Annotated in this window: 50 protein-coding genes and 2 pseudogenes (2 of these 52 running past the window's edge); 17 read left to right on the top strand and 35 right to left on the bottom strand. The window is 71.6% G+C overall.

Annotated features, from left to right (window positions below; genetic code table 11):
- From V2W30_RS25200 to V2W30_RS25145, 12 genes and pseudogenes are all read right to left on the bottom strand, one after another.
- A protein-coding gene (locus V2W30_RS25200; RefSeq protein ID WP_338699993.1) for a CpaF family protein crosses the window boundary here: on the bottom strand, positions 1-254 show its 5' portion. The gene continues 1,111 nt to the left of window position 1, outside the view; the window shows 254 of its 1,365 coding nt (coding positions 1-254); it begins with the start codon at positions 252-254; the stop codon falls past the left edge of the window.
- A gap of 196 nt (positions 255-450) precedes the next feature.
- A complete protein-coding gene (locus V2W30_RS25195) occupies positions 451-753 on the bottom strand; it encodes a TadE/TadG family type IV pilus assembly protein (RefSeq protein ID WP_338699992.1) in 303 nt (100 codons plus the stop codon).
- Positions 750-2,332 (bottom strand): annotated as a pseudogene (locus tag V2W30_RS25190) (AAA family ATPase). The gene V2W30_RS25195 and the pseudogene V2W30_RS25190 overlap by 4 nt, the downstream one beginning before the upstream one ends.
- 46 nt (positions 2,333-2,378) lie before the next feature.
- A complete protein-coding gene (gene cpaB, locus V2W30_RS25185; protein ID WP_338699990.1) occupies positions 2,379-3,095 on the bottom strand; it encodes a Flp pilus assembly protein CpaB in 717 nt (238 codons plus the stop codon).
- A gap of 58 nt (positions 3,096-3,153) precedes the next feature.
- Complete coding sequence (locus tag V2W30_RS25180; protein WP_338699989.1) at positions 3,154-4,089, bottom strand: hypothetical protein; 936 nt, start codon at positions 4,087-4,089, stop codon at positions 3,154-3,156.
- Positions 4,090-4,284: 195 nt separating this feature from the next.
- A complete protein-coding gene (locus V2W30_RS25175) occupies positions 4,285-4,797 on the bottom strand; it encodes a PadR family transcriptional regulator (RefSeq protein WP_338703753.1) in 513 nt (170 codons plus the stop codon).
- A gap of 184 nt (positions 4,798-4,981) precedes the next feature.
- Positions 4,982-6,298 carry an Nramp family divalent metal transporter gene (locus tag V2W30_RS25170; RefSeq protein WP_338699988.1) on the bottom strand — a complete coding sequence of 439 codons (1,317 nt, stop codon included), beginning with the start codon at positions 6,296-6,298 and terminating at the stop codon, positions 4,982-4,984.
- Positions 6,299-6,359: 61 nt separating this feature from the next.
- Positions 6,360-6,905, bottom strand: a complete 546-nt coding sequence (locus V2W30_RS25165; protein ID WP_338699987.1) for a hypothetical protein — start codon at positions 6,903-6,905, stop codon at positions 6,360-6,362.
- Positions 6,906-7,183: 278 nt separating this feature from the next.
- The gene (locus tag V2W30_RS25160; RefSeq protein ID WP_338699986.1) at positions 7,184-8,677 is read right to left on the bottom strand and encodes a gluconate:H+ symporter; all 1,494 of its coding nucleotides are present in this window, start codon (positions 8,675-8,677) and stop codon (positions 7,184-7,186) included.
- Positions 8,678-8,789: 112 nt separating this feature from the next.
- Positions 8,790-9,200, bottom strand: coding sequence for a RidA family protein (locus tag V2W30_RS25155; protein ID WP_338699985.1), 411 nt, complete (start codon positions 9,198-9,200; stop codon positions 8,790-8,792).
- On the bottom strand, positions 9,197-9,982 hold the full coding sequence (locus tag V2W30_RS25150; RefSeq protein ID WP_338699984.1) for an IclR family transcriptional regulator: 786 nt from the start codon (positions 9,980-9,982) through the stop codon (positions 9,197-9,199). Before V2W30_RS25150 ends, V2W30_RS25155 begins: the two co-directional genes overlap by 4 nt.
- Entirely contained in the window at positions 9,979-10,974 is a 996-nt protein-coding gene (locus V2W30_RS25145; RefSeq protein ID WP_338703752.1) for a sugar kinase, read from the bottom strand. The genes V2W30_RS25150 and V2W30_RS25145 overlap by 4 nt, the downstream gene beginning before the upstream one ends.
- Positions 10,975-11,150: 176 nt before the next feature.
- Between V2W30_RS25145 and V2W30_RS25140 the strand changes: the two genes are divergently transcribed.
- Positions 11,151-12,419, top strand: a complete 1,269-nt coding sequence (locus V2W30_RS25140; RefSeq protein ID WP_338699983.1) for an amino acid deaminase — start codon at positions 11,151-11,153, stop codon at positions 12,417-12,419.
- 167 nt (positions 12,420-12,586) lie between these two features.
- On the top strand, positions 12,587-14,191 hold the full coding sequence (locus tag V2W30_RS25135; RefSeq protein WP_338699981.1) for a D-aminoacylase: 1,605 nt from the start codon (positions 12,587-12,589) through the stop codon (positions 14,189-14,191).
- 55 nt (positions 14,192-14,246) lie between these two features.
- Here the strand turns inward: V2W30_RS25135 and V2W30_RS25130 are convergent, their stop codons facing one another.
- Together V2W30_RS25130 and V2W30_RS25125 are read right to left on the bottom strand one after the other, a co-directional pair.
- Positions 14,247-14,888, bottom strand: coding sequence for a hypothetical protein (locus tag V2W30_RS25130; RefSeq protein WP_338699979.1), 642 nt, complete (start codon positions 14,886-14,888; stop codon positions 14,247-14,249).
- A 76-nt stretch (positions 14,889-14,964) separates the two neighbouring features.
- Entirely contained in the window at positions 14,965-15,588 is a 624-nt protein-coding gene (locus V2W30_RS25125) for an alpha-ketoglutarate-dependent dioxygenase AlkB (protein ID WP_338699977.1), read from the bottom strand.
- Positions 15,589-15,982: 394 nt separating this feature from the next.
- Between V2W30_RS25125 and V2W30_RS25120 the strand changes: the two genes are divergently transcribed.
- Together V2W30_RS25120 and V2W30_RS25115 are read left to right on the top strand one after the other, a co-directional pair.
- A complete protein-coding gene (locus V2W30_RS25120; protein ID WP_338699975.1) occupies positions 15,983-17,194 on the top strand; it encodes a pyridoxal phosphate-dependent aminotransferase in 1,212 nt (403 codons plus the stop codon).
- A 117-nt stretch (positions 17,195-17,311) separates the two neighbouring features.
- On the top strand, positions 17,312-17,725 hold the full coding sequence (locus V2W30_RS25115) for a hypothetical protein (RefSeq protein ID WP_338699973.1): 414 nt from the start codon (positions 17,312-17,314) through the stop codon (positions 17,723-17,725).
- Positions 17,726-17,819: 94 nt separating this feature from the next.
- Here V2W30_RS25115 and V2W30_RS25110 read toward each other — a convergent pair whose 3' ends face one another.
- Both V2W30_RS25110 and V2W30_RS25105 read right to left on the bottom strand, forming a co-directional pair.
- Positions 17,820-19,556: an Ig-like domain repeat protein gene (locus V2W30_RS25110; RefSeq protein ID WP_338699971.1), complete on the bottom strand. Its 1,737-nt coding sequence runs from the start codon at positions 19,554-19,556 to the stop codon at positions 17,820-17,822.
- Between the two features lie 170 nt (positions 19,557-19,726).
- Positions 19,727-21,556 (bottom strand): phosphoenolpyruvate carboxykinase (GTP), encoded by a 1,830-nt coding sequence (locus tag V2W30_RS25105; protein WP_338699969.1) that lies wholly within the window; start codon positions 21,554-21,556, stop codon positions 19,727-19,729.
- Positions 21,557-21,853: 297 nt separating this feature from the next.
- Between V2W30_RS25105 and trhA the strand changes: the two genes are divergently transcribed.
- From trhA to V2W30_RS25090, 3 genes are all read left to right on the top strand, one after another.
- Positions 21,854-22,537, top strand: coding sequence for a PAQR family membrane homeostasis protein TrhA (trhA, locus tag V2W30_RS25100; protein WP_338699967.1), 684 nt, complete (start codon positions 21,854-21,856; stop codon positions 22,535-22,537).
- A 137-nt stretch (positions 22,538-22,674) separates the two neighbouring features.
- A complete protein-coding gene (locus V2W30_RS25095; RefSeq protein WP_338699965.1) occupies positions 22,675-24,240 on the top strand; it encodes a DHA2 family efflux MFS transporter permease subunit in 1,566 nt (521 codons plus the stop codon).
- 11 nt (positions 24,241-24,251) lie between these two features.
- Positions 24,252-24,863, top strand: a complete 612-nt coding sequence (locus V2W30_RS25090; protein ID WP_338699963.1) for a TetR/AcrR family transcriptional regulator — start codon at positions 24,252-24,254, stop codon at positions 24,861-24,863.
- A gap of 9 nt (positions 24,864-24,872) precedes the next feature.
- Here V2W30_RS25090 and V2W30_RS25085 read toward each other — a convergent pair whose 3' ends face one another.
- The gene (locus tag V2W30_RS25085) at positions 24,873-25,184 is read right to left on the bottom strand and encodes a hypothetical protein (RefSeq protein ID WP_338699962.1); all 312 of its coding nucleotides are present in this window, start codon (positions 25,182-25,184) and stop codon (positions 24,873-24,875) included.
- Positions 25,185-25,201: 17 nt separating this feature from the next.
- Positions 25,202-27,241, bottom strand: a complete 2,040-nt coding sequence (locus V2W30_RS25080) for a thioredoxin domain-containing protein (protein WP_338699960.1) — start codon at positions 27,239-27,241, stop codon at positions 25,202-25,204.
- A 119-nt stretch (positions 27,242-27,360) separates the two neighbouring features.
- Here V2W30_RS25080 and V2W30_RS25075 point away from each other — a divergent pair, with 119 nt between their 5' ends.
- Positions 27,361-30,570 carry a tetratricopeptide repeat protein gene (locus V2W30_RS25075; protein WP_338699958.1) on the top strand — a complete coding sequence of 1,070 codons (3,210 nt, stop codon included), beginning with the start codon at positions 27,361-27,363 and terminating at the stop codon, positions 30,568-30,570.
- 4 nt (positions 30,571-30,574) lie between these two features.
- On the opposite strand, the gene V2W30_RS25070 is transcribed toward V2W30_RS25075, so the two are convergent.
- Genes V2W30_RS25070 through mca form a run of 3 tightly spaced genes read right to left on the bottom strand, consistent with a single transcriptional unit; the run spans position 30,575 to position 32,363 of the window.
- The gene (locus tag V2W30_RS25070) at positions 30,575-31,195 is read right to left on the bottom strand and encodes a dihydrofolate reductase (RefSeq protein WP_338699956.1); all 621 of its coding nucleotides are present in this window, start codon (positions 31,193-31,195) and stop codon (positions 30,575-30,577) included.
- Between the two features lie 54 nt (positions 31,196-31,249).
- The gene (locus V2W30_RS25065) at positions 31,250-31,462 is read right to left on the bottom strand and encodes a hypothetical protein (RefSeq protein ID WP_425244592.1); all 213 of its coding nucleotides are present in this window, start codon (positions 31,460-31,462) and stop codon (positions 31,250-31,252) included.
- Positions 31,463-31,481: 19 nt separating this feature from the next.
- Entirely contained in the window at positions 31,482-32,363 is an 882-nt protein-coding gene (mca, locus tag V2W30_RS25060; protein WP_338699952.1) for a mycothiol conjugate amidase Mca, read from the bottom strand.
- 131 nt (positions 32,364-32,494) lie between these two features.
- On the opposite strand from mca, the gene V2W30_RS25055 reads away from it, so the two are divergent.
- Both V2W30_RS25055 and greA read left to right on the top strand, forming a co-directional pair.
- A complete protein-coding gene (locus V2W30_RS25055; RefSeq protein WP_338699950.1) occupies positions 32,495-32,899 on the top strand; it encodes a DUF4307 domain-containing protein in 405 nt (134 codons plus the stop codon).
- A gap of 187 nt (positions 32,900-33,086) precedes the next feature.
- Positions 33,087-33,584 (top strand): transcription elongation factor GreA, encoded by a 498-nt coding sequence (gene greA, locus V2W30_RS25050; protein ID WP_338699948.1) that lies wholly within the window; start codon positions 33,087-33,089, stop codon positions 33,582-33,584.
- A gap of 72 nt (positions 33,585-33,656) precedes the next feature.
- Here the strand turns inward: greA and V2W30_RS25045 are convergent, their stop codons facing one another.
- From V2W30_RS25045 to ilvA, 3 genes are all read right to left on the bottom strand, one after another.
- A complete protein-coding gene (locus V2W30_RS25045) occupies positions 33,657-34,514 on the bottom strand; it encodes an ABC transporter permease (protein WP_425244591.1) in 858 nt (285 codons plus the stop codon).
- Entirely contained in the window at positions 34,511-35,485 is a 975-nt protein-coding gene (locus tag V2W30_RS25040; RefSeq protein WP_338699946.1) for an ATP-binding cassette domain-containing protein, read from the bottom strand. Before V2W30_RS25040 ends, V2W30_RS25045 begins: the two co-directional genes overlap by 4 nt.
- Positions 35,486-35,711: 226 nt before the next feature.
- A complete protein-coding gene (ilvA, locus tag V2W30_RS25035; protein ID WP_338699944.1) occupies positions 35,712-36,962 on the bottom strand; it encodes a threonine ammonia-lyase in 1,251 nt (416 codons plus the stop codon).
- A 175-nt stretch (positions 36,963-37,137) separates the two neighbouring features.
- On the opposite strand from ilvA, the gene V2W30_RS25030 reads away from it, so the two are divergent.
- The 3 genes from V2W30_RS25030 (at position 37,138) to V2W30_RS25020 (ending at position 38,426) form a co-directional block, all read left to right on the top strand.
- Positions 37,138-37,626 carry a MarR family transcriptional regulator gene (locus V2W30_RS25030; RefSeq protein ID WP_338703750.1) on the top strand — a complete coding sequence of 163 codons (489 nt, stop codon included), beginning with the start codon at positions 37,138-37,140 and terminating at the stop codon, positions 37,624-37,626.
- Positions 37,627-37,701: 75 nt separating this feature from the next.
- Complete coding sequence (locus V2W30_RS25025; RefSeq protein ID WP_338699943.1) at positions 37,702-38,187, top strand: sigma factor-like helix-turn-helix DNA-binding protein; 486 nt, start codon at positions 37,702-37,704, stop codon at positions 38,185-38,187.
- Entirely contained in the window at positions 38,184-38,426 is a 243-nt protein-coding gene (locus tag V2W30_RS25020; protein ID WP_338699941.1) for a hypothetical protein, read from the top strand. Before V2W30_RS25025 ends, V2W30_RS25020 begins: the two co-directional genes overlap by 4 nt.
- A 29-nt stretch (positions 38,427-38,455) precedes the next feature.
- Here the strand turns inward: V2W30_RS25020 and V2W30_RS25015 are convergent, their stop codons facing one another.
- On the bottom strand, positions 38,456-39,628 hold the full coding sequence (locus V2W30_RS25015; protein ID WP_338699938.1) for a cystathionine gamma-synthase: 1,173 nt from the start codon (positions 39,626-39,628) through the stop codon (positions 38,456-38,458).
- Between the two features lie 55 nt (positions 39,629-39,683).
- On the opposite strand from V2W30_RS25015, the gene V2W30_RS25010 reads away from it, so the two are divergent.
- Both V2W30_RS25010 and V2W30_RS25005 read left to right on the top strand, forming a co-directional pair.
- Positions 39,684-40,775 carry a hypothetical protein gene (locus tag V2W30_RS25010; RefSeq protein WP_338699936.1) on the top strand — a complete coding sequence of 364 codons (1,092 nt, stop codon included), beginning with the start codon at positions 39,684-39,686 and terminating at the stop codon, positions 40,773-40,775.
- Between the two features lie 73 nt (positions 40,776-40,848).
- Positions 40,849-41,457: a DUF4291 domain-containing protein gene (locus tag V2W30_RS25005; protein ID WP_338699934.1), complete on the top strand. Its 609-nt coding sequence runs from the start codon at positions 40,849-40,851 to the stop codon at positions 41,455-41,457.
- 20 nt (positions 41,458-41,477) lie between these two features.
- Here V2W30_RS25005 and V2W30_RS25000 read toward each other — a convergent pair whose 3' ends face one another.
- Positions 41,478-41,780, bottom strand: coding sequence for a hypothetical protein (locus tag V2W30_RS25000; protein WP_338699932.1), 303 nt, complete (start codon positions 41,778-41,780; stop codon positions 41,478-41,480).
- Positions 41,767-42,090 carry an AbrB/MazE/SpoVT family DNA-binding domain-containing protein gene (locus tag V2W30_RS24995; protein WP_338699930.1) on the bottom strand — a complete coding sequence of 108 codons (324 nt, stop codon included), beginning with the start codon at positions 42,088-42,090 and terminating at the stop codon, positions 41,767-41,769. Before V2W30_RS24995 ends, V2W30_RS25000 begins: the two co-directional genes overlap by 14 nt.
- Positions 42,091-42,416: 326 nt before the next feature.
- On the opposite strand from V2W30_RS24995, the gene V2W30_RS24990 reads away from it, so the two are divergent.
- Entirely contained in the window at positions 42,417-45,272 is a 2,856-nt protein-coding gene (locus tag V2W30_RS24990) for a family 43 glycosylhydrolase (RefSeq protein ID WP_338699928.1), read from the top strand.
- A gap of 19 nt (positions 45,273-45,291) precedes the next feature.
- On the opposite strand, the gene V2W30_RS24985 is transcribed toward V2W30_RS24990, so the two are convergent.
- Together V2W30_RS24985 and V2W30_RS24980 are read right to left on the bottom strand one after the other, a co-directional pair.
- On the bottom strand, positions 45,292-45,633 hold the full coding sequence (locus V2W30_RS24985; RefSeq protein ID WP_338699926.1) for a DUF1330 domain-containing protein: 342 nt from the start codon (positions 45,631-45,633) through the stop codon (positions 45,292-45,294).
- A 102-nt stretch (positions 45,634-45,735) separates the two neighbouring features.
- Positions 45,736-46,782: an NAD(P)-dependent alcohol dehydrogenase gene (locus tag V2W30_RS24980; protein WP_338699924.1), complete on the bottom strand. Its 1,047-nt coding sequence runs from the start codon at positions 46,780-46,782 to the stop codon at positions 45,736-45,738.
- A 109-nt stretch (positions 46,783-46,891) separates the two neighbouring features.
- Here V2W30_RS24980 and V2W30_RS24975 point away from each other — a divergent pair, with 109 nt between their 5' ends.
- Positions 46,892-47,785, top strand: a complete 894-nt coding sequence (locus V2W30_RS24975) for a helix-turn-helix domain-containing protein (protein WP_425244700.1) — start codon at positions 46,892-46,894, stop codon at positions 47,783-47,785.
- A 10-nt stretch (positions 47,786-47,795) separates the two neighbouring features.
- Here the strand turns inward: V2W30_RS24975 and V2W30_RS24970 are convergent, their stop codons facing one another.
- The 6 genes and pseudogenes from V2W30_RS24970 to V2W30_RS24945 all read right to left on the bottom strand — a co-directional run.
- Positions 47,796-48,566: a group II truncated hemoglobin gene (locus V2W30_RS24970; RefSeq protein WP_338699920.1), complete on the bottom strand. Its 771-nt coding sequence runs from the start codon at positions 48,564-48,566 to the stop codon at positions 47,796-47,798.
- Positions 48,567-48,707: 141 nt separating this feature from the next.
- Positions 48,708-52,031 (bottom strand): S8 family peptidase, encoded by a 3,324-nt coding sequence (locus V2W30_RS24965; protein WP_425244590.1) that lies wholly within the window; start codon positions 52,029-52,031, stop codon positions 48,708-48,710.
- Positions 52,032-52,123: 92 nt separating this feature from the next.
- Complete coding sequence (locus tag V2W30_RS24960; RefSeq protein WP_338699916.1) at positions 52,124-52,810, bottom strand: ABC transporter ATP-binding protein; 687 nt, start codon at positions 52,808-52,810, stop codon at positions 52,124-52,126.
- A 57-nt stretch (positions 52,811-52,867) separates the two neighbouring features.
- Positions 52,868-54,336 (bottom strand): annotated as a pseudogene (locus V2W30_RS24955) (ABC transporter permease).
- 141 nt (positions 54,337-54,477) lie between these two features.
- Positions 54,478-55,167 (bottom strand): ABC transporter ATP-binding protein, encoded by a 690-nt coding sequence (locus V2W30_RS24950; protein WP_338699914.1) that lies wholly within the window; start codon positions 55,165-55,167, stop codon positions 54,478-54,480.
- 31 nt (positions 55,168-55,198) lie between these two features.
- Positions 55,199-56,244 carry the 3' portion of an ABC transporter permease gene (locus V2W30_RS24945; protein WP_338699912.1) on the bottom strand. It continues 442 nt past the right edge of the window, so the window shows 1,046 of its 1,488 coding nt (coding positions 443-1,488); its start codon lies beyond the right edge, outside the window; it ends in the stop codon at positions 55,199-55,201.

The raw sequence follows: 56,244 nt of genomic DNA, 5'->3' as shown, positions 1-56,244 counted from the left end.
AGGGCCTCGTCGACGACGCGGCGGATCAGCTGCGCGCGCTCGGACGAGGAGAGGACCGGGCCCTCGCGGCTGATGATGTGGCCGAGGACGCGCTCCAGGCGGACGCGGCGGTCCGCGGCCTGGAGAGAGGACATCTCCGCGAGGTCGATCTCCTCCAGGAGCTTGGCCCGGTAGACGGCGACGAGGCCGTCGTCGCGGGACGGTTCGCCTCCGGTGGTCTCGCGGGTCGCCACGACGCGGTTGCGCAGGCTCATCGTCAACTCCCCTCGTCGGACTGGTCGTTCGGCATGGTGGCGGTGCGGTGGATGTCCCAGCCGTCGAAGAGGGGGATGATCGCGGGGACGTGGACGGTGACGTCGGCGGTGATCGTGTCGCCCGCGCCGATCGCCGCCGCGGGGTTCAGCCAGGCGCTCGCCGCGCCGGACGCGGCCGTCTGGCCCGTGCCGGGGTTCAGGGATTCCGCCCGTGCCGCCGCGCGGCCGCGCTGCCCGCCTGGCTGGCGCCGTAGCCGACCAGGCCGAGCTGGATCGCGGCCATGCCGATGATCAGGAGGAAGGGGAGGAAGCCGGCGAACTCCAGCATGGAGACGCCGTGGTCGCCGCGCAGCCGCCTCCTCGCCGTCGGGGGTGGCTCCGGTGCCGGCGCGTGCGGGGTCCGTCGTGGCCGGTCGCGCCCTTCGGCGGAGCCGCTGGTCGATACGGCCCCGCGCGCCTGGCGGGGTCGCTCCGCCCCGGCACCTGGACGTGCGGTCACGGTGTCGTCTCCGTCGCCGCCCCGGCCTCGCCCGTGACGCTCCAGCCCGGGTTCACCCCCGGGAAGAAGAGGGGGACGTCGACCGTGACCGTGGCCTTCACGACGACCCCGTCGTCCGCGCAGGAGATCTCCGCGCCCTGCCAGGCGGCCGGCAGGTGCGACATGCCCGCCGTGTCGCAGGCCCCGCCCGCATCCCCGCCCCCGGCGGCCGCCGAGGTCGCGGCCCGCGCCGCCTCGTCCGCCGCGTTCCCCGCGAGGAGTACGTGTAGCCGTACAGGACGCACTGCCACATCAGTGCCAGGACGACGAGGACCAGCGGGAACATCGCCGCGAACTCGAGCGTGACCGCTCCCTTGTCGCCGCGGCGGCGGGCGCGGCGGCCGCCCGCCTCGGGTGCGGCGGGGGCGACCAGGCCGAGCTCGGCGGCCAGGGTCCACAGGGCCTGCTTGACGGTGGAGCGGTTGTCGAGATCCTGCATGCGGCCCGCGTCGACCGCGGCCTGGAGTTCCTTGTACGCGGCCGGGATCGAGGTGCCCGCCGTCTTCGTGCCGGTGACCTTCTCCACCAGGGAGGGCTGGATCTCGGACGTGCGGGCGTGCCGGTTGACGACCGTGAGGGTCTCCTCGGCCTTGCGGATCTGGAGCCGGTCCCAGAGGCGGACCATGCGCTTCGCCGCGCGGACCGCGACGACGTCCGGGGTGACCAACAGGGCCGTCTGGTCCGCGAGTTCGATCGCCGCCGCGTTCGCCGCGCCCATCTGCGTACCGCAGTCGATGACCACGACCTCGTAGCGGGCGCGCAGCGACTGGACGACCTGGCGGGCGACGCGGTCGGTGACCTCCTCGCCGCGCTCGCCGTCGGCGGGCGCGAGGAGGAGGTCGATGCCGGTCTCGTGGGTGAAGACGGCGTCCTGGAGGACGCGCGGGGTGATGTCGCGGATCGCGGAGAGGTCGGCGACGGAGCGGCGGAACTGCACGTCGAGGTACGAGGCCACGTCCCCGGACTGGAGGTCGAGGTCCAGCAGGGCCACGGACCTGCCCGACGCCCGCGCGGCGAGGGCGAGCTGGACCGCGCACAGGGTCGTGCCGACGCCGCCCTTCGCGCCGGTGACCGCGACGACGCGGCCGCCGCCGCCCGCCGGCATCAGTTCCGCGCCGGCGGTGCCCGCGAGGTGGCGGCGCATTCCGGCGGACCAGGACGCGGCGGCGTGCACGCGCTCGGCGAGGGCGTCGTAGCCGAGCGGGAACGCGACGATACCGCGGGCCCCGCTGTCCATCGCGGCCGTGAGCAGGGCCGGGCTGGTGTCGGCCGTGACGAGGACGACGCCGACCGCGGGGAAGCGCAGGACGAGGTCGCGGATCAGGTCCAACGCCGGTACGGGGCCGATGCGTTCATGGACGAGGACGACCTCGGGCAGCTCGTCGAGGGACTCGGCGGCCAGCCGGGCCAGGGTGTCGAGGAGCACGGTGGAGTCGGCGACCGGTGGCGCCGGTTCGGTGTCGGGCAGCTGGGAGAGCAGGGTGACCAGGGCGCGGGCGCCCTCCGGTTCCCCGATGGCCGGGAGGATGCGGGTCGTCATCGTCCGCCTGCCTTTCGCTCGGCCTGCGCCGCGGCCCGGCGCCCTGTCACTTGTCCTCGTCCAGGGTGTAGGAGCGGTCGCTCGGCGCGATCGCCGCGTCGTCGCCCGGAGCCACCAGCGCGAGCCGTACGTGGGACGCGAACGACTCGGCGTACGCGACCCGTTGGGCGTCCGAGGCGCCGAGGGCGAACGTGATCGGCACGGCCTCGCCCTGGCGGCGCACGGAGTTGCGGTCCGAGCTGTCCTGCTGGTCGATCGGGGTGAGCTTGCCGACGTCGATGACCTCGGCGTTCTCCACGATGACCTTGGACTGGTCCTTCTGCTTGTCGTTCTCGGCCTTGAAGGTGGCGTAGATGTTCACCTTCGAGCCCGGATTGATCTTTCCGGCGACGCCGGTCTCGGCGTCGATCATGATGGCGATCTCCTGCTGCCCCGCCTTGAGCCGGGGCCGCTCGACGATCATGTCGCTCTGGAGCAGGGAGCCCTTCTTGAGCTGGGTGACGGCGATCTTGCCCTGGATGTCGCGCAGGCTCCGCACGGCGGTGGACGACATCCAGCGCTCGGGCATCTCCACCTTCTCGAACTGGTCCCGCGACAGCTCCTTGTAGGGCGCGACGTCCGTCTTCAGCCGGTACGCGGTCTTCTCCGGGCCCACCTTGGAGTTCACGTCCCGGATGACCGACAGGACGCCCGCGAACGCGCCGACGGCGCACAGGGCCGAGACGACCAGGAGGATGACGCCGCGGCGCTGACGTGAGTTCATGGACCGGACAACCTCGTGGGTAGGCGGACGGGAGAGTCGGGGTGTGCGGCGGGCGGGGTCACTGCGGGGCCCGGGGCAGCGCCGCCCGGCCCGCGCCGGCGGCCGGCGCCAGGGCGGTGCGGCCGCCGCCCAGCCGGTCGGGAGGGGCCTCGGCGGCCAGGGGCGCGGAGCAGAACCCGCAGCGGTCGCCGAGGAGTTCGAGCCCGCACCAGTGGCACTCCTCGCGCCGCACGGACGAGACGAGCTGGTAGAGCACGGAGATGTCGGGGATCGCGGCGGCGAACTCGACGATCCGGCCCGCGCTCGCCCCCTTGCCCGTGGCCCACCACCGCGGCGACTCGGCCGGCAGCGCCGCCTCGGTGACTCCCTGTACCCGCCAGGCGGGGGCGAGGGTCTCGGTGACCCACGCGGCGGACTGCTGCCCGGCGGCGTAGTACATCCGCGTGCCGAAGGCGGGCCCGCCGGGCGTCTCGTCGCCGGTGACCCGCTGCACCTGCGGCTGCGGCGAGGCGAGGACGGCGAACTGGGCGTTCGGGGACCACGACTTGGCGTGCGCGCGCAGCGAGACGGGGACGCGGTCGAGCTTGGCGACGGAGCCGACGAGGGCGCCCGCGTAGATGTAGTGGGCGAGCAGCCGGGCGGCGGACGCGAGGACGCCGGGGCTGAAGTCGCAGATCGAGAGCTGGCGCAACTGGAGGGCGAGGACGGCGAGTCCGAGCGGCGGCAGCTCGGGCCGGAGGATCGCGATCCGGTCGCTTTCGAGCATGGACCGTACGGAATGCAGCCGGTGCACGACCGCATCCGGTACGGACTGCGGGCAGAGGGCGATCACATAGCCGTGCTGTTCGATCAGCGTGTGAACGTCGACGATCGCGCGGTCGAGCGGATACGCGTCCTGCGCGTCCCCCATGGGCAGCACGGCGGCGCTCGGCGTGTGCCGGTCCGGCGAGGTCAGGACCAGGCCGGGGTCCGTCACGGCTATGGCGGTCGGCACGCGTGAACCCCCCGGTCGCTCTGTGCACGTGCGGTCACCGCAGCGTCCGGACGCTGCAGCCCTTCTGCCTGAGCACCATATCCACGCGAGCGCCCGGCAACACCCAACTTCTCACTGTTCACGGGGCGATGGGCAGGGCTTCGGCCGGACTTGGCGAGGAAGCATCGGCCCGGCCCCCGGTCCTGAGCGGCGCGCTCACCCCTCGCCGGCCGCCGCCTGCGCCCCCGCGATCTCCTTCTCCGCCCACGCGCTCCACTCCGCCTGCGTCGCCGCGAACCGCTTGCCCCACTCCAGGGTCAGTCGGCCGTAGACGGAGAGCGGGTCGTCGCCCCAGTCCATCGCCGCGTCCAGTTCGCGCAGGCCGGCGAGGCGTTCGGTCATGACCTCGCCGCGCTGCCGCAGGAAGGCGCGGGCCTCGTGCCACTCCACGGCACCGAGCAGGAACACACGCAGCAGGACGTCGTTGCGGCGGTAGCCGTTCGGGGTCGTCTCCAGGAGCCAGTGGCGCAGTTCGGTGCGGCCCGCGTCGGTGATCTCGTACGTCTTGCGGCCGCGCGCGCCCTCCTCCGCCACCCGGATCAGCTCGGTGGCGTCGAGCTTGGTCAGCTCTGTGTAGATCTGGCTCTGATTGGCGGGCCAGACGTTCGAGAGGGTCGTACGGAACGTGCCCAGGAGGTCGTAACCGCTCGCCTGGGACGCGCTCGTGATCGAGGTGAGCGCCGCGGCGTTCTTCGCGGTGTGCGCTGTCGCCGCGCCCGGCTCCGCGCTGGTGGAGCAGCGGCGACACCGCCCGCACCGCCCTGACCGTGGCCTGCGTCGCGCTGCCGATCCTCTTCACGGTGCGCTACCCGGACATCGCCCGCGCCCGCGCCACCGCGAAGTCCTGAAGGACCTAGAAGAACTCGGACCAGGGCTGGTCCCAGATCTGCTTCACGCACAGGACCACGAAGAGCAGCCCCGCGACGGTGAGCATGGCGTTGCTGAGCCAGCCGTTGCGCCAACTCGCAGGTGTGCGGGTTGAGTTGAGCAGCCAGACCAGGGTCAGCGCCAGGAACGGCATGAAGGCCGCGCCGAGGACCCCGTACAGGATCACGAGGCGGAACGGCTGGCCCTGGAAGAGCAGGACGATCGGCGGGAACGTCAGCCAGAGCAGGTACGCCCGGAACGGCCAGCCCTTCTCGCGCTCGCCGCGCGCGATGTCCTCACCCGAGACCTTCGCCCCGCGGTAGCGCTCGACGAAGTCGGCGAACATCAGGCTCACGCCGTGCCAGACGCCGATGAGCGAGGTGAAGGACGTGGCGAAGAAGCCGACCAGGAACAGCTTGGCCGTCGCCGTGCCGTACTCGTCCGCGAGGATCGCGGACAGGTCCACGAGTCCCTGGTCACCGGCGGCGATCGAGGTGTGCGAGGCGTGGAGGAGTTCGGCGCCGACGAACAGCATCGCCACGACGAAGACGCCGGTGGTGAGGTACGCGACCCGGTTGTCGAGCCGCATCACCTTCATCCAGGAGGCCTCGGTCCAGCCCTTGGCGTTGATCCAATAGCCGTACGCGGCAAGGGTGATGGTGCCGCCGACGCCGCCGATCAGGCCGAGCGTGTTGAGGATCGAGTCCTTCTCGTCGGGCAGCACCGGGAGCAGGCCGGCGAAGGCGTCGCCGAGGTTCGGGGTGACGCGGATCGCGAGGTAGACGGTGACCAGGAACATGACGCCCACCAGGACCGTCATGACCTTCTCGAAGACTGCGTACTTGTTGAACCAGACGAAGACGAGGCCGACGATGCCGCAGAGGATCGCCCACGGCTTGATCGACCAGTCGGCCGGGAAGACGTCGGGCCACAGCGCTTGCAGCGGCAGCGCGCTGGACGACATCGCGGCCGCGCCGTAGACGAAGCCCCAGATCACCACGTAGACGACGAAGAAGTACGTCGTCCAGCGGCCGAGGCTCGCCCAGCCGTCGAAGAGGGTGCGGCCGGTGGCCAGGTGCCAGCGGCCCGCCGCCTCCGCCAGGCTGATCTTCACGACGCAGCCGATGACCGCGGCCCACAGGAGCGTGTAGCCGAAGTTGCTGCCGGCGATGAGCGTCGCGACGAGGTCACCGGCGCCGACGCCCGTCGCCGCGACGACGATGCCGGGGCCGATGTACTTCCAGCTGGACTTGCGGGGTCGGTCGGGTTCGGTGGTTACTGAGGTGCCCGTGGTGTCCGCCATGAACACCAAGGGTGCGTAAAGGCGGGCCGCTGGCAAGAGCTACGCCAGGACCTTCACGTGATCAGTCCTCGAAATACTCGTCCAGCGCCTTGTCGACGGTGTCCGACCACTCCTTGAGGCGCGCCTTGTCGGGGGCCTCGACGTCGTTCGGGTACCAGCGGCTGTTGGGCGTGTGGACGGTGACGGTCAGGCGCTTGCGCGAGGTGCCGACCTCGACGGCGCTGATCTCGTCCCAGGTGAAGTCGCACTCCTGGTCGTCCAGCGTGAAGCGGACGCCGGTCGCGTCGACCGAGATCGAACCGCGGCGGTCCTTGGCCTCCAGGGCCGGCTTCGCCGCGTCCGCGTCCTCGTCCGCCTTCGAAGCGGCCTTCGAAACAGTCTTGGAGACCGGCTTCGGGGTTTCCTTCGAGAGGTCCGGGGCGGACTTCGCCTCGGGCTCGCGGTCCTCGGGCTCCGCGTCGGCCCGGGTCGTCACCTCCTCGGTTACCTCGTCGGAATCCGTGACCGCGTCCTCGGCAACCGCCTCCCGGGCGGGAGACGTCAGGCCGGGAACGTACGCCGGGTCGAAACCGGCGCCGGTGACGGGCGTGACCTTCTGGTTGTCCATGCGCTGCTCCACAGGCCGAAGTATGGCGGACGAGGCTGTGTCCGCCAGTGGCCGGGCTCACTCTCTGCGCGCTCCGTACGATCCTGCCGCCCGCGGGGGAAGCCCGAGGGAGGGCGACGAAGGCGGGGAGCCCGCCCGGCGGGCCAGGTCAGCGGCGCCGCCGCGGGCCGGGGCGCGGCTCGTGACGAGGAGCCCGGCCGGGCGGCGCGCGACGTGAACTGCCGCGCGCGGCCCGGCGGTTGGACCGCCGGGCCGCGCGCACCGAGGAGCTGCCGGTCCTAGACGAACAGGCTGACCACCGCCGCCACCGCGAACCCGGCCACGGACAGGACCGATTCGAGGACGGTCCAGGTGCGCAGGGTGTCGCGCTCCGAGATGCCGAAGTACTTGGACACCATCCAGAAGCCGCCGTCGTTCACGTGCGAGGCGAAGATGGAGCCCGCCGAGATCGCCATGATGACGAGGGCGGTGAAGGCCTGCGAGTAGTCGCCCTCGGACAGCAGCGGGGCCACGATGCCCGCCGTCGTCACGATCGCGACGGTCGCCGAGCCCTGGGCGACGCGCAGCACCAGCGAGATCAGGTAGGCGAGGACGATGACGGGCAGGCCCACGTCGTTGAACGTGTCGGAGAGCGCCTGCGCGATGCCGCTCGCCTTGAGGACCGCGCCGAAGACACCGCCGGCGCCGACCACCAGGAGGATGTTGCCGACCGGCTTGAGCGACGCGGTCGACACCGTCTCCAGCGACTTGCGCGACCAGCCGCGGCGGATGCCGAGCAGGTAGTACGCCATGAGCAGGGCGATCGTCAGCGCCACGAAGGGGTGGCCGAAGAACTCGATGACGGAGCGGCCCGTCGACGGGTCGAAGGCGATCGAGGAGAACGTCGCCAGGAGGATAAGGACCAGCGGGGTGCCGATGATGGTGAAGACGATGCCCAGCGGGACCGGCTTCTCGGTGGGGGTGACACCCGCGGCGCGCTGCTCGGCCTCCAGCGCGGCCTTCGCCTCGTCGGCGGCCTCGACCATGTCCTGCGGTACGGGGACGAAGATCCGCTTGCCGATCCAGGCGGCCCAGCCCCACGCGGCGAGCACGGCCGGGATGCCGCAGACGATGCCCATGAGGATGACCCAGCCGAGGTCGACCTTGAGGAGGCCCGCGGCGGCGACGGGGCCGGGGTGCGGGGGCAGGAACGCGTGGGTCATCGACAGACCCGCGAGCAGCGGCATGCAGTAGAGGACGATCGACTTGCCGCCGCGCTTGGCGGCCGCGTACACGATCGGCGCGAGGACGAAGATGCCGACGTCGAAGAAGACCGGGATGCCGAAGATCAGGCCGGTCAGGCCCATCGCGAGCGGGGCGCGCTTCTCGCCGAAGAGGTTCAGGAGGCGGGACGCCAACACCTCGGCGCCGCCGGACACTTCGAGGACCGCGCCGAGCATGGTCCCGAGGCCGATGATGATCGCGACGTGCCCGAGGGTGCCGCCCATGCCGGCCTCGATGGTGGAGACGGCGTCGGACTTCTGGACGGTGCCGAAGAGTTCGGTGACCGAGAGTCCCGCGCCCAGGCCGACGGCTATGGAGACCGCGAGCAGGGCCACGAAGGGCTGTATGCGTGCCTTGATGATCAGGAAGAGCAGCAGCACGATGCCGAGGAAGGCGACGGTCAGCAGACCGGCGGTGCCGTCGATGATCGTGAGGATGCCGCCGGTGTGGGGCGGGATCTCGGAGGCGGCGGAGGCCGCGAGCGGGGCGGCGAGTGCGAACGGGGACATCGTTGACCTCGTAAGTGCATGGAGCTTTCAGGGCAGGGGGGAGCGCGGCACGGCGCATGACTGCGATGCGCCGTGCCGTGACGACGTGCGGCGGGCTGGTGGTGCAGGGGGCTCAGCTCAGGACGGCGAGCGCGTCGATCTCGATGAGCAGGCCGGCCGGCAGACCGACGTAGACGGTCGTGCGGGCGGAGGCGGGGGCCTTGAGGCCCTGCTCCTCGAAGTACTCGTTGTAGATCGTGTTCATCTCGGCGAAGTGGTCGACGTCCGTGAGGTAGACGCGCATCATCATGACGTCGTCCCAGGTGGCGCCGCCCTCTTCGAGGATCGCCTTGACGTTGGCGAAGGTCTGGAGGGTCTGCTCGCGCAGGGTCGGGCCGGCCGGGGTGGGGGCCTTGCCCTCCTCGGCGGGCAGGAAGCCGACCTGGCCGGCGACCTGAAGGATGTTGCCCTTCTTGACGCCGTGGGAGAACTTCGCGGGCGGGGTGGTGTGCGTGGCGGGGGTGAGGGCGATCTTCTCGGTCATCGTGAACGTGCTTCCTTCGTGGGGGTGTTACCGGATCCGGTGCCGGTGCCTGAGTAGTCCCGGCTGATGGCTTCCGCCGTGCGGCGCACCAGCGGGAGCAGGGTGAGGAGTTCCTCCGCGGTGACGACGACGTTCGGTGCGGAGACCGACATGGCGGCGACGACGCGTCCGTCGGCGCCCCGGATGGGCGCGCCGACGCAGTTGATGGACTCCTCGTGGCCGCCGAGGTCGGTGGCCCAGCCCTGTTCGCGCACCGTGGCCAACTCCCGCAGGAACGCGGGGGCGTTGGGGGTGGAACGGGCCGTGTACAGGGGGTAGTCGAGCTTCTCCGCGATCGCGCGGCGCTCGGCCTCGGACAGGTCGGCCAGGAGCAGTTTCGCCACGGCGGCGACCGTGATGGCGACCGGCTTGCCGATGCGCGAGTACATGCGCACCGGGTAGCGGCTCTCGACCTTGTCGATGTAGAGGACCTCGTTCTCCTCGTACACCGCGAGGTGGACGGTGTGCCCGACCTTCTCGTTGAGTTCGACGAGGTGGGGGTGGGCGATCTCGCGCACGTCGAGGTTCTCGACGGCTTCCTGGGCGAGGGCGAAGAGGCGGGCGCCCAGCCGGTAGCGCTGGTCGGACTGGCGGAAGACCAGGCCGTGTTCGTGCAGGGTGCGCAGCAGGCGCAGGGCCGTGGACTTGTGGACGCCGAGGCGGTCGGCGACCTGGCCCAGGTCGGCGGGGCCCTCGGCGAGCAGCGGCAGGATGCTGAGCGCGCGGTCGACGGTCTGGCTCATGGCGTACGTACCTCCTCGGCGGGCCGCTGCGGGAGGGGTTCGGTGACAGTCCACCCGGGGCCGAGGTGCAGTGTCTCCCACGCGGCGGGGTCGAGGGCGGTCAGCCGGTCGGCGTGGGCGCGGCCCGGGGGCGTGGCGAGGTCGCCGGGGACGGTGAGGGCGGCGGCGGCCCACAGGTGGCCGTGGCGCAGGCGGGCGGCGACGGGCAGTCCGCGCAGGGTGGCGGAGAGGAACCCGGCGGCGAAGGCGTCCCCGGCGCCGACGGCGGCGACGACGTCCACGCGCGGGGCGGGCTCGGTGTAGCGGTTCCCCTCGGCGTCGTAGGCGACGGCGCCGTCGGCGCCCCGCTTGACGACGAGCAGTCCGGGTTCGGGCAGCGCGGCGCGGATCGCGTCGGGGCCGCCGGTGACGCCGAACGCCTCCTCGGCCTCGTCCTCGCCGACGAAGACGATCCCGGCTCGGCCGGTGCGGCGGGCGAGGTCGAGCAGGACGCGGGCGTCGGCGGGGTCCGCCCACAGGCCGGGCCGGTGGTTGACGTCGAAGGACACGACGGGGGCCGTCTCCATCAGCGTCCGCAGGAGGGCGAGGCAGTCGGCGGAGAGGGCGGCGGTGATGCCGGACAGGTGCAGGACGCGGCCGGAGCGCAGGGCGTCGAGGTCGGTGTTCTCGGCGGACATGGCGGAGGCGGCGGACCCGGCGCGGTAGTAGGCGACCTCGTGGGCGTCGGTGGCCCGGTCGCCCGCGGTGCGGAAGTAGATCCCGGTGGGCCGGGCGGGGTCGCGGCGCACGCCGGACACGTCGACGCCCCAGGCGCCGATGGCCTCGACCAGGTGGTCGCCGAACCCGTCGGCGCCGACCCGGCTGACCCAGCGGGCGCGGTGGCCCGCGGCGGCGAGGACGCAGGCGACGTTGGACTCGGCGCCGCCGATGCCGCGGTCGAAAGAGGGGACGTCGGCGAGGCGTCCGGCGGTGGCGGGCAGGAACGTGACCATGGACTCGCCGAGCGCGATGACGTCAGCAGGCGGGGTGGTCACGGTGGGCAGCGCTCCTCCGGTCGGGAGGGTCAACGGCTCCGTTGACCCGGCGTTGGCTCGGATGTTAGACAGCAGTAAGCGACATACGCAATGACCGTTGCACATGCTGCAACAGTCGGCCTGGAGGAGGCTCCATGACTCTTGAGGACCTGGCACGGGAGCGGGTGGACTTCCGCTTCAAGGGCCTGCCGCCCGAGGCCGACGGCCTGACCGTCGCCGAGCTCGCGGCGCGCCGCCTGAACCTCTTCACGGACGGGTTCACCACCCCCGTCCTCGCGCTCTCCGCCGAGCGCCTGGAGCACAACCTCGCGCTCATGGAGACGTACTCCGCGCGTCACGGCCTGGACTTCGCCCCGCACGGCAAGACCTCCATGGCGCCCCAGCTCTTCCAGCGCCAGATCGAGCGCGGCGCGTGGGGCATCACCCTCGCCGTCCCCCACCAGGTGCGCGTGGCACGGGAGTTCGGCATCGAGCGGATCTTCCTGGCGAACGAACTCGTCGACGCGGCGGCGCTGCGCTGGCTGGCCGCGGAACTGGACTCCTCCGAGAGCTTCCGCTTCATCTGCTACGTGGATTCCGTACGCGGCGTGGAGCTGATGGAGGCGGCGCTGACCGCCGCGGGCGCGTCCCGCCCGGTCGACGTGGTCGTCGAACTCGGCGCGGGCGAGGGCGCGCGCACCGGCATCCGCACGGAGGAGGAGTGCGCGGCGGTCGCGGACGCGGTGGCGTCGGCGACCACGCTGCGGCTCGTGGGCGTGGCCGGGTACGAGGGCGAGGTGCCGCGGGCCGACGGCGAGCGCGTCCGGGCGTGGCTGCGCCGCCTCGTCGCGCTGGCGGCCGACTTCGACAAGGCGGGCCGCTTCGCGGGGCTCGACGAGATCGTGCTCAGCGCGGGCGGCTCCGCGTGGTTCGACGCGGTGGCGGACGTCTTCGCCGAGGTCCCCGAACTGTCCGCGCCCGTACGGAAGTTGCTCCGCTCCGGCGCGTACGTCTCGCACGACGACGGGCACTACCGGCACCTCACGCCGTTCAACCGGGTCCCGGAGGAGGGCGCGCTGCACCCGGCGTTCCGGCTGTGGGCGCAGGTCGTCTCGCGGCCCGCGCCGGACCAGGCGTTCACGAACGCGGGCAAGCGCGACGCGGCGTACGACCTGGACCTTCCCGAGGCGCAGGTCGTCCGGGACGCCCGCACGGGCGAGGTGCGGGAGGCGGCCGGGGTCGCGGTGACGGGCCTGTCCGACCAGCACGGGTGGCTCCGCCTGGAGCCGCAGGCGCGGGTCGAGGTGGGCGACTGGCTCGGCATGGGCCTTTCGCACCCCTGCACGTCGTTCGACAAGTGGCAGCTGATCCCGCTGGTGGAGGCGGACGGCACGGTCGTGGACTACGTACGGACGTTCTTCTAGGCGGGCTCTTCATCCGCGGGGGCGTAGGGGCTGGTCGCGCAGGTCCCGCGCCCCGATGAAGGCAAGCGGCGAAGCCGCAGCCCTCAGGGGCGCGGGGACCTGCCCGACCAGCCACGACGGCGCGGCACCCGGAACCACATCACCACCTGGCACACGAAAGGCCCCCCATGGACCTGGTCATCAAGGACACCCGCGTCATCGACGGCACCGGCGGCGCCTCCTACCGGGCGGACGTCAAGCTCGCCGACGGCCGCATCGCCGAGATCAGGCCCGAGGGCACCGGCCCGCGCCCCACAGCGCCCCGCACGCTGGACGGCGACGGCCTGGCGCTGGCCCCCGGCTTCATCGACATGCACGCGCACAGCGACCTCGCGCTGCTTCGCGACCCGGACCACAGCGCGAAGGCCGCCCAGGGCGTCACCCTCGAAGTCCTCGGCCAGGACGGCCTCTCGTACGCCCCGGTCGACGACCGCACCCTGGCCCAGGTCCGCCAGGCGATCACCGGCTGGAACGGCGACGGCTCCGACATCGACTTCGACTGGCGCACGGTCGGCGAGTACCTGGACCGCCTCGACCGGCAGGGCATCGCGGTCAACGCCGCCTACCTCGTCCCGCAGGGCACGGTCCGCATGTACGCGGTCGGCTGGGACGACCGCGACGCGACGCCCGCCGAGCTGGAGCACATGAAGCGGCTCGTGGCGCAGGGCATGGAGCAGGGCGCGGTCGGCATGTCGTCGGGGCTCACCTACACCCCCGGCATGTACGCCAAGGACGCCGAACTCACCGAGCTGTGCCGGGTGGTGGCCTCGTACGACGGCTACTACTGCCCCCACCACCGCAGTTACGGGGCGGGCGCGCTGGACGCGTACCGCGAGATGGTCGAGCTGACCCGCGACGCGTCCTGCTCCCTGCACCTCGCCCACGCCACCATGAACTTCGGCGTGAACAAGGGGAAGGGCGGGGACCTGCTCGCCCTCCTCGACGACGCCCTCGCGTCCGGCGCCGACATCAGCCTGGACACGTACCCGTACACCCCCGGCGCCACCACGCTCGTGGCGATGCTGCCGAGCTGGGCGAACGAGGGCGGCCCCGACGCGACCCTCGCCCGGCTCCAGGACGACGACACCGCCGAGCGGATCCGGCGGCACGTCGAGGAGCTCGGCGCCGACGGCTGTCACGGCGTGCCGATCGAGTGGGACACCATCGAGGTGTCCGGGGTCTCCGACCCGGCGCTCGCGTCGTGCGTCGGCAAGACGATCGCGCGGGCCGCCGCCGAACGCGGCGAGGCCCCGTGGGTCACCGCCCGCCGGCTGCTGATCGCCGACCGGCTCGGGTCGACGATCCTCCAGCACGTCGGGCACGAGGACAACGTCCGCGCGATCATGCAGCACCGGGTGCACACGGGCGGCAGCGACGGCATCCTCCAGGGCTTCAAGCCGCACCCGCGCGCGTACGGCACGTTCCCGCACTACCTCGGCCACTACGCCCGTGACCTGGGCGTGCTCTCCCTGGAGGAGACGGTCGCGCACCTGACCTCCCGCCCGGCGGCCCGTCTGCGGCTGCCCGACCGCGGCCTGGTCCGCGAGGGCTACCGTGCCGACCTGGTCCTCTTCGACCCGGAGACGGTCGCGGCGGGCTCGACGTTCGAGGCGCCGCGCACCCTGCCGGTCGGCATCCCGCACGTCCTGATCGACGGCCGGTTCGTGATCGAGGACGGGCGCCGCACGGACGTGCTCGCGGGCCGGTCCGTACGCCGGACCGTCAGCGCCTGACAGCCGCGCGGGAATCGGTGGGGCCGGATCCAGTGGGGCCCGGTGGGCCCGGACGTCACTTGGGCCCCTTGGTGACCCCCGCGCCGTTGCCGCGCCCGGGATGGGTGTCGGAGTTCCCCCGGGCCGACGCGGTGGCGGCCGGTGCCGTGGTCGTCGGTGCCGTGGTGGCGGCCTTGGACGGTGATCCGGCCGGGCGCGTGTCCTTGCCGGCCGACGCGCTCGGGTGCGCGGACGTCGTCGCGGACGGGCTCGCGGCCGATGTCCTGTCCCCGGTCGGGACCGGGTCGGGGCTCACGGCCGGCGCACCGGAGTGCTCGGCGCGCGGCTGCTTGCCGTTCCCCGAGTCGTCGCTCCAGGGCAGCGGGCCGCCCGACGGGCTCGAACCGAACAGGCCAGTGACGATCACGCCGAGGAAGACGACGCAGGCCGCGCCGAGCGCGATGCCGCCGCGCCGCATCAGGCGCCCTCTGCGGCCGGAGCCGTCGACGAAGACGGCGTTGCCGTCGGGCTCCTCGGAGAGCGCGGCGAGCGGCTCCGTGCCGAGCACGGCGGCGGGGGCCTCGGTGGCCGATTCCTGCCATCCGTGGACCACGGCCGGATCGGCGTAGCCGTCATAGGCGCCGACGGCCTGCTGCGGGTCGTACACGACCTCGGGTATCGCCGGCTCGTGGCCTTCGCGGGGGTGCTGCCAGGACATGAGGGCGGATTGTATGGACTGCGGGGGTGCCGCGAACAGTCGTCGGCGATATCCCCCCAATCCGCTCAATCCCGCGTCAACGCACCCCATGTGGCCGGAATTGAACGCTGATCCTCGGCCCCGTGGCCCGCGTCGACTTGGGGATCGCGTGCTCCCACGTGCGCTGGCACGAGCCGCCCATGACGATGAGGTCGCCGTGCCCGAGCGGTCTGCGCACGGTCGAGCCGCTGCCGCCGCCGAGCGGGCGCAGGAGCAGGTCGCGGGGTGCGCCGACGGACAGGATGGCGACCATGGTGTCCTCGCGGGCGCCGCGTCCGATCCGGTCGCCGTGCCAGGCCACGCTGTCCCGCCCGTCCCGGTAGTAGCAGAGCCCGGCGGTGGTGAACGGCTCCCCCAGCTCCTCGCCGTAGTGCGCGGACAGCGCGTCGCGCGCCTCGGCGAGCACGGGGTGCGGCAGCGTCCGGCCGTCCCCGTAGAACTTCAGGAGCCTCGGTACGTCGACGACGCGCTCGTACATCTGGCGCCGCTCGGCCTGCCACGGGACACCGTCGGCGAGGTGCTCGTACAGCGCGTCGGCGCCGCTCAGCCAGCCCGGCAGTACGTCGATCCAGGCCCCGGCGCCGAGCGTGGTGCGGCGCACCCCGGTGAGCGGGCCGAGCGCCATGTCCTCGTCCTGGTCGAAGAGTGAGCCTTGAAGCATGCCTCCACCGTACCCCCGTCATCGAACATGTGCGCGATTCCCCGGCGGCGGCCGACGCCGGCGCCGGAACCCCGTGCCCAACGCGGCGACGGCGACCAGGGTCACGACGAGCGCCGCCCACAGGCCCACCCCGCGCGGACCACGGCCGCGGCGAGCCGCGTCGGCACGAGCAGGAGGGCGGCGGCCCCTCCACGACACCCCGACCCGCCGCAGTGGCCCACATCACCCGCGCCCGCCGAACCGTCCCATCAAAGCCGCACCCCACCCCCGTACCCGCCAATCCGGAGGCATCCGGCACTCCGTGCCACCGCATCCGAAACCGCGCCCCCACCGGCCCGCCCATCAGGCGGTAAACAGGGCGCGCCGCCGCGAAACACGCCCGTAAAGTCGGAGCATGCAGCTCATCCAGTCGACCAAGCTCTCCAACGTCTGCTACGAGATCCGCGGCCCGGTTCTCGAGGAGGCGATGCGGCTGGAAGCGGCAGGCCACCGCATCCTCAAGCTCAACACCGGGAACCCGGCGGCGTTCGGCTTCGCGTGCCCGCCCGAGATCCTGGAGGACATGCTCCGCAACCTCGGCGACGCGCACGGCTACGGCGACGCCAAGGGCCTCCTGGCCGCCCGCCGCGCGGTGATGATGCACTACCAGACGCTCGGCGTGGAGACCGACGTCGAGCACGTCTTCATCGGCAACGGGGTCTCCGAGCTGATCGTGATGGCGATGCAGGGGCTGCTGGACGACGGCGACGAGGTACTGGTGCCCGCGCCCGACTACCCGCTGTGGACCGCCGCCGTCTCGCTCTCCGGCGGCACCGCCGTGCACTACCGCTGCGACGAGCAGTCCGACTGGATGCCGGACCTCGCCGACGTCGAGCGCAAGGTGACCGACCGCACCAAGGCGATCGTCATCATCAACCCCAACAACCCGACCGGCGCCGTATACAGCGACGAGATGCTGCGGGGCCTCACCGACATCGCGCGCCGCCACAACCTCCTCGTCTGCTCCGACGAGATCTACGACAAGATCCTGTACGACGACGCGACGCACACCCCCACCGCCGCCATCGCCCCGGACCTGATGACGCTGACCTTCAACGGCATGTCGAAGGCGTACCGGGTGGCCGGCTACCGGGTGGGCTGGATGGCGGTCTCCGGGCCGCGCGCGCACGCGGAGTCGTACATCGAGGGCCTGACGATCCTGGCGAACATGCGGCTGTGCGCCAACATGCCGGGCCAGCACGGTGTCGTCGCCGCGCTCAGCGGACGTCAGACGATCAATGACCTGGTGCTGCCGGGCGGCCGCCTGAAGGAGCAGCGCGACGTGGCGTACGAGCTGCTCACGCAGATCCCGGGCGTGACGTGCGTGAAGCCGAAGGGCGCGCTGTACCTCTTCCCGCGCCTCGACCCCAAGGTCTTCAAGGTCAAGGACGACCGGCAGATGGTCCTCGACCTGCTGCGCAGCGAGAAGATCATGGTCGTGCACGGCACCGGGTTCAACTGGCCGGAGCCGGACCACTTCCGTGTCGTCACGCTGCCCGACACCCGGCAGCTGACGGAGGCGGTGACCCGGATCGGGAACTTCCTGGACGGATACAGCCAGCCCTGACCGGCCCCCTCGGGCGCGCCGCACCTCGGACACGACCTACCTTAGACAAGGTCTAACTTAGACACGTTCTAAGGTACGATGGAGGCCAAGCTGCCGCGCCCGCCCTGGAGGCCTCCCATGTACGAGCCGATCCGCACCAAGTCGGTCCACACCGTGGCGGCCGAGAGCGTCGACTTCCCGCACCGCACCCGCGAGGAGGAGCTGGACATCCAGCTCGCCGGACATCTCGCGGCGCTCCTCACGGTCACCGACGAGCTGCGCCAACTCCCCTCCAGGGACGAGGAGTTGGACGCGGCGGCCGAGGAGCTGGCCGCGCAGGTGGCCCGGCTGCGCGGTGGTCACCCGCCGGTGCGGGCCGCTGTCGCCGCCGCCGACCCCGCGTCGCAGGCCGTCGCACTGCACCGACGCGCGCACGCCCTCGCGGGCCGCGCCCTCGTCGTCGCCGCGTCCCGCGCGGACACCGCCGCCGCGATCCTGGCGGCCCGGCGCATGGAGTACCACGCGGGCGCGCAGCGCCTCGTCTCCGCGTAGCCGTCAGCCGTCAGCCGTACAGCCCCCCTCCGCTTGGATACCGGGAGGAGCGGGGCCGGTGGCCGTCGACGGTCACCGGCCCCGCTCTTTCGGGTCAGCGCCTGACGGTGACGACCGCCGAGGCGGAGGACGCCCCGTGCGTCGCGTCCCCCGGCCAACTCACCTTGTACATCACGGACTTCGTGGTCCGCGGGAAGTCCCGCACCGTGAACGTGCCGTCCGCGGACACCTCCACCGTCGGGAGCGCCTGCGTGCCGAGGCGGTCCGTGCGCTCCACGGACAGCGACGCCGCGCCGGACAGCGCCGGGCCCGCCGCGGTGAACGTGCCCGTGATCTCGACGCCGCCGCTCTTGGTGGCCTCCGTGGGCGCGGTCAGCGCGATCGTGGTCGGCGCCTTGCCAACCTGCACCGTCTTCACGACGTCCTCGGCGGGGCGGTGGGTCAGGTCGCCCAGGTACGACACCGTGTAGGTGGCCTCGCCGACCCGGTCGGGGACGTCGAGCACGGTGAACGAGCCGTCGGCGGCGAGCTTGACCGGGTTCAGCTCGGTGGTCGTGCCGTCGGCGTCCTTGCGTACGGCGGTGATCCTCGCGGGGGCGGCGGGCGTGCCGCCGTCGAACTCCAGCTTCCCGCGCAGGGCGACCGGTTCGCCGATGACGGCGCCGCTCGGGCTCTGCGTCAGGCCGCTCGCGAAGCGCGCGTCGTACTGCGCGGCGGGCGGGGTGATGATGTGCAGCCAGTACTCGTAGCCGCCGTGGTTCGTGACGGCGAAGAGGCGCGAGCCGTCCCCGGCGAACGCGAGGCCGCGCGGGACGACCGCGTCGCCGTCGAGGCTGCCCTCGAAGGCGAACTCCAGGGGCGCGGTCGTGTCGGCCGGGTCCGCGGGCTGGATCAGCAGGTCGGGCGTGGAGCCGTAGGCGGCCGCGCCGCGTGCGACGTACTTGCCGTCACCGCTGAAGGCGACCGCGGAGGCCTTCGCGCCGTCGGGCAGCGCCTGGTACTGGCCGGACGCGGTGCTGAGGTCGTCGGCGTTCAACAGCAGGGTCCCGCGCGCCGCGTCGGCGACCGCGACCTTGGTGCCGTCGGCGCTGGGCGCGAGGTCCTTGAAGTCGAGCGCGCCCTTGCCGTCGGCGTCGGCGAACCGGCGCTCGGGCCCGCGCACGGGATCGTCGGCGTCGGCCTTGAACGCGGTCAGGAACGGGTTCGGCGCGGCGCTGCTCAGCTCCTGCGCGGCGTAGAGGCGGTCGGGCGCGGCGGGGCCGCCGCCGAACAGCTGGATCCGTCCGTAGTCGCCCCAGCCGGTGCGCGGCGACGGGCCGCTGATCCGGTCGAGGAAGGTGTACCCGGTCGCGCAGTAGCCGGACTGGTACTCGTACTTGGTGGTGTGCCACACCCGGCCGCCCGCGACGGCGAGCGAGCGCCCGCAGGTGTCGTACTCGGCGTTGGCCCGCGCCGACTGCTCCAACGTGGACGTGTCGTAGCTCAGGATGGCGTTCTTCTGCGACACGTACAGGGTGTTGCCGTCGGCGCTGAGGCCGAGACCCGACGCGAAGGTGGGCACGGCGACCGTGGCGACCTTCTTGCCGTCGAAGTCGTAGACGTGCACGGCCGGGGTGGTCGGGTACTCCGCGTTGCCCTCGGAGACGAAGACCCGCTGGTGCGCCGAGTCGACGGCCAGCGCCGAGAAGCTGGTGACGGGAAGCTTCACGGCGGTGTCGGCGGGTGTCGCGGCGAGCGCCTGCGACGCGGTGCCGGTGACCAGGCCGGCGGCGCCGAGTACGCCGGCCACCAGGAGTGCGGCCGTGCGTCTGATGTGCTGAGACGTGCTCAACTATGCCCCCCACAGGCTGAATTGGCGTCTCATCCCCCTCGATGAGCGCACTTGTGAGGCCATTGAAACATGTGGGGAACCTGTGAAGGGTGGTCATGCGGTGCTCAGATGATCGCGCACACGACCGAGCCCCCGCACGCCGTTGTGCGGGGGCTCGGTCAGGTCCGGCGTCAGCCGAGGCGTGCCACCAGCTTGCGGTATTCGTCCCACAGCTCGGTCGGCGTGTGATCGCCGAACGTGTTGAGGTGCTCCGGTACCAGTGCGGCTTCCTCGCGCCAGACCTCCTTGTCGACGGTGAGCAGGAACTCCAGGTCGGCGTCGGCCAGATCGAGGCCGACCGTGTCCAGGGATTCCTTGGTCGGGAGGATGCCGATCGGGGTCTCGACACCTTCCGCCCGGCCGTCGAGGCGGTCCACGATCCACTTCAGCACGCGGGAGTTCTCACCGAACCCGGGCCACACGAAGCGCCCGTTCGCGTCCTTGCGGAACCAGTTGACGTAGTAGATCTTCGGGAGCTTGGCGGCGTCCTTGCCCTTGGCGACGTCGACCCAGTGCCCCATGTAGTCGCCCATGTTGTAGCCGCAGAACGGCAGCATGGCGAACGGGTCGCGGCGCAGCTCGCCGACCTTGCCCTCGGCGGCGGCGGTCTTCTCGGAGGCCACGTTCGCGCCGAGGAAGACGCCGTGGTTCCAGTCGAAGGACTCGGTGACCAGCGGCACGGCCGAGGCGCGGCGGCCGCCGAACAGGATCGCCGAGATCGGCACGCCCTTGGGGTCCTCCCACTCGGGCGCGATGATCGGGCACTGCGACGCGGGGGTGGTGAAGCGGGCGTTGGGGTGCGCGGCCGGGGTGTCCGACTCGGGCGTCCAGGAGTTGCCCTTCCAGTCCGTGAGGTGCGCCGGGGTCTCCTCGGTCATCCCCTCCCACCACACGTCGTTGTCGTCGGTGAGCGCGACGTTCGTGAAGACGGAGTTGCCCCACAGGGTCTTCATGGCGTTGGCGTTGGTGTGCTCACCGGTGCCGGGCGCGACACCGAAGAAGCCGGCCTCGGGGTTGATCGCGTAGAGCCGGCCGTCCTCACCGAACCGCATCCAGGCGATGTCGTCGCCGATCGTCTCGACGGTCCAGCCGGAGATCGTGGGCTCCAGCATCGCCAGGTTCGTCTTGCCGCACGCGGACGGGAAGGCCGCGGCGACGTACGTCGACTCCCCGGTCGGCGGGGTCAGCTTCAGGATCAGCATGTGCTCGGCGAGCCAGCCCTCGTCGCGCGCCATGACGGACGCGATGCGCAGGGCGTAGCACTTCTTTCCGAGCAGGGCGTTGCCGCCGTAGCCGGAGCCGTACGACCAGATCTCCCGGTCCTCGGGGAAGTGCGAGATGTACTTCGTCGCGTTGCACGGCCACGGGACGTCCTGCTCGCCCTCGGCCAGCGGGGCGCCCAGCGTGTGCACGGCCTTCACGAAGAAGCCGTCCTCACCGAGTTCGTCCAGGACCGGCTGGCCCATCCGGGTCATGGTGCGCATGGACACGGCGACGTACGCCGAGTCGGTGATCTCGACGCCGATCGCGGACAGCGGCGAGCCCAGCGGGCCCATGCAGAACGGGACGACGTACATCGTCCGGCCCTTCATCGAGCCGCGGAAGACGCCCTTCTCGCCCGCGAAGATCTCCCGCATCTCGGCGGGGTCCTTCCAGTGATTGGTCGGGCCCGCGTCCTTCTCCTCCTTGGAGCAGATGAACGTACGGTCCTCGACCCGCGCGACATCGGTCGGGTCGGACGCGGCGTAGTAGGAGTTGGGGCGCTTGATCGGGTCGAGCTTCTTGAACGTCCCCTTGGCGACGAGCTCCTCGGCGAGCCGCTCGTACTCGGCCTCGGAGCCGTCGCACCAGACCACGCTGTCCGGCTGCGTCAGTTCCACGATCTCGTTGACCCACGAGATCAGTTCCTGGTGGTTGGTCGGGAGGGTGCCCAGGGCGGAAGCCGCGATGTCGCGCGCCACGATCGCTCCTAAATGAGGATGTTGAGTTGGGTGCCCCGTGGGGGCCGCGACCCGGACGCTGCGCCTCCCGTTCCACTGAAATCCAGCGAGCGCTCATCCGGTGCCGACCGCACTCATTTGATCATCCGACCGTTTCGCCCATCTGTCCAGGGGGCTTCACACGTGAGCGGCGTGAGCATCGCCACTCGTTGCCGATGGGTTAGGGATCAGGACACTTCCGCGACCTGGGGTTAACCCCAGGTGAGATCTGACGCCTGCCATATCCACGACCTACGGGTGCGTAGGTACCATTCCCGGATGAGCGTCGCCGCAGAGCAGACCGAAGCCACCGCTGTCGAACCGCCGTTGCTGAAGCCGAGAATGCGCGGCTGGTTGCATGCCGGCATGTTCCCCGCCGTGCTGATCTCCGGCCTCTTCCTCACCGCGCTCGCCGACTCCACACGCGGCCGGATCGCCTGCGGCATCTTCGCCCTGACGGCCTGCCTGCTGTTCGGCGTGAGCGCGCTCTACCACCGGGGCAACTGGGGCCCGCGCGCGGACGGCGTGCTGCGCCGGCTCGACCACGCGAACATCTTCCTGATCATCGCGGGCACGTACACGCCGCTGACGATGCTGCTGCTGCCGGACGGCAAGGGCGACGCTCTGCTGTGGAGCATCTGGGCGGCGGCCGCGGCGGGCATCGCCTTCCGCGTCTTCTGGGTCGGCGCCCCGCGCTGGCTCTACACCCCCTGCTACATCGCGATGGGCTGGGCGGCCGTCTTCTTCCTTCCCGACTTCCTGCGCACCGGCGGCATCGCGGTGCTCGTCCTGGTCGTCGTGGGCGGAGTGCTCTACAGCGCGGGCGGCGTGATCTACGGCATCAAGCGCCCGAACCCGTCCCCGCGCTGGTTCGGCTTCCACGAGGTGTTCCACTCCCTCACGCTCGCCGCCTTCGTCGTGCACTACGTCGGCATCTCCCTGGTGGCGTACCAGCACGCCTGACCTTCTCCCCCATCCCTCCCTGAGGCCGCGGCTCACGCCGCGGCCTTTTTCGTGCGCCCGGAGCGTGGGTCTCCAGCCCTCTCCCGACAGGGACTCGATATTGACAGTAACCATGAAATGAGAGCTACTCTCATTTCATGGTTACTGTCACTCAACCTCGGACGAGGGAGTCGCGCCCGGACCCCCGGCGCTGGTGGGCCCTCGGTGCCCTGGTCGCGAGCATGCTCGTGCTCGGCTTCGACACGACGATCCTGAACGTGGCGCTCCCGACGATCGCCGGGCAGCTCGGCGCCACCACCGGGCAGCAGCAGTGGATGGCGGACGCGTACATCGTGGTGTTCGCGGCGCTGATGCTCCCGGCCGGACTGCTCGGCGACCGGTTCGGCCGGCGCCGGATGCTGATCGGCGGACTCGGCGTCTTCCTCGCGGCGTCCGTCGTGGGCGCGCTCTCCTCCGACGCGCACGGGGTCATCGCGGCCCGCGCCCTGATGGGGATCGGCGCGGCGTTCGTGATGCCGCTCGCCCTGTCCGTGCTGCCGTCGCTGTTCCCGCGCGAGGAACAGACCAAGGCCCTGGGCGCCATCTCGGCGGCCTCCGCGCTCGGCATGCCGCTCGGCCCGATCATCGGCGGCTGGCTGCTCGACCACTTCTGGTGGGGCTCGGTCTTCGTCCTGAACGTGCCGATGGTCGCGATCGGCATCATCGCCTGCCTGTTCCTGCTGCCCGAGAGCCGGGACCCGGCGGCGCCGAAGGTGGACATCGTCTCCACGGCACTGACCGCACTCGGCCTCGGCTCCCTCATCTACGGGATCATCGAGGGCCCCGGGAAGGGGTGGACGGACGCCGTCGTCATCGGCGCCTTCGTCACCGCCGCCGTCCTGCTCGGGGCGCTGGTGCCGCGGGAGCGGGGCAGCGCCCGGCCCATGCTGGACCTCTCGCTCCTGACCCACCGCGGCTTCCTCAGCAACACCCTGGCCGCCACGCTCGGCATGTTCGTCCTGTCCGGCGTGCTGTTCCTGCTGCCGCCGTACCTCCAGGCCGTACTCGGCACGGACGCGCTCGGCACCGGACTGCGCGTCCTGCCCCTGATGGGCGGCATGCTGCTCGCGGCGAGACTGGCGCAGCCGCTGGTCACCCGGTTCGGGGCACGGGCGGTGGTCTGCACGGCGCTCACCGTGCTCGCCTTCGCCGCGTTCCTCGGGGCCCGCACGACGGTCGGCTCCGGGTACGGGTTCACCGCGCTGTGGCTGTCGATCGCCGGGATCGGCATGGCCTTCGCCATGATCCCCGCGATGGGCGGTGCCATGGCCACGCTCGACAAGGACCAGGCGGGCCGCGGTTCGGGCCTGCTCTCCACGGTGCGGCAGACGGGCAGCGCGCTCGGTGTCGCCCTGCTCGGCGCCCTGCTCGCCGGGGCGTACTCGGGCCGGTTGAGCACCGCGGGCCTGCCGGGCCCGGCGGCGGACACGGCCCGCGACTCGGTCGTCGGCGCCCACGCGGTGGCCGGAAAGCTCGGCGAACCGGCGCTCGCGGCCTCGGCCGACTCCGCGTTCGTCCACGGCATGACCCTCGCCCTGGCCGTCATCGGGATCGCCGCCCTGGCGGCCGCCCTGCTCACCGCGGCCCTGATGCCCGGCCGCGTCCGGCCCGCCGGGGACGCCCCCGCCGGCACGGAGGTGGCCCCGGTCAGCGCCGATGCCTGAGAATGAGGGCCATGGCCGCGTCAGCACAGACGCCCGCGGAGCCCAAGGTCGGGCTCCGCGAGCGCAAGAAGATCAAGACCAGGACGGCGATCCGCGAGGCGACGTACCGCCTGATCGCCGAGCAGGGGTACGACGCGACGACGGTCGAGCAGATCGCCGAGGCCGCCGAGGTGTCGCCCTCCACGGTCTTCCGCTACTTCCCGACCAAGGAGGACATCGTCCTCACCGACGAGTTCGACCCGGTCCTCGAACGGGAACTGCGGGCGCGCCCCGCCGACGAGTCGGTCGTCGACTCCGTACGGCACGTCATCGACCGCAGCCTGGAGCTCGCCTTCGCGGACGAACCGCCGGAGGTGACCCGGCTGCGGCTGCGGCTCCAGGTCGAGACGCCCGCGGTGCGCTCCCGGATGATGGAGTCGATGTCCGTCACCGGCCGGCTGATGTGCCGGGTCATCGCGGAGCGCACCGGCCGCGACGCCGACGACCTCGAAGTCCGCGTCTACGCCATGTCGCTGGTCGGCGCGATGATGCAGGCCACGATGTACTGGGCCGAACACCACCACGAGGACGACCTGCGGGACCTGGTGCTGCGCGCCCTGGACACGGTGCAGCACGGGCTCTAGGAGAGCCCGCTAGACCCGCCCGAGGTCGGCGAAGCCCAGCGGCTTCAGCGAGTAGAAGCTCCACGTCGACCCCTTGTCCCCGCCGCCGACGTCGATGTCCTCCGTCCCGGACGCCTCCGACGACCACCGGATGCGGAAGGTGTGCGCGGTGCGGCAGTGATTGCGGTAGTAGACGGTCGTCGTCAGGGTGCCACCGTCCTGCCACGACCAGCTGAAACACCCGGTCGTCCCCCGGTGGACCGTGTCGGCGGCAGCGGGGGCGGCGGGGGTCGCGAGCAGCGTGGCGCCGGTGAGCGCGGCGGTGAGCAGAGCGTGGATCATGCGGTAGCTATACCGCGCTAGCCCTGTTCCGCACCCAGGACGACGCGCAGTCGGTCGACGTCGGTCACCGGGGCGTCGCACACGAAGTGGCGGCAGACGTACGCGGTGTCGTGCCCGTCGACGCGCGGCCGGTCGGCGAGGAGCGGCAGCTCGTCGCTCCCCTGCGGTCCGGCGGCGACCACGGCGCCCGGCGCGGTCCCGGTGAGCGCGGTGTGGTGCATCCGCCCGCCGATCTCGCCGACGACGGCGACCTCCCGCGGCCCGTCGAGCAGCGCCTCGGCGACCGCGAGCCCGTTCCCGATGAAGCGCGGGGCGCGCGGGCCGAGCGCCTTCACGACGCCCAACGCCCGCTCGGCGGCGGTGCGGTGGGCCTCGGACCCGGTCTGCGCGGCGTACGAGAGAAGGGCTCCCGCGGCGGCGGTCCACCCGGACGGCGTGGCGTTGTCCGTCGGGTCCTGCGGCCGCCTGATCAGCTTCTCGGCGTCACTGGCGGTGTCGTACAGCGCCCCGCTCTCGCGGTCCACGAACAGGTCGAGGACGCGGTCGAGCAGCAGCCCCGCGAACTCCAGCCAGACGCCTTCGCCGGTCACGGACGCGAGCGTGAGGAACCCCTCGGCGACGTCGGCGTAGTCCTCCAGGACCCCCGCGTTCGTGCCGACCTGGCCCTCCTTGCTGGTGCGGGAGATCCGGGCGTGCGTGTCCATGTGCAGCCGGACGAGCAGGTCGCCCGCGCAGACGGCGGCGTCCACGAGGTCCTGCCGGCCGAAGTAGGCGCCGGTCTCGGCGAGCGCGGCGATCGCCAGCCCGTTCCAGGCGGCGACGACCTTGTCGTCCCGGCCGGGGACGGGCCGGGCGTCCCGGGCGGTGCGCAGCCCGGTGCGGATCCGCTCGATCTGCGCGGCGTCGAACACCTCGTCGCCCTGCGGGAGTTGGAGGACGGAGGCGCCCTCCTCGAAGGTCCCCTCGTCCGTCACCCCGAAGTACCGGGCGGCGACGGCGCCGTCCTGCGCGCCGAGCACGTCGTTCAACTGCGCGGGCGTCCAGACGTAGTAGGCGCCCTCGACGTGCTTGCCGCTCGACGGGTCCGTGACGTCGAGACTGTCGGCGTCGAGCGCGGACGCGAACCCGCCCTCGTTCGTGCGCAGTTCACGGACCATGAAGTCGGCGGTCTCCAGAGCGACGCGCTTGGCGAGCTCGGAGCCGGTGGAGCGCCACAGGTGCGCGTAGGCGCGGCAGAGCAGCGCGTTGTCGTAGAGCATCTTCTCGAAGTGCGGCACCGTGAACTCGCGGTCCACGCTGTACCGGGCGAAGCCGCCGCCGAGCTGGTCGTAGATCCCGCCGCGCGCCATCCGCTCGCACGTGTCGGCGGCCATCTGGAGCGCGCCCTCGGAGCCGGTGCGCGCGTGGTGGCGCAGCAGGAACTCGATGACCATGGACGGCGGGAACTTGGGCGCGCCGCCGAAGCCGCCGTGCGCCGCGTCGTACTCCCGGGTCAGGCCGAGCAGCGCCTGCACCAGCTCGGCCTCGCCGGGCGCCTGGGTGTCCCCGTAGGGCAGCTCGCGCGAGGACAGGTCGGCGGTGATCTTCCCGGCGACCTCGGCGACCTCGCCGCGCCGCTCGGTCCAGGCGCTGTGCACGCCGTCGAGGACCTGGCCGAAGGAGGGCATGCCGTGGCGGGGCTCCGGCGGGAAGTACGTGCCGAAGTAGAACGGCTCGGCGTCCGGCGTGAGGAAGACGGTCATGGGCCAGCCGCCGTGGCCGGTGGCGGCCTGCACGGCCTCCATGTAGACGGCGTCGACGTCGGGGCGCTCCTCGCGGTCGACCTTGATGTTCACGAACTTGTCGTTGAGGACGGCGGCGGTGGCGTCGTCCTCGAAGGACTCGTGGGCCATCACATGACACCAGTGGCAGCTGGAGTACCCGACGCTGAGCAGCACCGGCACCCCCCGGCGCTTCGCCTCCTCGAAGGCCTCGGCCGACCAGGGCCACCAGTCCACCGGGTTGTCGGCGTGCTGGAGGAGGTAGGGGGACGTCTCTTGGGCCAGTCGGTTCGGCATACCGTCCATCCTCGCGCATGCCCGTCGCCGTCGCGTCTTTGATCGGCGGGACCCTCGCGCCTTCACCCCATACGCAGGACACTTGAGCCGGAACTGACACCATCGGAGGGGGACGAACGATGCGAGACAGCCATCGGGCGGAGGCCGAGCGGCTGTTGGCCCGCGCCGTCGAGGAAGAGGTCAGGCGGTCGGGCGGACGTACGGACGGCGGGGTGCTGCTCTCCCGGGCACGCGGCGCGCTGGACGCCATGGAGCAGACGGCCGCCGACGAGTACGCCGCGTACAGCAGGGCACTGGACGAGGCCGAGGCCGGGCAGATGTCGTTCGGGGAGCGGTTCGCCAAGCAGGGCGGGTCGACTCCCTTGCAGGTGGCGGGAGTCGGCGCCGTCACCGCCGTGGTGGCGGACCTGATCCTCGGCACCGGCACCGGGATCGCCGTGGGCGCGGGCGCCGCCGTGGCCGTCCTCGGCGGCGCGGCGACGCTCGCCAAGGTGGCCGCCTCGCACGTACCCGCGGCGAGCCGCAGCGCGGGCGCGCTGAGCCAGCCGGGCGGGCCGGAGCAGCTGCGGTTGCAGTGGCTGACCGCGCTGGAGGTGCGGGGCATCCGGCCGTTCCTCGACCAGCAGCGGGTGCTCGCCGCGACGACGGGGGCCGGGGGCGCGAAGAAGCCGACCCCGCAGCTGCGGCGGACCGACAAGAGCGCGGCCGCCCGGCGGCGCAACGTGCTGGAGCAGTCGTTCGGCCAACTCCCCGAGCCCGAGGGCCCGTTCGCGGGGCGGCGGGTGGCCATGTCGCGGATCGCGCAGTGGGTGCACGCGGCGCGGGCCAGCACGGAGACCCGGCCGACGGTCGTGGTGCTGCACGGGGCGCCGGGGTCGGGCCGCACGACGCTGGCGGTACGGGCGGCGCACGAACTGCGGGACCAGTTCCGCGGGGCGTGCGTGGTGGACCTGCGCGGGGACCGGGCCGACGCGCCGGCGCTGACGACCCGCGACGCGCTGCTCCATCTGCTCAACCGGCTCGGCGCGCCGCGCGAGCAGCTGCTGTTCCGGGAGCGTTCGCCGCAGGAACAGCAGGTCAAGCGCCTCAGCGAGCTGTACCACCAGCATCTGACGGGGCTGCCGGTCACGATCGTCCTCGACGACGCGCAGGACGCCCAGCAGGTGCGCACCCTCATCCCCGAGCGGTCCGACAGCCTCGTCGTCGTCACCGCCCGCAAGCCCCTCGACCTGCCCGAGGACACCCCGGCGTGGGTGCACCACCTGCCGGTGGAGGCGCTGGACGCGGCGGGCGCGGAGGAGCTGCTGCGCGCGGCCGCCGAGGACACGAGCGGCCCCTACGACGCCGAATCCTCCGAAGCCGTAAGGGAGTTGTGCGGCGGTCTGCCGCTGGCGCTGCGCGTCGCGGGGTCGGCCATCGGCCCGCGCACGACGCGTCAGCTCGCCGCCGACCTGAGCGCGTACGGGCCCGTCGAGCCGGTCGAGCGAGTGCTGTGGCTGCGTTACACCGACCAGTCCGACCCGGCGCGGCGGCTGCTGCGCCGGCTCGCGCTCGCCGGGCGGGCCTCGCTGGGCGCGGCCGCGGCGGCGGCGCTGCTCGCCACGGACGAGCAGGAGGCGACCCGGCACCTGTCCGCCCTGTCCCGCGCGGGCCTCGTCGACCACGTCCGCGGCAGCCGGTACCGCCTGCACGACCTGGTCCGCACCTTCGCGCAGGCCCGCCTCGCCGACGAGGAGGAGCCGGCCGAGCGCACGGCCGCGCAGGAACGGCTGATCCAGAACTACGCGGACCTCGCGGACTCGGTGATCCGCCTGGTCGACGGCAACATGTCGACGCGCGCCGGACAGATGGGCCCGCACGGCTTCACGTCCCTGGACGCGGCGCTGCGCTGGCTGGACGACGAGTCGAGCTTCATCACGGCGGCGCTGCGCCACGCGGAGGGCGTCAGCCAGGACGCGGTGCTCGGCCTCCTGGGCGCGCTGTGCGACTACTGCCTGCTGCGCGGCGACCTCTACCGCCTGGGCGAGATCAGCGAGTTGACGCAGGCCATCGACCAGGGTCTCCTGGTGCGCTCGGTCCAGTGGCGCACCGGCATCGCGGCCCGTCAGCTCGGCGAGCTCGACCAGGCCAGGACGACGCTGTCCTCGGTGGTGGACCTCTACCGCGAGGCGCACCACCGGGCGGGCGAGGCCCGCGCGCTGTGCTCGCTCGGCATCACCCTGCACCACCAGGGTCAACTCACGGAGGCCACCGCCAAGTTGAGGGAGGCGCTCGACCTCCAGACGACACCGGAGACGAAGGGCGACCGCGGCTGGACGCTGCACGCGCTCGCGGCCGTCGAGCGCGACCGCGCCCACGTGCGCGAGTCCCTCTCGCTGCTCACCGACGCGCTCGCCCTGCACCGGGAGAACGAGTCGCTGCACGGCGAGGCGTGGGCGCACTTCCAGCTCGGCCAGCTGTGCCTGCGCATGGGCGACGTCCCGCGCGCCGACGACGAGCTGCGCACGGCCCTCGACCTGTACGGGCGTACACGGGACGCCCGCGGCGAGGCGTGGGCGCTGACCCAGCTGGCCCGTGCCCGGCTCGTCGACGGTGACGCGTCGACGGCGGTCGACGGCCTGCGCCAGGCCGCGTCCCGGCACCGCGACAACGAGGACGCGCGCGGCGAGGCCTGGTCGTACTACTACCTGGGCCAGGCCCTGGAGGAGACCGGCAACCTCGACCAGGCGGTGCGCGAGCTGGAGCGCTCGCGCACGATGTTCTCCCGGATGCGGGACGTGTACGGCCTGGCGTGCGCCCGCCACCACTCGGCCCGCGTCACCCGCGACCAGCGGGCCGCGCAGACCGGCTCGCTGCGCAACTCCGGCTTCGCCCGTCAGCTCCTCGTCGACGCCCGCGCCGACTTCCGGCGCATCGGTGTCGCGCACGGCGAGGCGTGGACGTGCCTGGAGCTGGCGGTCGTCGACGCGGGCAACGCCCGGCTCCAGCAGGCCATGGCGCTCTGCGAGGAGGCGGCGTCGCTGTTCGCCTCGTACGGTGACCGGCGCGGCGAGGACTGGGCGGTGTTCCTGCGCTGCACGCTGCTGCCGTACGCCTCCCCGGGCGGCTCGGAGGTCGGCGCGGCCGTCGCCCAGGAGGAGCTGGCGCAGCTGTCCCGCACCCCGAACCCCACCCGCGACGGCAAGCTCGACGACTACGTGGAGGCGTACGGGCTGCTCCTGGAGCGGGGCGTGGACCTGGACGCGGGCTGGCAGGCCTGGCGCCTGGGCATGGTGCCGAACCGGCACGCCCGGGACGTGATGGGGGTGGTGGTCGGCGAGGCCGCGTAGTCCCTCAGGGCGTGCGCCGCGCGCGGTACTGGAGGTGCAGCACCCGGTCCCCCTGGACGACCACATGCGGGTCCGCCAGGAGGTGCTGCCCCTCGGTGGAGCCGAAGTAGCGCTTGCCCGAGCCGAAGACCACGGGGACGACATCCATCGCCACGACGTCGACCAGGCCGAGCGCGAAGGCCTGGCCGCCGATGTCGCCGGCGGTGATCGCCACGGCCCGGCCGGCCGCCAGCTCCCGCGCGATGGCGACGGCCTCGGCCACGTCGCCGACGAAGTGGTAGTGCGCGGCCTCGGGGTGCCAGTCGGCGGGCCGGGGCCGGTGCGAGACCACGACGACGTGCTCGCCGGCCGGGGGCTTGGCGTCCCAGCCGTTCGTGAGGTCGAACAGGTGCCGGCCCATGACCGTGACGCCGAGGCTGTCCCACATCGGCCGGGTGTAGTCGGCGGACGCCTTGGACACGCGGAAGCCGGCGCCGTCGGCCAGCGGCTCGGAACCGTTGCCGTACCAGTCGAACAGCGGTCCGACCTGGTCCTCGGCATCGGCGATGAAGCCGTCGACGGAGACGACGGCATGCATCAGTACGGGGCTCGTGGAGCGGTTCGAGGAACCGGTGTGAGGGCTCATACCCGTACGACCCCGCCCGCCCGCGAAACTCATCGGGGGGCGGGGGCCCTCACGTCAGGCCGAGGTGCGGGCGTCCTTCGACGCCTCGTCCGCCGGTTCGTCCGACGCCTTCTCCTTGAAGTCGACCTTGCCCATGTGCCGGTTCATCGACTTCATCAGGCCCCAGACGGCGAGCGCCATCACGGCGAAGACGATGAACCCGAGCACGCCCGGGGTCACCTTGTTCTCGTCGACCTCCTGGGCGGCAAGAGGGACGAGATGGGTCATTGCCAGATTCGATGTCACATCAGGCATTGTGACGGACGCCCGCGAAGAGGTCGTCCTCGGGGAGGGAGGTATCGACGAGCGACTTCGCGAGCTCGTACTCCTCGGTCGGCCACACGGACTTCTGGATCTCCATCGGCACGCGGAACCAGCCGCCGTCCGGGTCGATCTGCGTGGCGTGCGCGATCAGGGCCTTGTCGCGGATCTCGAAGAACTCGGCGCACGGCACGTGCGTGGTCAGCGTGCGCTCGACCCGCTCGAACTCGTCCCACCGCTTCAGCCAGTCCGCGTACGGCGACTCCATGCCGCGCGCGAGGAGCGCCTCGTGCAGCGCCTCGGTGCGCGGCCGGTTGAAGCCCTGGTTGTAGTAGAGCTTGCTCGGCTGGAAGACCGGGCCGAACTCGTCCTCGGGGTACTTCTCGGCGTCCGCCGCACCGTCGAAGGCCACCATCGTGATCTTGTGGGTCATGATGTGGTCGGGGTGCGGGTAGCCGCCGTTCTCGTCGTACGTCGTGATGACCTGCGGACGGAAGGAGCGGATCTGCTTCACCAGGCGGCCGGCCGCGTAGTCGACGTCCTCCAGGGCGAAGCAGCCCTCGGGCAGCGGCGGCAGCGGGTCGCCCTCGGGCAGACCGGAGTCGACGAAGCCCAGCCAGTCCTGCTTGACGCCGAGGATCTCGCGGGCCTCCTCCATCTCCTTCCTGCGTACCTCGTGGATGTGCTCCTCGATGTACTTGTCACCCTGGAGCTTCGGGTTGAGGATGGAGCCGCGCTCGCCGCCCGTGCAGGTCACGACATGCACGTCCACCCCCTCGGACACGTACTTGGCCATGGTGGCCGCGCCCTTGGACGACTCGTCGTCGGGGTGGGCGTGAACGGCCATCAGTCGCAGCTGCTCAGTCAAGACAAGATCCTCGATGATTTAAGGCGCCCTGGTGTGATTCGGCGCGTTGGGCGACTTCTATAGTGACCGAACCGGGGGGCGGAAAATTCCGGTGCCCGGATGTTGACGGGCGACGCGAGAGGAACTGGCCGATGAGCGCCGTGCAGCAGCTGCCCGAGGGCCGGTACGGGTCGTCGCGCGCGGCCGACGCCCGCGCCGACCGGAAGCTGAAGATCGCCGCGATCGTCCTCGGGACCCTGTTCGCCGCGATGATGGTCTGGTTCGGCTGGTACTACGTCGCCGGGAACAAGTTCAGCGGCGAGGTCATCGCGTTCAAGGCGTACGACGACAAGGTCAGGGTCCACCTGGAGATCCGCAAGGACACGGACGCGAGCGGCTACTGCACGATCCGCTCGCAGGACGCGGACGGCGCCGAGGTGGGCCGCGCCGACTTCCGCTTCGACCAGCACCGGGACCGCATCGACAAGGTCGTCACGCTGCGCACGGCGGGCGGCCGGGGCACGACCGCCGAGCTCGTCGGCTGTCATTCCGACTGACTCTGTCCAGTTGACCGACGCTCACCCGTGCTGACCTGCACTGACCTGCGTTGACGTAAAACTGATGCCTTATGTCCTCCCCCTTTGACCCGTGAATTGTTAGGCTCGTGGTTTCGCCCACCCGAGGGGGAACATCCTTCTGGGTAGGGCGATGCTTTGTATTCCCAGTACCTACGAGGAGCGACCTGTGACCCAGACCAGCGAAGACGTCACCTGGCTGACGCAGGAGGCGTACACCAAGCTCAAGGACGAGCTGGCGTACCTGTCTGGTCCCGCGCGCGAGGAAGTCACGCAGAAGATTGCGGCGGCGCGCGAGGAGGGGGACCTGCGCGAGAACGGCGGGTACCACGCGGCCAAGGAGGAGCAGGGCAAGCAGGAGCTCCGCATCCGCCAGCTGACCCAGCTCCTGGAGCGCGCGAAGGTCGGTGAGGCCCCGGCCGCCACCGGCGTGGTCGCGCCCGGCATGGTCGTCACGATCGCTTTCGACGGCGACGAGGACGACACCATGGAGTTCCTGCTCGCCTCCCGCGAGTACGCGAGCTCCGACATCGAGACGTACTCGCCGCAGTCGCCGCTCGGCACGGGTGTGAACGGCAAGAAGGTCGGCGAGGACGCCCAGTACGAGCTGCCGAACGGCAAGTTCGCCTCGGTGAAGATCCTCAAGGCGGAGCCGTACGGCGGCTGACGCCGAGCCTGAGCAGGGGCGAGGCCCCCGGAGCGTGTGCCGCTCCGGGGGCCTCGTCGTGTGCGGTGGAGCTCAGGCCGTCGCGTTGCGGTACTTGCGGACGGCGAGGGTGCGGAAGACGACGATGATCAGGACCGAGTAGATCAGCGAGGCCCAGACGGGGTGCTGCATCGGCCAGGCCTCCGACGGCGAGAGCCCTGGATCGCCGAAGAGTTTGCGGCAGGCCTGGACGGTGGCGCTGAACGGGTTCCAGTCGGCGACGTGCCGCAGCCAGGGCGTCATCTGGCCGGTGTCCACGAACGCGTTCGAGATGAACGTGACCGGGAACAGCCAGATCAGGCCGCCGGACGTGGCCGCCTCCGGCGTGCGCACGGACAGGCCGATCAGGGCGCCGATCCAGGTGAACGCGTAGCCGAGCAGGAGCAGCAGCCCGAAGGCTCCGAGGATCTTGCCGAAGTTGGTGGGGGCGACCGAGCCGGGCCGCCAGCCGACCAGCAGCCCGACGGCGGCGAGGACCGCGAGGGTCAGCGCCGTCTGCACCAGGTCGGCGATGGTGCGGCCGGTGAGCACGGCGCCGCGCGCCATCGGCAGCGAGCGGAACCGGTCGATGAGGCCCTTGTGCATGTCGTCGGCGATGCCCGCCCCGGCGCCGGCCGTGGCGAAGGTGACGGTCTGCGCGAAGATGCCGGCCATCAGGAAGTTCTTGTAGACCTGCGGGTCGGTGGTGTCGCCGATCTTCATCGAACCGCCGAAGACGTACGTGAACAGCACCACGAACATGATCGGCTGGATCAGGCCGAAGATGATCATCTCCGGGATCCGGGACATCCTGATCAGATTGCGCTTGGCGACGACCAGCGAGTCCCGGACGGACTGGCCCATGCCGCCCGCCGCCCGGGGGACGCGCGCCGCGTCGGTGACGGCACTCACGTGCGGACCTCCTGCTCGTCCTGGTCCTTCTGCTCCGCCAGGTGGCCGGTGAGCGAGATGAACACGTCGTCCAGGGTCGGGCGGCGCAGCCCGATGTCGTCGATCTCGATGCCGCGGGCGTCCAGGTCGCGGATGACCTCGGCGAGCAGCTTGGCGCCACCGGTGACCGGGACGGTCAGCTTGCGGGTGTGCTGCTCGGTGGCGACCTCTCCCTTGCCGAAGCCGTGCAGCACCTCGGCGGCCGGGGCGATGTGCTCGCGCTCGTGCACGACGACCTCGACACGCTCACCGCCGGTCTGGGCCTTGAGCTGGTCGGAGGTGCCGCGGGCGATGACGCGGCCGTGGTCGACGACGCAGATGTCGTGGGCGAGGTGGTCGGCCTCTTCGAGGTACTGGGTGGTGAGCAGCAGGGTCGTACCGCCGGCCACCAACTCCTGGATGACCTCCCACAGCTGCTGCCGGTTGCGCGGGTCGAGACCGGTGGTCGGCTCGTCCATGAACATGACGGGCGGTGAGACGACGAGGGCGGCCGCGAGGTCGAGGCGGCGGCGCATGCCTCCCGAGTACGTCTTGGAGGGCCGGTCGGCGGCGTCCGCGAGGTTGAACCGCTCCAGGAGCTCGCTCGCGCGGGCCTTCGCCTCCTTGGCCCGCATCTGATAGAGCTGGCCGACCATCTGGAGGTTCTCGCGGCCGGTCAGGTACTCGTCGACGGCGGCGAACTGGCCGGACAGGCCGATCGAGCGCCGCACTTCGTTCGGCTGTTTCAGTACGTCGATGCCCGCGACGACCGCCTTGCCGCTGTCCGGCGTGAGCAGGGTCGTCAGGCAGCGCACCGCGGTCGTCTTGCCCGCTCCGTTCGGCCCGAGCAGTCCGAGGACGGTGCCCTCGGGTACGTCGAGATCGACGCCGTCCAGAGCCCTTACGTCGCCGAAGGTCTTCACCAGACCTTCGGCGTATATGGCGCCTGGCATGTCACTCCCCCTGGGGTGGGTGTGCGTGCTGGGTGTTCCGCTGTCCTTGCGTGCCCCATGTGCCGTTGTGCCGCGTACGGCTTGCTTGTACCGCTTGCTTGCACCGCTTGCTCGTACTGCTTGCTCGTACTGCTTGCTTATGTGGAGAAAGTCTAGATTTGGCGCGGCTCGCGCGCTCCTCAGCGGCTGAGGCGGGCCCCACGCTAACGCGATGTATCGCGTCGCTTCAACGGATTTCCCCGATGACGGTGTAGCCCGCCTCGCGCAGCGCCGCGCCGACCTCGGCGCAGTGCGCGGGGCCCTTGGTCTCCAGGTGCAGCTCCACCTCGGCCTCCGTGAGTCCGAGGCGCGGGTCGGTGCGTACGTGGCTCACGTCCAGGACGTTGGCGTCCGCCACGGACAGCACTCCGAGGAGCGTGGCCAGGGCGCCGGGGCGGTCGGTCAGGCGCAGCCGCAGCGACAGGTAGCGGCCGGCCGCGGCCATGCCGTGGGTGAGGACGCGCTGCATCAGGAGCGGGTCCACGTTGCCGCCGGAGAGCAGGGCGACGACCGGGCCCTCGAAGTTCTCCGGATCGCTCAGGAGCGCCGCCACGGGGCTCGCTCCGGCCGGTTCGACGACCAGCTTGGCCCGCTCCAGGCAGAGCAGCAGGGCGCTGGACAGCTCGTCCTCCGACACCGTACGGACGTCGTCGACGAGGTCCTCGACGATGCGGAACGGGACGTCTCCGGGCCGCCCCACCTTGATGCCGTCGGCCATCGTCGCGGGGTGCGGGACGGACACCGGGTGCCCGGCCGCCAGCGAGGGCGGGTACGCGGCCGCGCCCGCCGCCTGGACGCCGATGACGCGCACGTCGGGGCGCAGGGCCTTGACCGCGACCGCGATGCCCGCCGCGAGACCGCCGCCGCCGACGCCCACGACGATGGTGCGCACCTCGGGGCACTGCTCCAGGATCTCCAGGCCGAGCGTGCCCTGGCCCGCGACGATGTCCGGGTGGTCGAAGGGGTGGATGAAGACGGCGCCGGTCTGCTCCGCGTACTCCTGCGCGGCCGCGAGGGTCTCGTCGACGACCTGCCCGTGCAGCCGGACCTCGGCCCCGTAGTCACGGGTCGCGGCGACCTTCGGCAGGGGCGCGCCGACGGGCATGAACACCGTGGAGCGCACGCCCAGGAGCGAGGAGGCCAGCGCCACGCCCTGCGCGTGGTTGCCCGCGCTCGCCGCCACGACCCCGGCCGCGCGCTCCTCCGGCAGCAGCCCCGCGATCCGTACGTACGCGCCCCGCAGCTTGAAGGATCCGGTCCGCTGGAGGTTCTCGCACTTGAGGTGTACGGGGGTGCCGACCAGCTGTGACAGGTGGTGGCTGTGCTGCAGGGCGGTCACCTTGGCCACGCCGGAGAGCATCTTCTGGGCACCTCGTACGTCGTCGAGGGTCACCGTGGGCGCCTTGGCGGGCAAGTAGTCAGACGCGCTGTAGCTCATGACCGAAGTCTCGCAGCTCACGGCACACGTCTCTCGGGATGTTCACGCTCCGAGACCGGATTGCGCAGCGCAGGGACGGCCAGCGCTTTCGCCGCGTACCCTGTGCCCCAATCCAGTGCAATCCACCACCCACGCATGAAGTGAGCACCCGGCCATGCCCACACCACAGGAAACGATGGACATGACGACCGTCGGCGACTCCGGCCTTCTCGACACCCTGCAACACGAGGTGGCGGTGTTCGCGCGTCGCGCGGAACAGACCCGCCTCGGCGGGGTCGGACAGGTGCGCAACTCGATGGACCGGGCGGCGTACCTGCTGCTCAACCGTCTCGACAAGGAAGGCCCGATGGGCGTCAAGGCGCTCGCGTCGAGCATGGGTATCGACTCCTCGACGGTGACCCGCCAGGTCGCCCCGCTGGTCGACACGGGTCTCGTCAAGCGCACCTCGCACCCGGAGGACGGCCGTGCGGTGGTGCTCCAGCTGTCGCCGCGGGGCCTCTCGCGTCTCGACGAGGTCCGCTCGTCCAGGCGAGAGCTGATGGCGCAGTTGACGCAGGAGTGGGAGCCACAGGAGCGCGAGCAGTTCTGCGCGCTCCTCACGCGCTTCAACTCGGCGCTCTCGGCACGTCAGAGCGGGCAGCCCGCGCCGTCGCCCGAGGACTGAGGCCGCACCACCCTCGTACGACCGCCGCGGCTCCCGCCTCTTGACCGGGGGGCCGCGGCAGGCCTCATATGAAGCGTGCGCGAACGGCAGGCGTCGAGGAACGCCCGTCGGGCCCGTGAGTTCGAGGCGTTCGTCGCGGGCGCGGCCGGGCGGCTGCTGCATGCCGCGACCCTGCTGACCGCCGAGCCGCCGGACGACAACCCGCGCGCGCGGCGGCTGCTCACGGCCGCGCTCGCCCGTACGTATGCCTCCTGGGACCGTCTTCGGGGCGAGGACCCCTACGACTGCGCCCGTAAGGAACTGGCCGTCCGCTTCGCGCACGGCATGTGGATCCCGTATCGGCATCGCGCCCGCGGTGGCGTGCTGGGGCATCTGACCGCGCAAGAACGTCTCGTCCTGGTGCTGCGGCTCTTCGAGGGCATCGGCGAGGAGCAGGCGGCGGCGCTCCTCGGGCTCTCCACGGAGCGGGTGCGGGCCCTGCATCTGCGCGCGATGGCCCTCGTCCTGCACCCGCCGCGCGGTCCCGCGCCGGCCGAACTCCAGGGGATGAGCCCCGCATGAGCCTTCAGGAACGCAAGGAATCCACGGTGCGGGCGGTGCTCGACGCGGCGCCGCCGCCGGTGGTGCCGGCCGAGCTGTACGCCGAGGCGACGCGCAGGGGCAACCGGGTGCTGCGGCGCCGGCGGATCGCCCGGCAGGTGATGTGGTGCCTGCTGTGCGTGGCGGTGGTGGCGTTCCTGGTGTGGGCGACGATGGCGCGCCCGTGGGTGGAGCCGCCGTCGACGACGACTCCACCCTGACCGGCTGGTGAGCCGGCCCGCGTGGCCGGCTAGCCCTTCTTGAGGGCCTGGTGCAGGTCGGCGAGGAGGTCGTCGACCGACTCGATGCCCACGGAGAGCCGGACGAGGTCGGCGGGCACCTCCAGGGCGGAGCCCGCGACGGAGGCGTGCGTCATGCGGCCCGGGTGCTCGATGAGCGACTCGACGCCGCCGAGGGACTCGCCGAGCGTGAAGAGCTTCGCCCGGTTGCAGACCTCGACGGCCGCCTCTTCGCCGCCCTCGACGCGGAACGACACCATGCCGCCGAACGCCTTCATCTGCTTGGCGGCGATCTCGTGGCCCGGGTGCTCGGGCAGGCCCGGGTAGAGGACCTCGGTGACGCGCGGGTGGCGGGTGAGCATGTCGGCGACGCGAGTGGCGTTCTCGCTGTGCCGGTCCATGCGGACGGGCAGCGTCTTGATGCCGCGCAGCACCAGCCAGGAGTCGAAGGGGCCGGCGACGGCGCCCATCGCGTTCTGGTGGTACGCCAACTCGTCGGCCAGGGCCGGGTCGTTGACGATCAGCGCGCCGCCGACGACGTCCGAGTGGCCGCCCATGTACTTCGTCATCGAGTGGACGACGACGTCCGCGCCGAGCGCGAGCGGCTGCTGGAGGTAGGGGCTCGCGAAGGTGTTGTCGACGACGAGGCGCGCGCCGGCCTCGCGGGCGACCTGCGCGACGGCGGCGATGTCCGTGATGCCGAGCAGCGGGTTCGAGGGGGTCTCGACCCAGATCGCCTTGGTCTTGGGGGTGAGTGCGGCCCGTACGGAGTCGACGTCGGCCGTGTCGGCCACCGACCACTCCACGCCCCAGCGCGAGACGACCTTCGCGAACAGGCGGAACGTGCCGCCGTACGCGTCGTTCGGGATGACCACGTGGTCACCCGGGCTCAGCACCGTACGGAGCAGGCAGTCCTCGGCGGCGAGCCCGGAGGCGAAGGCGAGTCCGCGCCGGCCGCCCTCCAGGGCCGCGAGATTCTCTTCGAGGGCGGTGCGGGTGGGGTTGGCGCTGCGGCTGTACTCGTATCCGCCGCGCAGGCCGCCGACGCCGTCCTGCTTGTACGTGGAGACCTGGTAGATCGGGGGGACGACGGCGCCGGTGACGGGATCTGCCGTGTTCCCGGCGTGGATGGCGGTGGTCTCGAACCCTCGGGGCCCGGACGGGCTGCTGTGCGTGTCGCTCATGCCGCACGAGAGTAGTGCGCCCGAGCGGTCCCGCGACCTCGGTTAGCTTGTAGGTATGGGAATTCTCTGGGTCCTGATGGCCGTCCTGATGATCGCCTGGGTGGTGATGCTGCGGCGGCGCGGCGGTATCCGTCAGGTCGCCCCCGGCTCCCCGGACGCCGCCGACCCGGCCGCCTACGGGTTCGTGCGGCAGGAGGAGCTCGACGTGCGGCTGCCGGGCCCCGACCAGGACCTCCTGGACGTGATGGCCGTCGTGCAGCGCAATCAGGACTTCACGGCGGCCGCGCAGCTGCTCGCCGGGACCGGCAAGGAGACCGAGGCGCGCTGGGAGCGGGTGCAGGCGATCGCCGGTGCCGCCGCCCTGGAGATGCAGCGGACGCCGCGGCTCGGCGCCGGATGGCTCCAGGCGTGGCGCGCGCAGCAGCCGAAGGACGCGGGCGGGGCGCAGGTCTTCGCCGAGTTCCTGGTGCAGCAGGCGTGGCGCGACGGCGGGACGCCGGACGAGCAGCGCATCGTCCTGGAGGAGGCCCGCGCGGCGTGCGAGCAGGCGGCGCTCCTCGCGCCCGGCGACCCGGTCCCGCACATCACGCACCTCGCGGTGGGCCGCGGGCTGGGCTACTCGCGGACCGAGTTCGAGCAGCTGTGGCTGAAGATCCTGGACACCGCGCCCGGACACATGGGCGCGCACCTGGCCGGGCTGCGCTACTGGACGGAGAAGTGGCACGGCTCCCGCGAGGAGGCGTTCGCCTTCGCCGAGGCCGCGGCGGCGCGCGCCCCGCGCGGCTCCCTGCTCCCCGCGCTGCCCCTCTTCGCGCTGTACGAGCACCTGCCCGACCTGAACCTGGTCCGCGGGTTCTACGAGAGCGAGGTCGTCACCAAGGCGCTGCACGGCGCCCTGTTCGCGGTCACCTCGGCCCGCCCGGACGACCCGATGCTCGCCCACGTACGCCACCTGCTGATCTTCTTCCTGGTCCGCGCGGAACGCTGGTCCGAGGCGATGCAGCAGCTCGTACGGGTCGACGGCCACATCGGCGCGATCCCGTGGACGTCGGACGAGGACCCGGCGTCGTCGTACGCGGTGTACCGGGCCCTGGCGGTGGCGGGCTACGAGGCGAACGGCGGCAGCCCGGCGACACTCCGCCACTGAGCCGTTCGGCGGGCGTCGGGCGGGGCGGAAATCCGCTGGCAACGGGGGGTGTCCGGGGATCACTCTGTGGTCCATGACGCAGAACACGCACGAGATCCGCGCACACCACACCGGATCCACGGTCACCGTGTACCAGGCGTACTCGCCGGTGATCGGCCTGCCCGCGGCCCGCGACGGGCGGTTTCCCGCGGCGTTCCGGCGGGACCGGATGACGTGGATCAAGCCGTCGTTCCTGTGGATGATGTACCGCTGCGGCTGGGCCACGAAGGCGGGGCAGGAGGTCGTGCTCGCGGTCGAGATCCGGCGGGACGGCTTCGAGTGGGCGCTGCGGCACGCGTGCCTGTCGAGCTGCACGCGCGGGGTGCACACCGATCAGGCGTCCTGGAAGCGGGAGTTGAGGCAGGCACCCGCGCGCGTGCAGTGGGACCCCGAGCGCGACCTGCGGCTGCGCCCGCTGCCGTACCGGTCGTTGCAGCTGGGCCTGTCCGGGGAGGCGGTGCGGCGGTACGCGGACGAGTGGACGGTGTCCGTCACGGACGTGACACCGCTCGCGCGTGAGGTACGGGCCCGGGTGACGGCGGGAGACCTGGAGACCGCGGCGGGGCTCCTTCCCGTCGAGCGGCCGTATCCGGGGCAGGAAGGGCTGACGGGGCGGCTGGTGGGGGCGCGGCGTGAGCGGTGACGGGGCGGCGGCTGCGGGCGCTACGGGCCGGGCGGGGGCGTGAAGATGCCGTGGGTGCCGATGCGGCGCCACACGACGTGGGGCGTTCCGGCCGTCTTCTCCTCCCCGTACTGCCAGGTGGCGCGGCCGTCGGGAGCCCAGGTCATCTCGTAGACGCCCGCCGCCGCCTGCACGCCCTTCACGCGCAGTCCCGGCCGGAAGGAACCCGCCTCCACGTCGGGCACGAAGTGCTCGACGATCACACGGCGGAACCGGCGCTGCTGGTCGGGCGACAGGCGGGCGAAATCGCGGGCGAACCGTGGGGTGACCTCAAACGTCGGCATCGTCCCCGGACCCGTCCCCCGTACCGAGTGCCGAGAACATCTCCTCGGCGCTCCCGTAGATCCGCCCCTCACCGGCAGCGATCTGCCGGGACGCCTCCCGCTCCCCGGCCTGCCACTCCTCGGTCCAGAACCAGGCCTGCTCCGCGGGGATCGTCTTCAGCCCGCGCAGCTGTACGGACCCGTCCGCCGCCACGACGAACTCGACGTCGTCACCGGCCTCGATGTGCAGCGCCTTGCGGACCTCGCCGGGCAGCGTGAGCTGGCCCTTGCCCCGCAGTTGCGTCCTTATCCGTGTCACGGTCGCCGCCATGGCTTCTCCCGGCTCTCGATGGTTCTCCGCCCAGCCTTTTCCACCGTACGGGATCAGTGGAAGGTGAGAAAGCGCGAAAGTCGGAATTTCGGTGGTGCGGAGATTCCGGTCGCCGCCGCCCAGGGCCACCGGTATCACCGAGATGCGCTGCTTCGACCCACCTTGGCGTTCGGTATATCGATCACTCTTCGGGTTTTCGGACCGATCTCTGTCGGAGATCTTGACCGGGCCGTCGCGAACTTCTTCACTGGCCACCGCTGACACTGCCGACCCCGTCGCCACCCCCTGCCCCCACGGACTCCCCCGCACCCCGAGGAGCAGTACGCATGACCCGTCACGGAACATCCCGTCCGCCCGTGTCCGTCCCCGCGCTGTCGCGGCGGAATCTGCTCGTCGCCGGAGCGCTCGGCCTGGGGGCCGGCGCCCTCGCCTCGCCCGCTCGGGCGCGGGCGCGGGACGGGGCGTACGAGGGGTATCTGTTCGTGTACTTCACCGGGGAGGGGACCCCCGACGGGGAGCAGATCCATCTCGCGTCGAGCAAGGGCGACGACCCGCTCCACTGGCGGGAGTTGAACGGCGGGAAGCCCGTGCTCACCTCCTCGCTCGGCGACAAGGGTGTGCGCGATCCGTTCGTCATCCGGTCGCCCGAGGGGGACCGGTTCTTCCTCATCGCCACCGATCTGCGGATCTACGGCGGGGCCGGCTGGGACTACGTGCAGCGGCACGGCAGCCGCTCGATCATCGTGTGGGAGTCGACGGACCTGGTGGAGTGGGGTGAGCCGCGTTCGGTGCGGGTCTCACCCGAGACCGCGGGCAACACCTGGGCGCCCGAGGCGTACTGGAGCGAGGAGCTCGGCGAGTACGTCGTCTTCTGGGCGTCGAAGCTGTACGCCGAGAGCGACACGGAGCACACCGCCGACACGTACAACCGCATGCTGTACGCGACGACGAAGGACTTCAGGACGTTCAGCGAGGCGAAGGTCTGGAACGACCCCGGGTACTCGGTCATCGACTCGACCGTCATCGCGCACGACGGGACGTACTACCGCTTCACGAAGGACGAACGGTCCGCGTCGCAGTCGCCGTACGGGAAGTTCATCCTGGAGGAGAAGTCCCGGGACCTGCTCGCGACCGACTGGGAGACCGTCGCCGAGGGCATCGGCATGGGGGCCATGGCGCAGGGCGAGGGGCCGCTGGTCTTCAAGTCCAACACCGAGGACAAGTGGTACCTGTTCATCGACGACTACACGGCCACCGGCTACATGCCGTTCGAGTCGACCGATCCGGCGGGCGGCACGTGGACGAAGTCCACCGCCTACCGGCTGCCCTCCGCGCCGCGCCACGGCACCGTACTCCCGGTCACCCGCGGCGAGTTCGACCGGATCCAGGAGAAGTGGGGCGTCGCGCCCGTGCTCGCCGACGCCGACGGACTCGTCGCGCACTGGCCGCTGGCGGGGGACGCCGAGGACGTGTCCGGGCACGGCTACCACGGCACCCCCGCGGGCGGCGACGTGTCGTGGGCGGACGGGGCGCTCGTGCTCGGCGGCGCCGGCGGCCACGTGAAGCTCCCGGACAACATGCTCGCGGGCGTCGACGCGGTCACCGTGACCGCCGACGTGTGGGTCGACGACGATCAGGCGACGCCGTACTTCCTGTACGGGTTCGGGAACACCGGCGCCGACGGGAAGGGGAACGGGTACCTGTTCGCCACCGGCGGCAGCGCCGACTCAGGATTCCGGGCCGCCCTGTCCGACGGCAACTGGACCAAGGAGCAGCAGGCCGAGGCCCACAGCGGTCTGCCGCGCGGGCGTTGGACGAACGTGACGTACACCGTCGGTGGTGACACCGCGCTGCTCCACCTCGACGGCGAGGTCGTCGGCCGCACCAGCGCCGTCACCCTCTCGCCCTCGGACATCGGCGGCGGCGTCACCACCGCCAACTACCTGGGCCGCTCCCCGTACACCGGCGACCGCACCCTGAAGGGCCGCCTGCGGGACGTGCGGCTCTACAACCGGGTCCTGTCCGCCGACGAGATCGCCGCGCTGCCCGCCAACGCGACCCGCGTCAGGGACGTGGAGCTGAAGCAGCTGAAGGTGCCCGCCGTCGTCGCGGCCGAGGGCGCGACCGTCGTCCTGCCCGTCGTGCCCGGCACCGATCTGCGGCGCCTGCGGCCCCGGTTCACGCTCGCGCCCGGCGCTCGCCTCAGCCCGGCGAGCGGCCGCACGACCGACCTGCGCAAGCCCGTCACGTACACGGTCACCTCGGCCGACGGCGATCAGAAGAAGTGGACGGTGTCCGCCGTGGAGATGCGTACGCCCGTGCTGCCCGGGTTCCACGCGGACCCCAACATCGTCGCGTTCGGCGGGAGTTACTACATCTACGGGACCACCGACGGGTTCGCCGGGTGGGGCGGCACCACGTTCGGCGTGTGGTCGTCGAAGAACCTCGTCGACTGGACCGACCACGGCGTGATCCTCGACCTCGGCAAGGACGTGAGCTGGGCCGAGTCCCGGGCCTGGGCCCCGACCATCGCCGAGAAGGACGGGACGTTCTACTTCTACTACTGCGCCGAGGCGAAGATCGGGGTCGCCACCGCCGACTCCCCCACCGGGCCCTTCACCGACAGCGGCAAGGTCCTGATCGCGGCGAACCCGGACGGCGCCGGCCAGGCCATCGACCCGGCCGTCTTCACCGACAAGGACGGCACGGCGTACCTGTACTGGGGCAACGGGTCGGCGTGGGTGGCACCGCTCAACGACGACATGGTGTCGTACGACACCGCGAAGGTGCGGCGGATCACCGGGCTCACGGACTTCAGGGAGGGGTTGTTCGTGGCGCGCCGCGGCGACCTGTACCACCTGACGTACTCGATCGACGACACCCGCAGCGAGAACTACCGCGTCGGCTACGCCACCTCCGACTCCCCGTACGGGCCGTTCACGCACCGCGGCGTGGTCCTGGCGAAGGACCCCGCGCAGGGCATCCTCGGCACCGGCCACAACTCCCTGCTCCAGGTGCCCGGCACCGACGACTGGTACATCGCGTACCACCGTTTCGCGATCCCGGACGGCGACGGTACGCACCGCGAGACCACGATCGACCGGGTCACGTTCGGCGCGGACGGGCTGATGCGGCCGGTGACGCCGACACTGACCGGGGTGCGGCCGCGCCGCATCCCCTGACCGGCCCGGGGGCGGGCCGTCAGCCGGCGGCGCGCATCGCCGCCGCCGTGCGCGACGCGTCGTAGCCGTCCGGTACGCCGTCCAGGAGGACCAGCTCGCCGGGGATGTGCGCGGTGCGCATCGGGAGGATCTCCTGGTAGGCGGGGGACGCGTACCAGGCGCGGGCCCGCTCCAGGTCGGGGAACTCGACCAGGACGACGTCGCCGAGGCGCTCGCCCTCCCGCCACTCGCCGGACTTGCCGTGCGAGAGGAAGCGGCCGCCGAACGGCTCGAAGGTGGACTGCACCCGCTCGATGTAGACGAGAACCTCCGGGTGGACCGGGGCGGTGGGGCGGAGCACGGCGATGGCGTAGGCGGTCATGAGCGAGCCCTCCTCGGATTCCGGTGGTGTCGGGGGAAACACTGCCGGAGCCCGAGGAGGGCGTCGATTACCCGGGACGTAAGGACCCGGGAGGTGAGGGGATCAGATGGTGGCCGCGTCGATCACGAAGCGGTAGCGCACGTCCGAGGCGAGGACCCGCTCGTACGCCTCGTTGATCCGGCTCGCCTCGATCAGCTCGATCTCGGAGCCCAGGCCGTGCTCGGCGCAGAAGTCGAGCATCTCCTGGGTCTCGGCGATACCGCCGATCATCGAGCCGGCGAGGGTCTTGTTGCCGCCGATGAGGGAGAAGAGGTTGAGCGCGATCGGCTCCTCGGGGGCGCCGACGTTCACCAGCGCGCCGCCCGTCTTCAGCAGGCCGAGGTAGCCGCCGAAGTCCAGCGGGGCGGAGACCGTGGAGAGGATCAGGTCGAAGGTGCCCGCGAGCTCCTGGAAGGTCTTCTCGTCGCTGGTCGCGTAGTAGTGGTCGGCGCCCAGCTTCAGGCCGTCGTCCTTCTTGCGCAGCGACTGGGAGAGGACGGTGACCTCGGCGCCCAGCGCGTGCGCGATCTTGACGCCCATGTGGCCGAGGCCGCCGAGGCCGACGATCGCGACCTTCTTGCCGGGGCCCGCGCCCCAGTGCTTGAGCGGGGAGTACGTGGTGATGCCGGCGCAGAGCAGCGGCGCGGCCACGTCGAGGGCGAGGCCCTCCGGGATGCGGACCGCGTAGTTCTCGTCGACGACGAGCTTCTGCGAGTAGCCGCCGTGGTTGGGCGTGCCGTCACGGCCGATGGCGTTGTACGTGGCGCCGTAGCTGCTGTTCGTGCAGTGCTGCTCCAGGCCGGCCTTGCAGTTCTCGCACGTGCGGCAGGAGTCGACCAGGCAGCCCACACCGACGCGGTCGCCGACCTTGTACTTCGTCACGCCGGAGCCGACCTCGGAGACGACACCGGCGATCTCGTGGCCCGGGACCATCGGGAAGAGGGCCTCGCCCCAGCCCTCGCGGGCCTGGTGGATGTCGGAGTGGCAGATGCCGGCGAACTTGATGTCGATCATGATGTCGTGCGCGCCGACCGTGCGGCGCTCGATGGTGGTGCGCTCCAGCGGGGCCTTGGCGCTGGGGGCGGCGTATGCGGCAACAGTCGTGGTCATGCTCACCAGCGTGCCTGTCCGCGCGGGGTTTACCCAGGTCACCGCTTTGCGTACGTCCAGTGGTCCTACTACTGACGGGGTCAGGCTCGTAGTCGTACGACCGGGAATACTGGACAGCATGGACGACAACCCCACCCTGGACCGCAGGGCCGAGCTGAGCGAGTTCCTGCGCACCCGGCGGGCCCGGCTCAAGCCGGAGGACGTGGGGATCGCGTCGATCGGGCGGGCCCGCCGGGTGCCTGGCCTGCGCCGCGAGGAGCTGGCGCAGCTGGCCGGGGTCTCGGTGGCGTACTACACGCGCCTGGAGCAGGGCAACGGACGCAATGTGTCGGCGGAGGTGCTCGACGCGATCGCGCGCGCCCTGCGGCTGTCGGACGCCGAGCAGGCGCACCTGACGCATCTGGCGAAGCCGAAGCAGCAGCGCAGGAGGTACCGGGCGCCCAAGCGGCAGCAGGTGCGGCCCGCGCTGCGCCAGCTCCTCGACACGATGGACGGCGTGCCCGCGTACATCGGCGGGGCCCGCTCCGAGATCCTCGCCTGGAACTCGATGGCGGTGGCGCTGTTCGGCGACTGGGGCGCGCTGCCGCCCGCCGAGCGGAACTGGGCGCGGCTGACCTTCCTCAACCCGGACTACCGCGAGCTGTTCCAGGAGTGGGAGTCCAAGGCGTCCGACATGGTCAGCTATCTGCGCCTGTACGCGGGCCAGAACCCGGACGACCCGGAGTTGTCCGCGCTGGTCGGCGAGCTCTCCGTGAAGAGTGACGAGTTCCGCAGGCTGTGGGCCACGCACGACGTGAAGGAGAAGGGGCACGGCGTGAAGCGGATGCGCCACCCCCTGGTCGGCGAGCTGACCCTCTCCTACGAGACCCTGCACCTGCCGGACGACGCGGGCCAGTTCCTGTCCGTGTACCACGCCGAGCCGGGCTCGCCCTCGGCCGAGGCGCTGCGGCTGCTGGCGAGCTGGGGAGCGGACGCGCTGCGGGCCGGGGCCGCGGAGGTCTGAGAGCGCGGGACTACGCGGTCCAGGGCGGCGCGGCCCCCCAGTTCCACCGCGGTACGGGCTGTTCGGCGGGGCGGCTCGCGTCCGGGCCCGAGAAGGTGACGGCCAGCCGCGTGCCCCACTCCACGTACGCGCAGAACGCGGAGCGGAACTCGGCGTCCGTGGGCAGACCCGCCTCGTCGGCCGCGTCCTGGACGAGGCCGACCCAGCGGCGGCGCTGGCGCTCGGTGATGCCCTTGCCGATGTGCATCGCGACCATGTGGCTGTGCCCGCCGTGCCGCTCGGTGTACGTGGCGGGGCCGCCGAAGACCTCGCCGAACCAGAGCGCGACGTGGGCGGCGTGCTCGGCGGGCAGGTCGGCGAAGAGCGGGCCGAGGAGGTCGTCCTTGAGGACCTTGTCGTAGAAGACGCTCGTCAGGCGGTCGAAGGCCTCGGCGCCGCCGGCCCATTCGTAGAGCGTCGGCTCGGAGGCGCCCCGGCCCCGGACCGTGGTCGGCTTGTAGTGGCGCATCTCCTGGATGTCGCCGACGTAGGGGCGGATCTCGGCGAGGAACTCGGGGAACAGGTCGGATTCCCTGAAGCCCTCGATGTGGTCCTCGGTCGACGTCCACACGATGCGCAGGACGTAGTGCGTGAAGTCCTCTTCGCAGCGCGCGAGTTCATAGGTGACGCAGTACGGCGACGCGGCGAGAAGCCGCGCCGCCCGGGTGTAGGCCGTCAGGAACTCGGGCGAGCGGCCCTCGGGTATCTGGTAGCGGATGTATTCGACCGTCTGCGTCGTCATGGCAGCCAGCCAAACACACCCGCCGTACGGCGTCAGGCGGTTCGGCGGCCGATCGTCATCGGCTCGTCCGCGCGGCGCTCGGCGAAGGGGCGGTCGGGTGCTGCGCCCGACCGCCCCTGGCTCATCCGCCGTGCGGGTGGATCACTTTCCGTAGTACGCCTGGTGGATCGCGATCGTCGACGTGTTGCCCTTCTTGTCGACGACCTTGGCGCGCAGCGAGACCGCCTTGTCCCGGGCGGGGTTCGTGACGGTGACCTTGCCGCTCTTCACGGTGACCTTCTTCCAGTGGCCGCCGTCGTCGTAGGAGACGTACACGGTGAGCGACTTGAGGTTGCGGCCCGCGGCCGCGCCCTGGACCGTCACCGGGAAGGTCTGCTTCTTGCCGGCGGCGACCCGGCTGTCGAGCCCGGTCGAGGCGCCGAAGCGGACGCCGGACGCGGGCAGGACGGCGATGTCCCGGCCGGCCTTCTTGGAGCGGAACGTCCAGGACGCGTCGATCCGGCGGGATGCCTCCGCGACCTTCGCGTCGCGCCGCACCGACGTGGTCAGCCGGTACGCCGCGTCGCCCGAGGGCACGGTGAAGGCCTTGTCCCCGAACAGCGGGTCGTCGGTCGTGCCGACCTTCGCGCCGTCGCGGTACAGCGTCGTGGCGACCGAGGTGACGTCGGACGAGCCCGCGTGGGTCTTGCCGTCGGCGAACAGCGGCAGGTAGCCGTAGATCTGGTTGCCGTCGCGGAACAGCCCGTAGTCGCCGCCGACGCGCGGCCCGAACACGGCGGTGTTGAACGTCTTCTCGTAGCTCTTGCCCGCGGTGAAGGTCTGCGGGTTGCCGAGCGTGTAGAAGGCGTCGGCGAGCGGGAAGCCTTCGGCGTCCTTGCCCGCGTACTGGGTGAAGTCCAGGCCCCACTGCACGCCGCTGCCGGTCGACAGGTACAGGGTGCGGGTGGCGGGCAGCTTCTGCTCGACGGGCAGGCCGAAGACGAGGTCGTCGGGGAGCATGCCGGTGGCGCTCAGCGTGCCCGTCTTACCAGGTGCCGAGGCCCCCAACCTGCCGGTCACCGTGGCGAGTTCGGACTTCTTGAAGTGCTTGACCTTGTCGCCCTGGACGTGCTTGACGCGGGCGCTCGTCGCGACGTCGTACTCGGCGCCGCCGCCCTTGGCCCACTGGCCGAACCAGGTCTGCGAGAGGCCGCCGGTGACATCGCCGCCGAGCGGCGCCACCCGGATGTCGGCGAACGAGTCGAGCATGACGCCGATGCCGATGAGCGCCGGGTCGTACATGTAGTCGATGCTCGCGCTGAGCGGCTTCGCGGCGGCGTCCGGCACCGTGATGTCGGCCGCCTTCGTCCTACGGGCGTCGAGCGTCAGCGTCACGTCCTTGGTGACGCTCAGCTTGGGCTGCACGAACCAGTCGACGCCGCCCTCGAACTTCTCGAAGTCCTTCGCGAGCAGCCCGTCCACCAGGTACGTGCCCTTGGGCACGCGCAGCGTCACGGTGCCCGACGCGGTCTGCGGCGCGGAGAACGACTCGTCCTTCGCGAGGCCCGCGTACGCGAACAGGTCGGTCAGGTACGTCGACTGGGGCTGTCCGTCCCGCCCGATGTGCTTGAGCGTCACGTCGTACGACTCGACCTCGCGCTGCACGGCCGCCGCGGTGCGCACGGACTGGCCGCCGCCGCTCGCCGTGACGTACGCGGAGTAGGCGCCGTCGACGGTGCCGCCGAGTTTCGTGTTCGCGGTCAGGTCGACGGAGGCGGTGTCGCCCGCGGGGACGGTGAGCGTGCGGGCGCCGAGGGTGAAGAACCCGGCGGGGGCCGCGGCGCCCTTGGGGTTGGTCGCGGAGACGGCCAGGTCGAGGGTGACGTCCTTCGTGCCGGTGTTCTTGTACGTCACCTGCTTCGTCAGGGCGGTGTCATCGGTGTGCGGCCACTGCGCGACGCCGAAGCTCACCGAGACCGGCTGGGCGAACACCGTCTGCTTGATGGCCCTGTCGACCTGGATGCGGCCGCTGCCCTGCTGGAACGGCGTGTACGGACCGCCCTTCGCCGAGCCGACGAGCGCGCCCTTCAGCTCCTGGTACGTCCAGTCCGGGTGCTCCTGCTTGAGGATCGCGGCGGCACCGGCGACGTGCGGCGTCGCCATCGACGTACCGGAGATCGTCAGATACCCCGGGGGCTTCTGGCCGACTTCCTTGTCGATGACGCTGCCGGGAGCGGCGGCCGCGGTGATGTCGACGCCGGGCGCGGTCACGTCCGGCTTGACCGCGCCGTCGCCGACGCGCGGCCCGGTCGAGGAGAAGTCGGCGAGCTTGTCCTTGCCGTCGACGGCGCCGACGGTGAGCGCGGCGTCGGCGGAGCCGGGCGAACCGACGGAGTGCGGGCCCTCGTTGCCCGCCGCGATGGCGAACAGGACGCCCTTGTCCCGCGAGAGCTTGTTGACCTCGGCTTCCAGCGGGTCGATCTCGGCGGTGTCGGTGCCGCCGAGGCTCAGGTTCACGACGTCGGCGCCCTGCGCGGCGGCCCACTCCATCCCGGCGAGGATGTCGGAGTCGTCGCCGTACCCCTCGTCGTCGAGCACCTTGCCGTTGAGGAGCTTCGCCCCCGGGGCGACACCCTTGTACGTGCCGCCCGACTTGGCGCCCGTACCGGCGGCGATGGACGCGACGTGCGTGCCGTGGCCGAAGTGGTCGGTGGCGTCGGCGGCGGCGGAGAAGTTCTTCGCCTCGACGACCTGGTCCTTCAGGTCGGGGTGGGTGGCGTCGACGCCCGTGTCGAGGACGGCGATCTTGACGCCCTTGCCGTCGTACCCGGCGGCCCACGCCGCGGGCGCGCCGATCTGCGGCACGGACTTGTCGAGGCTGGCCCTGCGGACGCCGTCGAGCCAGATGCGGCTGACGCCGGCGGCGGTGGCGCCCTTGCCGTTGGTGACCGCGTCCCACAGCTCGGCCGCGTCGGCCTTCGGCGTGGTGACCGCGTCCGCGTTCAGCGTCTTCAGGCTGCGCCGCACGGTCGTGTCCCCGGCGCCGCGCACGTCGGCCTTCGCGCCCGCGGCGGCTCCCTGGTAGCCGACGATGACCTTGAGGCCGCTCTTGCGCGCCTTGGCGTAGGCGGTCTTCGACAGCTCGGTGACGTCGAAGAGGCGCCGGTCGAGCCTGCCCGCGGCGATCATCCGCTGGGCGTCGGCCGGTACGACGTACGTGTGTCCGGCGACCTTGCGTATCTGTACGGGTATGTGGCCGCGCCCGGCGGCCCGCTCGACCCCGACCGGCTTGCCCCGCGCGTCGAGCGCGACGCGGTCGCCGGTGATGAGCGTGACGTGCGTCTTCGCCTTCAGGCCCGAGCGGTCCGCGGCGGTGTGTGCCGCGGCGACGGCCGGGGTGGTCAGCCCGGCCGTCAGCGCGACGGTCACGGCGGCGGCGACGACGGTCGCCGTACGACGTGAGCGAGTTTGTACGTGTCTGTGCAACTTTCCCCCTGGTGACGGAAGTTCACCGGCGGGAGGACGTGTTCGACCCCCCTGCGTAGAGATGACGCAGGGGGGTCGTTGGTTGCTCGGATCTAGGCCGCCTTGGCGTTCTCCGTGACCGTGATCCGGCCCTTGCGGATGGTCGCGAGGCGCGGGGCCTTGCGCGCGATCGCCGAGTCGTGGGTGACCATGATGAACGTCAGCCCGTGTTCCTTCCACTGCGTCTCGAGCACGTCCATGATCTCGTCCCGCATGGACTCGTCGAGGTTGCCGGTCGGCTCGTCGGCGAGCAGCACCTTCGGGTTCTTGACCAGGGCACGGGCGATGGCGACGCGCTGCTGCTGGCCGCCCGACATCTCGGAGGGCAGATGGCTGAGCCGCTCGCCCAGGCCCACCGATGTGAGGGCCTCGGCGGCGCGCTCGCGCCGGTCGGCGGCCTTCAGCCGGAGCGGGACCAGCGCGGTCTCCACGTTCTCCTGCGCGGTGAGCGTGGGGATGAGGTTGAAGGACTGGAAGACGAACCCGATGGACTCCGAGCGGACCCGGGTCAGCCGGGCCTCGGGCAGCCTGGCCATGTCGACGCCGTCGAGTTCGACGCTGCCGGACGTGGGCCGGTCGAGGCCGCCCAGCATCTGGAGCAGCGTCGACTTGCCGCCACCGGTCGGGCCCTGGATGACGAGCCGGTCGCCGTCGCCGATGGTCAGGTCGACCCCGGCGAGCGCGGTGATGGTCTCCTTGCCTCGCCGGTACTGCTTGGTGACGTCTCTGAGCTGATACATGCTGCGACTCCTGCGGTGCGTAAGGGGGTGGGGGCGGGGCCCGGCAGGGCCGCGGTGCTACTCGACGCGGCGCAGCGCGTCCGCGGGGCGCAGCCGCGAGGCCCGCCAGCCGCCGAACGCGCCGGCGATCAGACCGCCCGCGACGGCGAGACCGACCGCGAGGGCGATGGTCGTGGCGTTGACGGGCGCGGTCAGCGCGATGTCGAGGGTCTTGCCGGTGGCCTGCCGTGCGGCGCCGCCGGGGCCCATGCCGCCGCCGGGACCGCCGCCCCGGGACCGGCCGCGCCGCCGGTGGAGCCGAGCGAGGCCGACAGGGTCGGGCTGATCGCGGTCACGGCGTAGGCGCCCGCGAGGCCGACGGCGATGCCGAGGACACCGCCGATGAGTCCGTTGACGACGGCCTCGCCGACGACCTGGCGGGTGACGCGGCCCGACTTCCAGCCGAGCGCCTTGAGCGTGCCGAACTCCCGCACGCGCCGGGACACGGCCGACGAGGTGAGGAGCCCCGCGACCAGGAACGCGGCCACGAGCACGGCGATGGACAGCCACCTGCCGACGTTCGAGGCGAGCGAGGAGGCGGTGGACAGGGAACCGGAGACCGTCTTGGCGAGGTCGGCGGACGTGGTGACCGTCGTGCCCGAGATGTTCTTGCTGATGGTCGACTTGACCGCGTCGATCTGCTGCGAGTCGGTCGCCTTGACGTAGACCGTGGTGACCTTGTTCTTCATGTCGGCGACGGTCTGCGCCCGCTTCAGCGGAATGTAGAGGTTGGCCGCGGAGTCGCCGCTGTCGGCGGTGGAGACGCCGATGATCTTGAACTTCGTCCCGTGGATGGTGACGGTGTCACCCAGGGCGAGCTTCTTCTCCTTGGCGTACGAGGCGTCGGCGACGGCCACCTCGGCGTCGGTCTCGGACGCCTTGAACGTACGGCCCTTGGTGATCTTCGAGGTGGTCAGCGGGCCGAGGTCCTGCTTGGTGACGTCGGTGCCGTAGACCGAGTACGAGTTGACCTGGAAGTCGGCGCCGCCGCCCTCGACGCGGCCCTGCGACCCGCCGTTGCCGCCGCCGGGCCCGCCCTGCTGCCGCCCCTGGCCCGGGTCCTGCTTGAACTGGCCGCGGGTGAACTGCCCGTCGACCTTCATGACCTGGAGGTTCAGGCCGCCCACCGTGTCGGCGACGCCCTTCTGGTCGGCGACCTCGGCGACCGTCGAGGAGGCGAGGGTCTGGAACCCTTGCACCATCACGCGGTCGGTGGACTGCTTCTCGTCGGAGTCACTGTCCTTCGCGTCGAACCTGAAGTTCGGGCGCTGGTTGTCCCCGGTCTGAGCGGCCGCCGCCTTGGTGACGGTCATGTCGGTGCCGAGGCCGTACAGGGACTGCAGGACCTTGTCCTGCGCCTGGTTCATCCCGGAGGAGACGGAACTGACGACGATGACGAGCGCGATCCCGAGCGCGAGCCCGGAGGCGACGACGAGCGCCGCTTTTCTGCGGCGGCGCAACTCACGCCTGAGATAGGTGAAGAACATCGAAGCCTCGCCGGTGACGGCCCACGGGGTCGGGGGCGCTGAACAGGAATCAGCGGAACCGTATGGAGAGGCTGTAAGGGTTGCGTGAGGTGCGAATGAGAACCGGATGAGAGGCGCGGGGCGCCCCTCATCCGGTGGTCGTCACAGGGCCGCGTGCGCGTTCTCCGTGACCGTGATCCGGCCCTTGCGGATGGTCGCCAGCCGGGGAGCGGCCTTCGCCAGCGTCGAGTCGTGGGTGACCATGATGAACGTCAACCCGTGCTCCCGCCACAGCCCTTCGAGTACGTCCATGATCTCGTCCCGCATCGACTCGTCGAGGTTGCCGGTCGGCTCGTCGGCGAGCAGCACCTTCGGGTTCTTGACCAGGGCACGGGCGATGGCGACGCGCTGCTGCTGGCCGCCCGACATCTCGGAGGGCAGATGGCCGAGCCGCTCGCCCAGGCCCACCGATGTGAGGGCCTCGGCGGCCCGCTCGCGCCGCTCGGCGGCCTTCAGGCCGAGGGGGACGAGGGCGGTCTCCACGTTCTCCTGGGCGTTGAGGGTCGGGATGAGGTTGAAGGCCTGGAAGATGATGCCGATCTTCTCGCTGCGCACCTTCGTCAGCTTCGTCTCGGACAGGGTCGCGAGGTCGACGCCGTCGAGCACGACACTGCCGGCCGTCGGCCGGTCGAGGCCGCCCAGCATCTGGAGCAGCGTCGACTTGCCGCCGCCGGTCGGGCCCTGGATGACGAGCCTGCCGCCGTCCTCGACGGTCAGGTCGACACCGCGCAGGGCGTCGACGGTCTCCTTGCCGCGCTGGTACTGCTTGGTCACACCGCGCAGTTCGTACATGGTGCACTCCTGTTCAGGGAAGGGCGGTTGGCTACTCGACGCGGCGCAGCGCGTCCGCGGGGCGCAGCCGCGAGGCCCGCCAGCCGCCGAACGCGCCGGCGATCAGACCGCCCGCGACGGCGAGGGCCGCGGCGAGCGCGATGGTGGTCAGACTGACCGGCGCGGCGAGCGCGACGTCGATCGAGCCGGAGGCCGTCGACGCGGCGCCACCGCCGGGGCCGCCCGTCCCGCCGCCGGGGCCGCCGCCCATGCCTCCGCCGGAACCGCCCGCGGCGGAGCCGAGCGACGCGGTCAGGGTCGGGCTGAACGCGGTGACGGCGTACGCGGCGGCGACGCCGAGCGCGATACCGAGGACACCGCCGATGAGCCCGTTGACGATCGCCTCACCGGCGACCTGGCGGGTCACGCGGCCGGACTTCCAGCCGAGCGCCTTGAGCGTGCCGAACTCGCGGACGCGGCGCGAGACCGCGGACGAGGTGAGCAGCGCGGCGACGACGACGGCCGCGACGAGCACCACGACGGAGAGCCACTTGCCCACGCTGGAAGCGAGGTCGGACGCGGTCGACAGCGAACCCGAGACGGTGTCGGCCAGGTCCGAGGACGTGGTGACGGTGGTCCCCGAGATGTTCTTCTTGATCGTGGCCTTGACGGTGTCGATCCGCTTCGAGTCGGCGGCCTTCACGTAGATGGTGGAGACCTTGTTCTCGGCGTCGGCGAGCGTCTGTGCCTGCTTCAGCGGCAGATAGACGTCACCGGTCGACTCGCTGCTCGCGGCCTGCGCGATGCCGACGACCTTGTACGCGATCTTGTTGATGGTCACCGTGTCGCCGACGGCCTTGGAGTTCTCCTTGGCGTACGACTTCGAGAGCACGGCCACCTCGGCGTCGGTCTCGCTCGCCTTGAGGGTGCGTCCCTCGGTGATCTCCATGGTGGAGAGCGGGCCGAGACCCGGGTGCGCGACGTCGACGCCGTACACGGAGTACGAGTTGACGTCGAAATCGGCGCCGCCGCCCTGCACGCCGCCTTCCCCGCCGCCCTGCTGACCGCCGGAGCCGCCCTGCCGGCCGCCCTCGGCGG

The sequence above is a fragment of the Streptomyces sp. Q6 genome (assembly GCF_036967205.1).
GTDB lineage: Bacteria > Actinomycetota > Actinomycetes > Streptomycetales > Streptomycetaceae > Streptomyces > Streptomyces citrinus.
This window is presented reverse-complemented; position numbering and strand designations above follow the sequence as displayed.

What these genes read in the sequence shown, in the direction of transcription:
- cpaB (WP_338699990.1), bottom strand. Translation starts at nt 3,095, where the DNA reads ATGAACTCACGTCAGCGCCGCGGCGTCATCCTCCTGGTCGTCTCGGCC.
- V2W30_RS25170 (WP_338699988.1), bottom strand. Translation starts at nt 6,298, where the DNA reads ATGGCGGACACCACGGGCACCTCAGTAACCACCGAACCCGACCGACCC.
- V2W30_RS25165 (WP_338699987.1), bottom strand. Translation starts at nt 6,905, where the DNA reads ATGGACAACCAGAAGGTCACGCCCGTCACCGGCGCCGGTTTCGACCCG.
- V2W30_RS25160 (WP_338699986.1), bottom strand. Translation starts at nt 8,677, where the DNA reads ATGTCCCCGTTCGCACTCGCCGCCCCGCTCGCGGCCTCCGCCGCCTCC.
- V2W30_RS25155 (WP_338699985.1), bottom strand. Translation starts at nt 9,200, where the DNA reads ATGACCGAGAAGATCGCCCTCACCCCCGCCACGCACACCACCCCGCCC.
- V2W30_RS25150 (WP_338699984.1), bottom strand. Translation starts at nt 9,982, where the DNA reads ATGAGCCAGACCGTCGACCGCGCGCTCAGCATCCTGCCGCTGCTCGCC.
- V2W30_RS25145 (WP_338703752.1), bottom strand. Translation starts at nt 10,974, where the DNA reads ATGGTCACGTTCCTGCCCGCCACCGCCGGACGCCTCGCCGACGTCCCC.
- V2W30_RS25140 (WP_338699983.1), top strand. Translation starts at nt 11,151, where the DNA reads ATGACTCTTGAGGACCTGGCACGGGAGCGGGTGGACTTCCGCTTCAAG.
- V2W30_RS25135 (WP_338699981.1), top strand. Translation starts at nt 12,587, where the DNA reads ATGGACCTGGTCATCAAGGACACCCGCGTCATCGACGGCACCGGCGGC.
- V2W30_RS25130 (WP_338699979.1), bottom strand. Translation starts at nt 14,888, where the DNA reads ATGTCCTGGCAGCACCCCCGCGAAGGCCACGAGCCGGCGATACCCGAG.
- V2W30_RS25125 (WP_338699977.1), bottom strand. Translation starts at nt 15,588, where the DNA reads ATGCTTCAAGGCTCACTCTTCGACCAGGACGAGGACATGGCGCTCGGC.
- V2W30_RS25120 (WP_338699975.1), top strand. Translation starts at nt 15,983, where the DNA reads ATGCAGCTCATCCAGTCGACCAAGCTCTCCAACGTCTGCTACGAGATC.
- V2W30_RS25115 (WP_338699973.1), top strand. Translation starts at nt 17,312, where the DNA reads ATGTACGAGCCGATCCGCACCAAGTCGGTCCACACCGTGGCGGCCGAG.
- trhA (WP_338699967.1), top strand. Translation starts at nt 21,854, where the DNA reads ATGAGCGTCGCCGCAGAGCAGACCGAAGCCACCGCTGTCGAACCGCCG.
- V2W30_RS25095 (WP_338699965.1), top strand. Translation starts at nt 22,675, where the DNA reads ATGGTTACTGTCACTCAACCTCGGACGAGGGAGTCGCGCCCGGACCCC.
- V2W30_RS25090 (WP_338699963.1), top strand. Translation starts at nt 24,252, where the DNA reads ATGGCCGCGTCAGCACAGACGCCCGCGGAGCCCAAGGTCGGGCTCCGC.
- V2W30_RS25085 (WP_338699962.1), bottom strand. Translation starts at nt 25,184, where the DNA reads ATGATCCACGCTCTGCTCACCGCCGCGCTCACCGGCGCCACGCTGCTC.
- V2W30_RS25080 (WP_338699960.1), bottom strand. Translation starts at nt 27,241, where the DNA reads ATGCCGAACCGACTGGCCCAAGAGACGTCCCCCTACCTCCTCCAGCAC.
- V2W30_RS25075 (WP_338699958.1), top strand. Translation starts at nt 27,361, where the DNA reads ATGCGAGACAGCCATCGGGCGGAGGCCGAGCGGCTGTTGGCCCGCGCC.
- V2W30_RS25070 (WP_338699956.1), bottom strand. Translation starts at nt 31,195, where the DNA reads ATGAGCCCTCACACCGGTTCCTCGAACCGCTCCACGAGCCCCGTACTG.
- V2W30_RS25065 (WP_425244592.1), bottom strand. Translation starts at nt 31,462, where the DNA reads ATGACCCATCTCGTCCCTCTTGCCGCCCAGGAGGTCGACGAGAACAAG.
- V2W30_RS25055 (WP_338699950.1), top strand. Translation starts at nt 32,495, where the DNA reads ATGAGCGCCGTGCAGCAGCTGCCCGAGGGCCGGTACGGGTCGTCGCGC.
- V2W30_RS25040 (WP_338699946.1), bottom strand. Translation starts at nt 35,485, where the DNA reads ATGCCAGGCGCCATATACGCCGAAGGTCTGGTGAAGACCTTCGGCGAC.
- ilvA (WP_338699944.1), bottom strand. Translation starts at nt 36,962, where the DNA reads ATGAGCTACAGCGCGTCTGACTACTTGCCCGCCAAGGCGCCCACGGTG.
- V2W30_RS25030 (WP_338703750.1), top strand. Translation starts at nt 37,138, where the DNA reads ATGGACATGACGACCGTCGGCGACTCCGGCCTTCTCGACACCCTGCAA.
- V2W30_RS25020 (WP_338699941.1), top strand. Translation starts at nt 38,184, where the DNA reads ATGAGCCTTCAGGAACGCAAGGAATCCACGGTGCGGGCGGTGCTCGAC.
- V2W30_RS25015 (WP_338699938.1), bottom strand. Translation starts at nt 39,628, where the DNA reads ATGAGCGACACGCACAGCAGCCCGTCCGGGCCCCGAGGGTTCGAGACC.
- V2W30_RS25010 (WP_338699936.1), top strand. Translation starts at nt 39,684, where the DNA reads ATGGGAATTCTCTGGGTCCTGATGGCCGTCCTGATGATCGCCTGGGTG.
- V2W30_RS25005 (WP_338699934.1), top strand. Translation starts at nt 40,849, where the DNA reads ATGACGCAGAACACGCACGAGATCCGCGCACACCACACCGGATCCACG.
- V2W30_RS25000 (WP_338699932.1), bottom strand. Translation starts at nt 41,780, where the DNA reads ATGCCGACGTTTGAGGTCACCCCACGGTTCGCCCGCGATTTCGCCCGC.
- V2W30_RS24995 (WP_338699930.1), bottom strand. Translation starts at nt 42,090, where the DNA reads ATGGCGGCGACCGTGACACGGATAAGGACGCAACTGCGGGGCAAGGGC.
- V2W30_RS24990 (WP_338699928.1), top strand. Translation starts at nt 42,417, where the DNA reads ATGACCCGTCACGGAACATCCCGTCCGCCCGTGTCCGTCCCCGCGCTG.
- V2W30_RS24985 (WP_338699926.1), bottom strand. Translation starts at nt 45,633, where the DNA reads ATGACCGCCTACGCCATCGCCGTGCTCCGCCCCACCGCCCCGGTCCAC.
- V2W30_RS24980 (WP_338699924.1), bottom strand. Translation starts at nt 46,782, where the DNA reads ATGACCACGACTGTTGCCGCATACGCCGCCCCCAGCGCCAAGGCCCCG.
- V2W30_RS24970 (WP_338699920.1), bottom strand. Translation starts at nt 48,566, where the DNA reads ATGACGACGCAGACGGTCGAATACATCCGCTACCAGATACCCGAGGGC.
- V2W30_RS24960 (WP_338699916.1), bottom strand. Translation starts at nt 52,810, where the DNA reads ATGTATCAGCTCAGAGACGTCACCAAGCAGTACCGGCGAGGCAAGGAG.
- V2W30_RS24950 (WP_338699914.1), bottom strand. Translation starts at nt 55,167, where the DNA reads ATGTACGAACTGCGCGGTGTGACCAAGCAGTACCAGCGCGGCAAGGAG.